Origin of the sequence: Moorena sp. SIO4A5 (assembly GCF_010672005.1) — a bacterium.
Classification (GTDB): Bacteria; Cyanobacteriota; Cyanobacteriia; order Cyanobacteriales; family Coleofasciculaceae; genus Moorena.
In genome coordinates this window covers 57,356-108,857 of sequence record NZ_JAAHHZ010000027.1, presented here as the reverse complement: position 1 = coordinate 108,857, position 51,502 = coordinate 57,356, and the positions used below count along the sequence as shown (strand labels likewise).

The 51,502-nt window shown below is 43.6% G+C and carries 41 protein-coding genes (1 of these 41 only partly in view); 24 read left to right on the top strand and 17 right to left on the bottom strand.

Annotated features, from left to right (window positions below; translation table 11 throughout):
- Nucleotides 1-117 precede the first annotated feature (117 nt).
- From F6K57_RS10310 to F6K57_RS10300, 3 genes are all read right to left on the bottom strand, one after another.
- Complete coding sequence (locus F6K57_RS10310; protein WP_293067145.1) at nucleotides 118-2,190, bottom strand: tetratricopeptide repeat protein; 2,073 nt, start codon at nucleotides 2,188-2,190, stop codon at nucleotides 118-120.
- Between the two features lie 164 nt (nucleotides 2,191-2,354).
- Nucleotides 2,355-4,319 (bottom strand): ShlB/FhaC/HecB family hemolysin secretion/activation protein, encoded by a 1,965-nt coding sequence (locus tag F6K57_RS10305; protein WP_293067142.1) that lies wholly within the window; start codon nucleotides 4,317-4,319, stop codon nucleotides 2,355-2,357.
- 383 nt (nucleotides 4,320-4,702) lie between these two features.
- The gene (locus tag F6K57_RS10300) at nucleotides 4,703-5,149 is read right to left on the bottom strand and encodes a helix-turn-helix domain-containing protein (RefSeq protein ID WP_293067140.1); all 447 of its coding nucleotides are present in this window, start codon (nucleotides 5,147-5,149) and stop codon (nucleotides 4,703-4,705) included.
- Nucleotides 5,150-5,695: 546 nt separating this feature from the next.
- Between F6K57_RS10300 and F6K57_RS10295 the strand changes: the two genes are divergently transcribed.
- On the top strand, nucleotides 5,696-5,848 hold the full coding sequence (locus tag F6K57_RS10295; protein ID WP_293067138.1) for a hypothetical protein: 153 nt from the start codon (nucleotides 5,696-5,698) through the stop codon (nucleotides 5,846-5,848).
- A gap of 15 nt (nucleotides 5,849-5,863) precedes the next feature.
- Nucleotides 5,864-6,046, top strand: coding sequence for a hypothetical protein (locus F6K57_RS10290; protein WP_293067135.1), 183 nt, complete (start codon nucleotides 5,864-5,866; stop codon nucleotides 6,044-6,046).
- Between the two features lie 1,483 nt (nucleotides 6,047-7,529).
- On the opposite strand, the gene F6K57_RS10285 is transcribed toward F6K57_RS10290, so the two are convergent.
- Nucleotides 7,530-11,348 carry a filamentous hemagglutinin N-terminal domain-containing protein gene (locus F6K57_RS10285; protein ID WP_293067132.1) on the bottom strand — a complete coding sequence of 1,273 codons (3,819 nt, stop codon included), beginning with the start codon at nucleotides 11,346-11,348 and terminating at the stop codon, nucleotides 7,530-7,532.
- 582 nt (nucleotides 11,349-11,930) lie between these two features.
- Between F6K57_RS10285 and F6K57_RS10280 the strand changes: the two genes are divergently transcribed.
- From F6K57_RS10280 to F6K57_RS10265, 4 genes are all read left to right on the top strand, one after another.
- Nucleotides 11,931-12,686 carry a sulfotransferase gene (locus F6K57_RS10280; RefSeq protein ID WP_293067129.1) on the top strand — a complete coding sequence of 252 codons (756 nt, stop codon included), beginning with the start codon at nucleotides 11,931-11,933 and terminating at the stop codon, nucleotides 12,684-12,686.
- 170 nt (nucleotides 12,687-12,856) lie between these two features.
- Nucleotides 12,857-13,759, top strand: coding sequence for a sulfotransferase (locus F6K57_RS10275; RefSeq protein ID WP_293067126.1), 903 nt, complete (start codon nucleotides 12,857-12,859; stop codon nucleotides 13,757-13,759).
- Nucleotides 13,760-14,161: 402 nt separating this feature from the next.
- On the top strand, nucleotides 14,162-15,679 hold the full coding sequence (locus F6K57_RS10270; RefSeq protein ID WP_293067123.1) for a carotenoid oxygenase family protein: 1,518 nt from the start codon (nucleotides 14,162-14,164) through the stop codon (nucleotides 15,677-15,679).
- A gap of 380 nt (nucleotides 15,680-16,059) precedes the next feature.
- Entirely contained in the window at nucleotides 16,060-17,025 is a 966-nt protein-coding gene (locus F6K57_RS10265; protein ID WP_293067120.1) for a glycosyltransferase family 2 protein, read from the top strand.
- Nucleotides 17,026-17,264: 239 nt separating this feature from the next.
- Here the strand turns inward: F6K57_RS10265 and F6K57_RS10260 are convergent, their stop codons facing one another.
- The 3 genes from F6K57_RS10260 to F6K57_RS10250 form a co-directional block, all read right to left on the bottom strand.
- Nucleotides 17,265-18,032, bottom strand: a complete 768-nt coding sequence (locus F6K57_RS10260) for a PspA/IM30 family protein (RefSeq protein WP_293027643.1) — start codon at nucleotides 18,030-18,032, stop codon at nucleotides 17,265-17,267.
- A 543-nt stretch (nucleotides 18,033-18,575) separates the two neighbouring features.
- Entirely contained in the window at nucleotides 18,576-19,274 is a 699-nt protein-coding gene (locus tag F6K57_RS10255) for a PspA/IM30 family protein (RefSeq protein ID WP_293067150.1), read from the bottom strand.
- Between the two features lie 79 nt (nucleotides 19,275-19,353).
- Nucleotides 19,354-20,775: a hypothetical protein gene (locus F6K57_RS10250; RefSeq protein WP_293067116.1), complete on the bottom strand. Its 1,422-nt coding sequence runs from the start codon at nucleotides 20,773-20,775 to the stop codon at nucleotides 19,354-19,356.
- A gap of 188 nt (nucleotides 20,776-20,963) precedes the next feature.
- Between F6K57_RS10250 and F6K57_RS10245 the strand changes: the two genes are divergently transcribed.
- The 4 genes from F6K57_RS10245 (at nucleotide 20,964) to F6K57_RS10230 (ending at nucleotide 22,916) form a co-directional block, all read left to right on the top strand.
- Nucleotides 20,964-21,584 carry a DciA family protein gene (locus F6K57_RS10245; protein ID WP_293067113.1) on the top strand — a complete coding sequence of 207 codons (621 nt, stop codon included), beginning with the start codon at nucleotides 20,964-20,966 and terminating at the stop codon, nucleotides 21,582-21,584.
- A gap of 49 nt (nucleotides 21,585-21,633) precedes the next feature.
- The gene (locus F6K57_RS10240) at nucleotides 21,634-21,756 is read left to right on the top strand and encodes a hypothetical protein (RefSeq protein WP_293067110.1); all 123 of its coding nucleotides are present in this window, start codon (nucleotides 21,634-21,636) and stop codon (nucleotides 21,754-21,756) included.
- Between the two features lie 334 nt (nucleotides 21,757-22,090).
- Nucleotides 22,091-22,408, top strand: a complete 318-nt coding sequence (locus tag F6K57_RS10235; RefSeq protein ID WP_293067107.1) for a hypothetical protein — start codon at nucleotides 22,091-22,093, stop codon at nucleotides 22,406-22,408.
- A gap of 358 nt (nucleotides 22,409-22,766) precedes the next feature.
- Complete coding sequence (locus F6K57_RS10230) at nucleotides 22,767-22,916, top strand: hypothetical protein (RefSeq protein ID WP_293027632.1); 150 nt, start codon at nucleotides 22,767-22,769, stop codon at nucleotides 22,914-22,916.
- 13 nt (nucleotides 22,917-22,929) lie between these two features.
- On the opposite strand, the gene menB is transcribed toward F6K57_RS10230, so the two are convergent.
- Complete coding sequence (gene menB / locus F6K57_RS10225; protein ID WP_293027652.1) at nucleotides 22,930-23,763, bottom strand: 1,4-dihydroxy-2-naphthoyl-CoA synthase; 834 nt, start codon at nucleotides 23,761-23,763, stop codon at nucleotides 22,930-22,932.
- Nucleotides 23,764-23,822: 59 nt separating this feature from the next.
- Between menB and F6K57_RS10220 the strand changes: the two genes are divergently transcribed.
- A complete protein-coding gene (locus F6K57_RS10220) occupies nucleotides 23,823-24,758 on the top strand; it encodes a glycosyltransferase (protein WP_293067104.1) in 936 nt (311 codons plus the stop codon).
- Here F6K57_RS10220 and F6K57_RS10215 read toward each other — a convergent pair.
- The 4 genes from F6K57_RS10215 to bchM all read right to left on the bottom strand — a co-directional run bounded on the left by F6K57_RS10215 (nucleotide 24,728) and on the right by bchM (nucleotide 26,816).
- Nucleotides 24,728-24,874, bottom strand: coding sequence for a hypothetical protein (locus tag F6K57_RS10215; protein ID WP_293067101.1), 147 nt, complete (start codon nucleotides 24,872-24,874; stop codon nucleotides 24,728-24,730). The two genes, F6K57_RS10220 and F6K57_RS10215, sit on opposite strands and share 31 nt — an antisense overlap.
- A 260-nt stretch (nucleotides 24,875-25,134) precedes the next feature.
- Nucleotides 25,135-25,353, bottom strand: a complete 219-nt coding sequence (locus F6K57_RS41955; protein ID WP_364302205.1) for a DUF423 domain-containing protein — start codon at nucleotides 25,351-25,353, stop codon at nucleotides 25,135-25,137.
- A 204-nt stretch (nucleotides 25,354-25,557) separates the two neighbouring features.
- Nucleotides 25,558-25,959, bottom strand: coding sequence for a hypothetical protein (locus tag F6K57_RS10205; RefSeq protein ID WP_293067098.1), 402 nt, complete (start codon nucleotides 25,957-25,959; stop codon nucleotides 25,558-25,560).
- 170 nt (nucleotides 25,960-26,129) lie between these two features.
- A complete protein-coding gene (gene bchM / locus F6K57_RS10200) occupies nucleotides 26,130-26,816 on the bottom strand; it encodes a magnesium protoporphyrin IX methyltransferase (RefSeq protein ID WP_293067096.1) in 687 nt (228 codons plus the stop codon).
- A gap of 68 nt (nucleotides 26,817-26,884) precedes the next feature.
- Between bchM and F6K57_RS10195 the strand changes: the two genes are divergently transcribed.
- From F6K57_RS10195 to cobD, 7 genes are all read left to right on the top strand, one after another.
- Nucleotides 26,885-28,177 carry a folylpolyglutamate synthase/dihydrofolate synthase family protein gene (locus F6K57_RS10195; protein ID WP_293067094.1) on the top strand — a complete coding sequence of 431 codons (1,293 nt, stop codon included), beginning with the start codon at nucleotides 26,885-26,887 and terminating at the stop codon, nucleotides 28,175-28,177.
- A gap of 265 nt (nucleotides 28,178-28,442) precedes the next feature.
- Nucleotides 28,443-29,546, top strand: a complete 1,104-nt coding sequence (gene pilM / locus F6K57_RS10190) for a type IV pilus assembly protein PilM (RefSeq protein WP_293027649.1) — start codon at nucleotides 28,443-28,445, stop codon at nucleotides 29,544-29,546.
- A gap of 4 nt (nucleotides 29,547-29,550) precedes the next feature.
- Nucleotides 29,551-30,351 carry a PilN domain-containing protein gene (locus F6K57_RS10185; RefSeq protein WP_293067091.1) on the top strand — a complete coding sequence of 267 codons (801 nt, stop codon included), beginning with the start codon at nucleotides 29,551-29,553 and terminating at the stop codon, nucleotides 30,349-30,351.
- Nucleotides 30,348-31,106 carry a GspMb/PilO family protein gene (locus F6K57_RS10180; protein WP_293067088.1) on the top strand — a complete coding sequence of 253 codons (759 nt, stop codon included), beginning with the start codon at nucleotides 30,348-30,350 and terminating at the stop codon, nucleotides 31,104-31,106. The genes F6K57_RS10185 and F6K57_RS10180 overlap by 4 nt, the downstream gene beginning before the upstream one ends.
- A gap of 267 nt (nucleotides 31,107-31,373) precedes the next feature.
- Nucleotides 31,374-33,806 (top strand): AMIN domain-containing protein, encoded by a 2,433-nt coding sequence (locus F6K57_RS10175; RefSeq protein WP_293067085.1) that lies wholly within the window; start codon nucleotides 31,374-31,376, stop codon nucleotides 33,804-33,806.
- A 519-nt stretch (nucleotides 33,807-34,325) separates the two neighbouring features.
- Nucleotides 34,326-34,610 (top strand): HU family DNA-binding protein, encoded by a 285-nt coding sequence (locus F6K57_RS10170; RefSeq protein ID WP_287251158.1) that lies wholly within the window; start codon nucleotides 34,326-34,328, stop codon nucleotides 34,608-34,610.
- Nucleotides 34,611-34,636: 26 nt separating this feature from the next.
- On the top strand, nucleotides 34,637-35,773 hold the full coding sequence (gene cobD / locus F6K57_RS10165) for a threonine-phosphate decarboxylase CobD (RefSeq protein ID WP_293067081.1): 1,137 nt from the start codon (nucleotides 34,637-34,639) through the stop codon (nucleotides 35,771-35,773).
- 134 nt (nucleotides 35,774-35,907) lie between these two features.
- Here cobD and F6K57_RS10160 read toward each other — a convergent pair whose 3' ends face one another.
- Nucleotides 35,908-36,153 carry a hypothetical protein gene (locus F6K57_RS10160; RefSeq protein ID WP_293067078.1) on the bottom strand — a complete coding sequence of 82 codons (246 nt, stop codon included), beginning with the start codon at nucleotides 36,151-36,153 and terminating at the stop codon, nucleotides 35,908-35,910.
- 148 nt (nucleotides 36,154-36,301) lie between these two features.
- Between F6K57_RS10160 and F6K57_RS10155 the strand changes: the two genes are divergently transcribed.
- The 4 genes from F6K57_RS10155 (at nucleotide 36,302) to rph (ending at nucleotide 41,438) form a co-directional block, all read left to right on the top strand.
- On the top strand, nucleotides 36,302-38,089 hold the full coding sequence (locus F6K57_RS10155) for an FAD-dependent oxidoreductase (RefSeq protein WP_293067075.1): 1,788 nt from the start codon (nucleotides 36,302-36,304) through the stop codon (nucleotides 38,087-38,089).
- A gap of 98 nt (nucleotides 38,090-38,187) precedes the next feature.
- The gene (locus F6K57_RS10150; protein WP_293028959.1) at nucleotides 38,188-39,696 is read left to right on the top strand and encodes a thymidylate synthase; all 1,509 of its coding nucleotides are present in this window, start codon (nucleotides 38,188-38,190) and stop codon (nucleotides 39,694-39,696) included.
- Between the two features lie 364 nt (nucleotides 39,697-40,060).
- Nucleotides 40,061-40,633 (top strand): dCMP deaminase family protein, encoded by a 573-nt coding sequence (locus F6K57_RS10145; protein WP_293028962.1) that lies wholly within the window; start codon nucleotides 40,061-40,063, stop codon nucleotides 40,631-40,633.
- A 100-nt stretch (nucleotides 40,634-40,733) separates the two neighbouring features.
- Nucleotides 40,734-41,438 carry a ribonuclease PH gene (gene rph, locus F6K57_RS10140; RefSeq protein WP_293028965.1) on the top strand — a complete coding sequence of 235 codons (705 nt, stop codon included), beginning with the start codon at nucleotides 40,734-40,736 and terminating at the stop codon, nucleotides 41,436-41,438.
- A 93-nt stretch (nucleotides 41,439-41,531) separates the two neighbouring features.
- Here rph and F6K57_RS10135 read toward each other — a convergent pair whose 3' ends face one another.
- Nucleotides 41,532-42,335 carry a TPM domain-containing protein gene (locus tag F6K57_RS10135; protein WP_293028968.1) on the bottom strand — a complete coding sequence of 268 codons (804 nt, stop codon included), beginning with the start codon at nucleotides 42,333-42,335 and terminating at the stop codon, nucleotides 41,532-41,534.
- A gap of 579 nt (nucleotides 42,336-42,914) precedes the next feature.
- On the opposite strand from F6K57_RS10135, the gene F6K57_RS10130 reads away from it, so the two are divergent.
- Nucleotides 42,915-43,541, top strand: a complete 627-nt coding sequence (locus F6K57_RS10130; protein ID WP_293067070.1) for a type I restriction endonuclease — start codon at nucleotides 42,915-42,917, stop codon at nucleotides 43,539-43,541.
- A gap of 487 nt (nucleotides 43,542-44,028) precedes the next feature.
- On the opposite strand, the gene F6K57_RS10125 is transcribed toward F6K57_RS10130, so the two are convergent.
- Complete coding sequence (locus tag F6K57_RS10125) at nucleotides 44,029-44,193, bottom strand: plasmid partition protein ParG (protein WP_198954017.1); 165 nt, start codon at nucleotides 44,191-44,193, stop codon at nucleotides 44,029-44,031.
- A 172-nt stretch (nucleotides 44,194-44,365) separates the two neighbouring features.
- On the opposite strand from F6K57_RS10125, the gene F6K57_RS10120 reads away from it, so the two are divergent.
- Nucleotides 44,366-44,530 carry a hypothetical protein gene (locus tag F6K57_RS10120; RefSeq protein WP_293028936.1) on the top strand — a complete coding sequence of 55 codons (165 nt, stop codon included), beginning with the start codon at nucleotides 44,366-44,368 and terminating at the stop codon, nucleotides 44,528-44,530.
- 1 nt (nucleotide 44,531) lies between these two features.
- Here F6K57_RS10120 and F6K57_RS10115 read toward each other — a convergent pair whose 3' ends face one another.
- Complete coding sequence (locus F6K57_RS10115; RefSeq protein WP_293067066.1) at nucleotides 44,532-48,218, bottom strand: NB-ARC domain-containing protein; 3,687 nt, start codon at nucleotides 48,216-48,218, stop codon at nucleotides 44,532-44,534.
- A gap of 696 nt (nucleotides 48,219-48,914) precedes the next feature.
- Nucleotides 48,915-51,502 carry the 3' portion of a UDP-forming cellulose synthase catalytic subunit gene (gene bcsA / locus F6K57_RS10110; RefSeq protein ID WP_293067063.1) on the bottom strand. It continues 1 nt past the right edge of the window, so 2,588 of the gene's 2,589 nt are visible here — the last part of the coding sequence; only part of the start codon is in view: it crosses the right edge, with 2 bases visible at nucleotides 51,501-51,502; it ends in the stop codon at nucleotides 48,915-48,917.

Below are 51,502 nucleotides of genomic sequence, written 5' to 3'. Positions count from 1 at the left end.
ATATTCGGCTGCCTCTTTTGGGGTGACATATTTTTTCATAACGGCTTAACCTCTACAAATCTATACTAACATCTTTGTAGAGATATGAAAAGGTTTGATGAGATTAAATGCTAATAGTTACACCTCTACTTGAGAGTTAGCTAAATCCTCTTCAATCGGTCGGATTACCCAATTGTATACCTGCTGCGACATTGGTAAAAATGCCCGTCGATGAACCTGCTGTAAAAACTTACGCAGTTCTTCCAGAGTAGATTCAGTTTGGTCTTGGGGAAGCTCTGTTCTATAGTGGCGCAGTTGTTGTTGGGGTAAGCGGATAATGATATCCACGCTTTCTGGTAATATGATAGGATAAATTAATGCTGCTTTAGTATCAACTTGGTCGATGACTTGATCAATCACTACAGGAGTAGCGTTTAAACAGGCTGAGCGAAAATAGTTATCTAGTTCGGCTAGCTGCAGTGACTCAATGATCTCACGGGCTTTTTCCAAGTTGTCGGGATTGGAATTCCTGCTGTCTGATTGCAGCAGTAATTGCACGAATTCTCGATAGACTGGCTCTACACTCTCTCGAAATGTAAACCTGACCTCTTGGTTAACAGCTACTAGGTCACTCCGTAGAGACTTGAGAGTGTTAACTGCTTCGGTGTAAGCTGCGATCGCATTTTGCTCTTCCCCCTGCTGTTTCAAAATACGTCCTAGTTGCCATTGCCAGCGATAGCTAATATCTGGAGCATTGATTTCTTGAGCTAACTTTAAGGCTTGTTGAGTCAGGTCTTGAGACTCTGGTAACTGCTGATTCTTCTGATAGAGTTGACCTAGACTACCAAGAGCATAAGCTTCCGCTCGCTTATCTCCCAATGCTTTAGCCTGTTGTACTGCAGTAGCTAGGATTTTCGCAATTTCATAAGAAGGCTCAACCCCAGTCTTAGCCGAAAGCTGAAGTCTCTTGGCTGAAGTCTGAACATTTCTTTCATCCTTGATACTTCTGACTTCATCCTTCATTAGGCTTTGAGCAAAATTAATCCTCAGATAGATACTGCGGCGGCTCAGAGGTAAGGATTCCAGTTGAGGCCAGATTTGAGGAATTAATGCTTGTGCTTGCGCAATCCTTTTATTGTCAATCAATAAGCTAAGTTGATTTAATTGGGCTTCAAGCTTAGTGATTGGATCTAATGACTCATCGAATGCTTGTTGATAGTAATCAATAGCTTCGTCTAATTCTTGCTGAGCCCGTGCTGTATTCCCTAAGCTAAATAATGTAGCGCTAATCTCTTCAGACGATGGTAAGTTTCGGGCAATCTCTAAGCTTTTTTCTAAGGTTTCCCGGGATTGACTCAGCTCTCCTACTAATTGACGCATATTTCCAAGCGATCGCAATCCTATCGCTTTGTTCAAAGAGTCAGGTTGAGCAGTTAACGATTCCTCGACCTGATTGAGTAGATTCAACGCCCGCTTATACATTCCTAATTCTTGTAGGGCTTGCGCTATATTAATCCGACTCCGAATCTGACCGGCTTCATCCCCTAATTCACCATAAGTTACCGCAGCTTGCTCCCAACTTTCCATTGCTGCTTTTGCTTCTGATGAACCAAGCTCAATACTTCCTTTGATCATTAGGGATTGAGCCAGCACTTGTAAGTATCCTGTAGACTTATCGGTGGCTTTTAGAGAGCGCAATATTTTTTCACTATTAGCGATCGCATTCTTGGCTTGAGTCCATAACCCCAGTTGCTGATAAGCCAACGAGAGATTACTTAACACCATCGCTTCTGAGAGTTTATCTCCCTGAGTTTGATTACTCTCAAGAGCTTGTTCTAAAACATCTACTGCTTCGGCGAATCTACCTGAATCGTAGAGACCTTTGCCCTGTTTAAGTAACGTGGAAATTTTAAAGTTAGCAGGTTGAAGGTTAGCCGGTTTAAAGTTATCAGGTTTAAAGTTAGCCGGTTTAAAGTTATCAGGTTTAAAGTTAACAGCTTGTTCGCCTTTGGCGTTCGAGTAGGGTAGGTTAGCCGGTTTCAGGTTTGTCCCTTTAAGAGCAATATCCCCTTCAACATTCAACCTTTCAACCTTCAACCCTTCAACCCCTTCAACCTCCAACCCTTCAACCTTAAAGGTTTGTGGGATTTTTGCTAAAACCGGAGGTACTAAATTGCACAGTAATGCTGTTAGCAGAGCAATCAGAGGCAACCTTATCCACCTCTTTATCCTCAACCCTAAGGATTTACGATTTACTCTACCTATACTACCACAATATATCTTTTTTTTTACCATGGCTGATTTTCTCCCTTACTGCACCTCATCGCTATCAAAAACGCTATATTCATTAGAATCTATAATTTTTATTTTTCTGTTCAAAATGGTCTAAAAATCAACGAAAAGTAGAATCCATCTTCCTGTAACGTTCTATCTCTAGTTTCAACATCCACCAACTGCAAGCCCCAGCCGATATTAGCCTCTAGTAAATCTCCTTGCTGCCATCGCAAACCTAGACCAAGGGATGCGATCGTGTTATCATCAATATCATTTTCATCGTCTTTATTCCAGCCAGTACCAAAATCAAGAAAAGGAGTTAACTGCACTAGAGTTCCGCTATCAGGATTCTGAATAATTGGCAGACGCAGCTCCGCAGAAATAAAGGCACCATTGTCTGATAAAATTAGATCCTGGCGATAGCCCCGTACACTCTGTAAACCCCCAATCCCTATCTGTTCTAATGGTACCAAGCCTCGGTCTGCTAGTTGCACATCCCCTCGGATTAATAAGATAGTGTTTGGTGCCAGTAGCCTTACCCATTGCCCTTGACCACGCCACGCGAAGAAATTGCTATCTGGTTCACCCCTGTTAATGGTAGTATCTCCTGAACTAATCCCGATACTTAACTGGGAACGAGCTGCTAAAACTTGTTGTTCACTGCGCTTCGTCCACTCTTGGAATAACCGGATGGCATTAATCCGCGTACGCCCTTCATCATCAGCTCCTGCTGATAAAGGAAAGGGCGTATCTAATATAGATGTTTCACTTTCCTGGCGTGAGCCGGTGATACCAATAGCTACTTCTTCCGTAGGAGTTTGGAATACAGGCTGGCGCAGGGTTATTTCATAAAACCGTGATTCTGAGTCAATATCTATCCTATCAAAAGGAGGCTCAATTACTTCACTAGCTGTTGTCCCATAAGCCAAGCGCAGAGTACCATTACGAGGATTAATCGGTAAGGTATAGCTAACATCAAAGGTATCACTACCATCAGTGTTAGTATAGTTTAATTCTAAGGCATCTCCCAATCCCAGTAAATTGCCTTCTCGAATTTGGGGACGACGCCGAAAGCTTCCGACACTGGGAGAGCGCCCATTATCTAATGTTATTTGGGTGCTGAAGGTATCGGCTTCAGTTACTTTTACTTCTAGCAAACTCTCCCCAGGCTCAATACCCGCCGACAATTCAGCTGAGATGTTGGCAATTAGAGGGTCGAGTCGCAGCATTTGTAAGCCGTTGAGTAAGCGCCTTACATTCAGAGGCTTCTTGGTAGCGATCGCAAGACGGCTTTTGATGTAATTAGGATTAAGCCGACTCAGACCCTTGACAATAATATCTTCTAATTCCCCTTCGATAATGTCAATTCTAACTACCCCATCTTCAAGTTGCTGAGGTGGGATATAGGCTCCAGAGTTAACGTATCCTTCTTTATCATATAACTCCGTGATCTCAGACCGGATTTTAAATAATGCTGGGAAAGATATGGGTTGATTGAGGAAAGGATCGGTAATTTCCGCTAATTTTTCCTGGCTGAATACCGTTGAGCCAATAATATTAAAGCGTTTAATGACAATTCGTTTTGGAATGTCCTCCAGAATTTCGTCCGGTAGATCAGGGCTAGGAGCAGATGGGTCAAGAAGTTCGTCCACAGGAGGAAGTTTCTGGGGAGGTTGAGGTTCTGGTGCTGGTTCCAGAGAGGGAGGTCGTCTAGGCTCGGGGAAAGGGATTCGCCGCCGATCCTCGGGTAGCTCTATACCCGGAGGTAGGTTTGGAGGTAGGGCTTGACTAATTTTTGCCGAGGCTGGAGGACTCGGTAGTTGGTTAATATCGATGGCGTTGAGATTTGTTACAGTGTCGCTCCCTAAAACTTGATTATCCCTTTTGTTCAAGTTCTCTGGAATTGGCACTGGCTCCTGTGGCCATGAATCCTTTACGAAGATTAGACTCTGATCATTAACAGCAGCTCCAGCTTCTAAAGGTTTCAAGATTAGGCTACTAACGACTGCTAATGCACCCAAGGTTAACAGAGATGAACTCCTGACTACCGCAACAAATCTAAACATTACTTACCAGATCGCAATTGTTTTTAGTAGGTAAGAACTATTAATTAGTTTTCCTGGTGCTAGAGTGACAAATAACACGAACAGTAGTCAAGGGTAAGGGAATAAATTGAGAACTAATGTAATATATCTGTAGATATATCAGTGTATTTAGGGATAACTTTTGCGTCCGCTGAATGTGACTAGTAAGTATATCTACTAATCATCTAGGGATAACTTTTGCGTCCGCTACTCCGAGTGAAGCATTTCTGCTGTTTGATTTGAACCCTTGACCAATAACATTAAGGTTTTAACCTTCAAGTTAACACCTTGTTTTTTTGATTCTTAAGCTACGCAAACAAGTAGCTTCCAGCTGGGATGACCCCAAGCTAATACTGATCTTGCAATTAACTAAAGACTTTAGTGAGAATTTCTACAGAAGGGTCAACTTCCAGCCACACCGTAGCCCCACAATCCTTGGGACAATTGGGTTGATAGACTAACCGAGATGGACCCTTGATTTCTACATAATGACCGTAGGTGTTGCGATTGCCTTGTTTGACAGTGAGCACAGGCTTATAGGTGTCGTACTTTTTATTTTGCTTAATCACGTTCTGGTTGACGTGGATGTAAGTCGCCACCTTCTGGAAACCTCTTCTCCAGGTTCCCTTGGGTCCACGGCGACCAGGACTGACCCTAGGCAAGCCGTTAAATAGGGGAATTTGCCAAAATCTGCCTACTTTTTGAGCGCCCTTAATTCTGCCATTTTTGAGAAGTTGGCGAACTCGTTGGACGCAAATCCCTAGAAGAAAAGCTGCTTGGGTAGTTCCGACTATCTTGGTTTGTTGGTTCATTTTTTGTGATCCTTTACTATCGCGCTAACCTTATATCTAATATAACACATGAATTTCAGGTTGTGTTAGGTTTTTTGCAAAACTTTACATTTTATCTAGCGCTAGTTTTTGGAGAGCGCTAAGGGTTGTTTGCGTTAATTAAAGGGATTGTTGAATTAGCGCTATACTTTAGCCGAATTTATCTAGCGCTAATTTTTGGGAGTTTTATGGGATGTTTAACTTGATTAAGTTATGAGCTTAAAATAGCGCTATACTTTAGCCGAATTTATCTAGCGCTAATTTTTTTTACCCGATTCCCGATTCCCGATTCCCCCAAGACTTTGTTACAAAAAATTGCAAAATATGTTATAATAAAATATTTTTTATGTTATAATAGAATCATAGACGTGAAAGCGTTAAGAGCCAGCCCCAAGTTTTCCCAAGGCCAAAGGCTGGCTCTAGACCCCCAGTTAAGGAGATACCTAAAGTATGACTTACAGCGAACGCCTATACCCGTGGGCGTTCGCGTAGCGTGGCCGTAGGCCAATCATCCGCCTATTGCCGAGGATGCAACGGGTCGTTGTTGGTCGGTACCGGAAGCGGTCTGATGCGGAGGGGCATTTGCGGGCACTTAAACGCTTGATGCCTGATGGGGAATTTGTGATTATTTTTGATTTGCCCGAGCCTATAGATGAAGAACCTGAGGTTAGTGGGGAGTAGGGTTTGGCTGAGGGCATGATGAGCAGCATGATTAACTTTGTGGTCACCCTCTCAGGTATTGAATGGGATCGACCTTTGGTCACGCTACGCGATCGCACTCTCTCCAAAATTACTGCAATTTCCAACAGTAAAGGATTTTCACGCCTTGTTGCTGTTGCTAGCGCGATTGACATGCAGTCACGCTATGGGATCACATAATTTCTTAGATTGTTGAAATTTACGATAACTATCGAAGTTGCTCAACCTAACACTATCGTAATTATCCAAAATTGCTGTAATTTCCAACAGTAAAGGATTTTCACGCTTTGTTGATTAAGCTAACGCGATTGGCATGCAGTCACGCTACGCGATCGCACTCTCTCCAAAATTGCTGTAATTTCCAACAGTAAAGGATTTTCACGCCTTGTTGCTGTTGCTAGCGCGATTGACATGCAGTCACGCTAAGCGATCATATAATTTCTTAGATTGCTGAAATTTACGATAACTGTTGAAATTTCCAACAGTGAACGATTTTCACGCTTTGTTGCTCAATAAGGCGCTATCGTGATTATCCCAAATTGCTGTAATTTACGATAACTAAGGAAGTCGATTAAGCTAGGGCTATCGTGATTATCCCAAATTGCTGTAATTTACGATAACTAACGCGCATTGCTCAAGTTAACGCGATGCTCGCTACGAGCCGCTACGCGATCGCATGATTTCCCAAATTGCTATAATATCCAATAGTCAAGGATTTTCACGCTTTGTGGATTAAGCTAGCGCTATTATGATTATCCACAATTGTGGGAATTTTCGATAACTATCGCGCATTGCTTAAGTTAGCTCTATCATGATTATCCCAAATTGCTTAAATATCCAACAGTCAAGGATTTTAAGCAAAGTGGCTTAACCTAGCGCTATTGTAATTTGCCCAAATTGCTGAAATATCCGACAGTAAAGGATTTTCACCGAATCGTGATTATCCGAAATTGCTGGAATTTTCGATAACTATCGCGCATTGCTCAAGCTAGCGCGATGCTCGCTACGAGCCGCTACGCGAACGCATGATTTCCCAAATTGTTGAAATTTCCAACAGTAACGGATTTTCACGCCTTGTTGCTCAACCAGCGCACTATCGCGATTATCCCAAATTGCTGGAATTTTCGATAACTATCGCGCGTTGCTGTTGCTAGCTCTATCATGATTTTCCCAAATTGTTGAAATATTCGATAACTAAGGAATTGACTGAAGTTGCTCCAGCTAGGATTATCGTTATCATTCAAAATTGCGGGAATTTTCGATAACTACCGAAGTTGCTGAAGCTAGCATTATCGCGATTATCCTAAATTGCGGGAATTTTCGATAACTATCGAAGTTGATTAATCTAGCGCTATCGCGATTATCCTAAATTGTTGAAATATTCGATAACTAAGGAATTGACTGAAGTTGCTCCAGCTAGGATTATCGTTATCATTCAAAATTGTGGGAATTTCCAATAGCCAACGAATTGGACTGAAGTTGATTAACCTAGCTCTATCATTTAGATAGCGCTATACTAATTGAATCAGAGCGATCGCATTATTCCCGAAATTGCTGAAATTCTCGATAGTGACAGGATTCTACTGAAGCTAGTTAAACTAGCGCTATACTTATCCATCACCACTCTAATTGCTGAAAATTGCTGCAATTTCCAACATCAAGCTCAACCTTGGCTACCACAAGACCTAGGACTATACCAATTACTCTTAGGAGTAACATTATTCGGCTCAGCTGTCAAGATAATTGTACCATCCTCGCCCACAGTCCAACCCTGAGCTTCCACTATTTTCTTCTTACGACGAGGAGGAGTCGGAGTCTCGACAGTGCGCCGTTTCCCTCTCATGGGCAAGTAACTCACCTCAGGGGTAGGAGTAGAGGTAGCTTCTTCGATAGTCTCTTCTTCAGTATCAAGGGTAACCCAATCTACCAGTACAGACTGTTGATTGATTGGGTCTAGGGGACTTGGGGGTAAGCCACCTCGTCCAGTAACAATGAATTCACCCAGTTCATCTACTGCTATTTTTCCACTCCTGGGACAGTTAGCGACAATTAATGCTGAGGGGTCAACTAGTGATGTGGGTAGGATCTCAGGATCCTGTGCTGAGTTGGTAATATCCCTGGTCACAGTCCCAGATTGACCACCGCTAAAGCTAAGGGCTGCTATTTCACTATTATTATTCTGAAAAGCTAACGATGGGTCTATATTTCGATCTGAGCCAATAAACGCATTAGTATCTTCAAGTACATTTAGATTAAATAAGCCCTGGAGGGTGATGTTGATGTTTCCACCATCCCCATCCTGAGCATTGGCAAATATATCGCTACCTTTGTCTTGATTATTTAAAGGCAGCGCTACTAATACTCCACCTTCAATAGTGATATTTCCACCATCAACATCATCCCCTGTAGCATCAGCCAATATTAAACTGTTGTTATCAAGTATGATCACTCCTGGCACATCGATATCAATAGTTGCTGCTTGTTCGTTGTTGGTGGGATTTTTTCCAGTAGCAGCTACAAGTTGGCCGTTGTCTAGGGTGAGAGAATCAGCCTCAATGGTTAGTTTGCCAGCTTCTCCTAGCTTGCTCTGATCCACGTCACCGTTCTCATCCACTTCAGTCTCTGGAAACCCTTCTTCTGTTAATGGGACACCGCTGACTGCTATGCGTGCTCCCTTCTCGACAGTTAGCTCATCTGTTTCTATAGTCACATTTCTAGCAGTACCACCTTCGGTTGCTTGAGCGAATATTCCTGCAGGAGATTTAGACTTATCTGGTAGATTTCCAGTTAACAACACTGAGTCTTTAGCGTTCACTTCCACATTTCCGGCTGTACCTTTTTCGCTCGAAGAAGTAGAAGCAGAAATCTGACTGTTGTTTACGGTCAAGGTGTTTACATCTAATTTGATATCACCACCGGCAAAGCCACTTTCACTTTGAGCATTCAAAAGTGCGCCATCTGATAGACGCAAGCTCGGTGTTTCTATCTGAATAAGCCCTCCCCCAGCCTCAGCTCCGTTTCGAGTTTGGGTAAATATACCACTTTCTCTTGTCGGTTGGTCATCATTATCAAGCCCAATCCCAGAAATATCAACAAAATCCGTGGCATTGACTGTAATATCACCTGCTGCAATGTTGCCCTGAGTAAAAGCTTCTAATCTCCCTCCATCTTTGAGGGATAGAGAACGAGCTGTAATGGTAATGTTGCCGCCTCCTGGGGTGTTTTGCGCTCTCTCTGGGTCTCCCGCGTTACGCCCTACGGCAGTTGTGATGTCACTATTGGTAAGCTCAATCTTATCCTTAACCGTTATCGAGATATTTCCAGGATTTCCCGGACTGTTGTTTCTAGCCTCAGCATCGATCGCGCTTCTACGGCTTAAGAATAGCGAGCCAGCTTTAATGGTTATCTCGCCACCGTTGCCTGTAGCTCCTCTTTGGGATACTGCTTCAATTTGGGCTTGATCTTTCAAGATGAAGTCTCCCTCCACTATGATGTCGATGTCGCCTGCGTTTCCATTTCCTCGACTTGTTCTTGTACTAGTAGTTATACCATCAGGACCACTTCGATTCGGTCCAATAATCGTCAGGGAGCCAACACGGATTACGATTGGGCCAGCATTACCATTGTCATTAGTGTTAGTTGTAATTTGAGTTTGAGTACTTCTTGGTCTTCCGTCACCACTATCTGACTGAGACTGCAGATCCCGCCGAGAATCCATCAACAGCTCACCAGCAATGATTTCAATTTTGCCGCTATCTCCGTCAGCTCTTCCTACTCTATTCTCAATTCTGCTATCCTCTGTAATCGCAACTGTTCCCCCAGCATGGATGATGGTTTCTCCGCCATTTCCTGTTGCTTGATCACCTCGTCGTCTACTCCTTGATCCTCTTGTCCAAGCCTGAATTCTGCTTCTATCTTCCAAGGTGACATTGCCATTGGGAGCGTTAATCTCTATAGTTCCTCCCTGACCTGAACTGGTGGTCTTGGTCTTAATCGTACCCTTATTGGTCAGCAGTACATCACCAGTCACATTGATCTCAATATCCCCGCCGTCACCTGCTCTCTTCTCTGTTTTGGTAAAAATTCCTTCTTCTGTTTGATCCCTGATGTTTGCTCTAGACCGATCAGAGGTAAGGAAGACCGAGCCAGCATTAATGGTGATTTTTCCTCCGTTTCCAGCTTTGTTAGTAGTTTTGGTCAAGATGCCTTGGTCTTCAGTATCTTCTTCATGATTATCTGTATTGGAAAAAACTGAAACCTTTAGCTGGTCAGCAGTAAGGATAATCTCGCCGCCATCACTGCCAACTGCGGCTGTTTTGGTAAAGATGCCCTGGTCTTCTTCTACTCTTGACCGCTCTTCTGTTTCTTTAGACGTCGATACAGAGATTAAGCCAGAGGTGATAGTAATTTTTCCGCCTTCTCCACCGCTTTCCTCAGTTATGGTAAAAATTCCCTGGTTTGGTTTATTTTCTCCGTCATTGTTAGTGGTTACCGTAACTGAGGAATCAGTAGTGATAATAATATCACCACCTTTCTTACCATTTCCTTGAGTTATGGTAGAAATTCCTTGGTCTTTATTAGAAGTTTCGACTTCTAAAGAATCAGCAATAATCCTAATCTCACCACCATCAACATTTCCATTTTCTGGCACCAAGGTTTCTATAGCGCTATTAATAACTCGAACATTACCTTTCTTGACGCCATTGGGAAAATCTAAACCGAGCTTGTTACCGTCTCTAGTTAATGCTACTTGTCCTTCTGCTGCGCTCAATCCCGCTAACAGAATATTCCCACCTTGATTGGTGGATATCTTACTATCTTCGATAACCTCAACATCACCACCGAGTAACAACAGGTTATCAACGGCTAGCTTCTCTAACTTAGCTCGACTGGTAATACTACCACGAGTCATATTATCGGGAATTTGATTAAAGAAGAACACATTAGGATTAACCGTCAGCAATGGCGAAGGAGGCTCGGGATTAGAGGCACTAAACACTCCTTGATTCCCAAACCCAATCCCATCAGCAGTGGTGCCTACAAAAGAACCGCGTACATCCAGCTTGGCATTTTTACCAAACAAAATCCCCTTGGGATTAATCAGAAACAAATTAGCTCCACCATTGACTCCCAAGGTGCCAAAAATATTAGAGGGATTCTTACCAGTTACCCGAGACAGAATATTTTGAATCCCAGCTGGATTAGCAAAATAAACGCTTTGTCCGTTTCCCACATTAAATTCTAGGAAACTGTGGAACAAATTGATATCCCGGATTGCTCCTCCCTTAATTAGATCAACAATTTTCCCATTTACCTCACCCGAGCCCAGGTCTAGCAAAGACCTTTCCCCTGCGGGCAAAGTGGTATCAGGAGTAATCTGAGCATTAGCTTGGTTAGCTAGCAATGGGTACGCTCCACTAATGGCTAAGCATAGCGCTAAACTCAACTGAGTGTTATACCGTTTCAAGACATCTAATGCCATGGGATTGGTTCTCTTGATCTTGGGGAGGGTTAGTTAGCTTCAGCTATCAGTTATCAGTTATCAGCTTGCCCATTGGCGTACGCTACGTGGGGTTTATTTTAAGCTAACAGCTGACTGCTGATTGCTGACAACTGACGTTTGATTAATAGTTGCTTGAAGCTGCTATTGCTAGTAGCAATACTAATTATTCCTGCACGGAATAATAATAACAGAATTTATTATACCTATACTTTCTAGCCATTGATGTAAAGTTTTGTTAAATAATAACGTTAGCCAGGGCTACAGAGATGGGTATTTGTTTGCTGTTCCCTACTCCCGATACCCGATTCCCGATTCCCGTTCCCCTCCTGGGAGGGGAACGGGGTGGGTTCCGATTCCCTTTGTTATACATAGTCTGTTAATGTAATAAAATGTAAATAAATTTAAAAACTATTTATAAAATATCTGGCTAAAGACTTGACAGACGATAAAAGATATGTTAAATAAAGAAGCCAATGGGGTTTCTAATCCTGGTATGTCCTATACCCAGGAAGAGTGGGCAAGAAGCCTGACTACATATCGTTACTACATATGTTTAACTGTTTGGTAATAGGTTCCGGGCGCAGTGGCACTAGCATGGTAGCCGGTACACTCAGTGGTGCTGGGTATTTCATGGGAGATAGAATGATGTCATCTACAAGCATCAATACAAAGGGCTATTTTGAGTCCAAGAATGTTGAGGCGATTAACGAAGATATATTAAGCAAAGTTGTCCCACCTCGACCAAAGGGAATTTTGGGAAATTTGTTTAAAGACCGACCGACTAGATACCAACGCTGGCTAGCTAGGGTGCCTGTAGGCAAAAGGATTGATTGTCCTGAGGACATAGCCTCTAGAATAGAAACCTTAACTGAGCGACAGCCTTTTTGCTTCAAAGACCCTAGATTTTGCTACACATTGCCAGCTTGGAAACCGTTTCTCAAGGATACCGTATTTCTGTGCGTATTTCGGCACCCGGCAGCGACGGCATCAAGCATTATGAAAGTACATAGCAAGCATAAATACTTATATAGTCTTTCTATGAATTTTGAGCGAGCGGTAGAAATCTGGACACTTATGTATCAACATATTATTCAAACTCACTCCAAGGAAGGCAAATGGTTATTTGTACACTACGACCAAGTGTTGTCAGATCAAGGACTTGACCGCATTGAAGAATTTATTGATGGCACAGTAGACCGTAGTTTTCCTGACAAAGCTTTAGCTAGTGTTGAGGCAAATCAGCCAATATCTTCCAAAGCTCGTGAAATTTATTCACAGTTGTGTAGCATAGCTGACTATCAAGAGGTAACACCATAGGTGGTGATATAGGTTTTGATTGCGATCGCTAACTAAGTATAAATATTTATCCTATGAATCTCATATCCCGTAGGCATTTCAAAATAAGATGCGTTTACCCTGTAGTCTAAGGACTTTGTTAAAAACCATCTAAGATAAGTTTATCAAGGATCAGTTAACTAGATAGACTCATGACAATGCCCAACTTTTTAATCCTAGGTGCAGCTAAGGCTGGAACTACCTCAATTTACCGATATCTAAAGCAACATCCGCAAATCTACATGAGTCCTGCCAAGGAACCTAAGTTTTTTGCTTTTGAAGGAGAAAATTTAGATTTTCGTGGGTTAGGAGATGAAAAAGAAGCTGATTTCATTGTAACTAATATTGACGACTATCGTGCCCTATTTAAGAAGGTAACTAATCAAATAGCTATTGGTGAAGCATCTACAATTTATCTCTACATTGCGAAATCTGTTGAACGCATAAAGTACTACATTCCTAAGGCTAAACTGATCGCCATTCTTCGAGATCCAGCAGAAAGAGCCTATTCCAACTATTTACATTTAATCAAGCAAGAGCGCGAACCATTGGATTTTGCTGAGGCTCTTGCCCAAGAAGAGAAGCGCATTCAAAATAACTGGTGGTCTTTCTGGCACTATAAACACCGGGGACTTTACTATGTCCAATTAAAGCGTTATTATGAGGCATTTGAAAAAAGCCAGATTAAGGTTTATCTATACGAAGATTTGACTAATAATCCTCTAGGTATGCTGAAAGATATGTTTGGTTTCTTGGAGATAGACGATACCTTTACCCCAGATATATCTGAAAAAGTTAGGCAAGCTGCTCCCATTCCCAAGAACAAAGCGTTGGAATCATTTTTGAGCCAACCGCACCCAGTTAAATCAATTCTGAGTCCATTGCTTCCTAGTAGCCTAAGGGATAAACTAGTTAACAAGATTAGATATTTAAATCGTGGTAAACCTAAGTTATCACCAGCAGTGCGGAAGCAATTGATTGAATTCTATCGCGAGGATATCCTCCAGCTTCAAGATTTGATTGGTCGGGATATTTCCCAATGGCTAAAGTGTTGAAAATTAAGTGAACAAGTAAGTAGCGTGAGCTAAAAGCTCACGGCTGATTGCTGACAACTGATGCTTGATTAATAGTGGCTTGATGCCGTTATTGTTACTATAAATACTAATTATTACTGCTGGGAATAATAATATATATTATTATTCCTATACTTGCTAGCCATGGATGTAAAGTTTTGTTAAATAACCTTAGCCAGGGCTACAGAGATGGGTAATGGATATAGGGCTCCCAAATGAATTATGAGAATTTTTGTTTGCTGTTCCCTACTCCCTATTCCCTATTCCCTATTCCCTATTCCCTACTCCCTATTCCCTTTGCTATAGACAGTCTGATAAAGTAATAAAATGTAAATAAAGTTAAAAACTATTTATAAAATAATCTGGATAAAGACTTGACAAGCAATGAAAAATGTGTTAAACAAAGAAGCCAATGGGGATTCTAATCCTGGGATGTCCTATAGCCAGGAATATTGGGCAAGGGGTTATGAGTCCCAACCGGGCGAATACGATTATTGGATTGATCAGGTAGAAGGGGAAATTCCTGGGGAGTTGCAGGGGACTTGGTTAAGGAATGGTCCTGGTTTGCTGGATATTAATGGTTACCCGGTGCATCATCCGTTTGATGGGGATGGGATGATTTGTGCGATCGCATTTGATCACGGTCGAGCCCATTTTCGCAATCGGTTTGTACGCACAGAGGGCTTCTTAGCGGAACAGAAAGCGGGGAAACCCCTTTATCGAGGAGTGTTTGGCACTCAGAAGCCTGGGGGTTGGTTAGCGAATCTATTTGATGTCCAACTCAAAAATATTGCTAATACCAATGTAATCTACTGGGGTGGCAAGCTCTTAGCCTTATGGGAAGCAGCTAAACCTTACGGTTTGGACCCCCATACCCTTGAAACCTTGGGTGAAGATAACTTGGATGGAGTATTAGCAGGGGGTGAATTCTTTGCTGCTCATCCTTGGATTGACCCTAGTAGTAAGCTTGATGGTGGTCAACCCTGTCTGGTGAATTTCGGGATTCAGCCAGGTCTGTCTACCAAAATTACTATTTACGAATTCGACCCAACCGGTAAACTATTACGACGCCAAGCTTATATTGTTCCTGGTTTTGCCTTTATCCACGATTTTGCGATTACCCCAAACTACTGTATTTTCTTCCAAAATCCTGTTAGCTATAATCCTATTCCGTTCCTGTTGGGATACCGAGGAGCTGGTGAGTGTGTGGCATATCAGCCTGAGCAACCGACCCGGATTATAGTGATTCCTCGTAAACAGAATACAGAGGGAGTCAAAATCCTAGAAACCCAATCGGGCTTTATCTTCCATCACGCTAATGCTTTTGAGGAAGATGGCAAGATTTATGTGGATTCCATTTGCTACGAGTCATTATCAGCACTAGACGTAGGTAGTGATTTTCGGGAGGTTGATTTTAATGCGATTGCACCAGGGCAACTCTGGCGCTTTAGTTTAAACTTAACGGAGAAAACCGTAGCGAGTAAGTTGTTAGAAGAGCGCTGTTGCGAGTTTCCCAGCATTAACCCTAATTATGTAGGACATCCCTATCGCTACTTATTTATCGGAGCTACTGATCATCCCACCGGTAATGCTCCATTACAAGGAATTCTCAAAATAGATACGGCAACAAAGACACAACAATTCTGGAGTGCTGCGCCTAAGGGTTTTGTAAATGAACCAATGTTTGTGCCACGACCCAATGCTGAACGAGAAGATGATGGTTGGGTGTTGACCTTAGTATATGATGCTAGTCATCACCGATCGGATCTAGTAATATTAGATGGTCGTGATTTAACTAGTGGACCGGTAGCAACACTCCACTTGAAGCATCATATTCCTTACGGCTTACATGGTAGCTGGAGTTGTGAGTTGTTGGGAGTTGGGTTGAAGGTTGAAGGTTAGTTGGTTGAAGGTTGAAGGTTAGTTGGTTGAAGGTTGAAGGTTAGTTGGTTGAAGGTTGAAGGTTAGTTGGTTGAAGGTTGAAGGTTAGTTGGTTGAAGGTTGAAGGTTAGTTGGTTGAAGGTTGAAGGTTAGTTGGTTGAAGGTTGAAGGTTAGTTGGTTGAAGGTTGAAGGTTAGTTGGTTGAAGGTTGAAGGTTAGTTGGTTGAACGCGATTGCGTGGCCAATAGGCCAAGGTTGAATCAGGTTTTTTAAAGTTTTAACCAACATGAGGAGATAATTGAGCTAAACTTATTAGTTATTAAGCTTGCAGGGGAATTATAGGGTTGGAGCTTTGATAGTTAAAGCTAAGCTAATAGCAGAATTTTCCTCAGGGGTGCCAGATGAAATTCAGCGTTGTCATCACGACTTATAATCGCCTAGATTTACTCAAGCGTGCGATAGAAAGCGCACTTGCTCAGACATTTGCCTGTGAAATTGTTATCGTTGACAACGGTTCGTCTGATGGGACCGAAGGTTATGTCAAAGAGCGCAGCGAAGCCTTAGCACGTGGTGGTGAGCAAAGCTTAGTTTATCACCGAAATGCTTACAATAAAGGTCACGCGGAAGCGGTAAATCAAGGGGTAGAGTTGGCAACTGGTGATTGGATCAAGCTGTTGGATGATGATGACTACTTAGCCAGGAACTGTATTGAAGAAATGGCTGATGCGATCGCATTACATCCGAAAGCAGTGATTTGCTCTTGCCAATCGGCTCAAGTAGATACCTTAGGAGCCGAACTAAGTATAACACGGCGAGTGGGTTCACTGCAAAGGTTATATATTGCCCAAGAAGACATTCATTATGGAATGCTTCTGGAAATGGTACCGTTTGGGACCCCAGTACAAGTCGCTTTCTCCCGTGATGGGTTTCTCAGTTCCGGTGGTTGGGATTCTAGCTTAGATACCAACTTTGATGATATTGATTCCTGGATTAAAATTGCTCAGTTTGGGGATGCTATATTTATCAATAAGTGTTTAGCTTACCGGACGGTTTGGTCTGGTGCTTATAATCAAAAGTTTTCGTTCGGGAAACGTCTGAAGACCCATATTTCCATTAAGGAAAAAATCTATGCACAAATCAGTAATAAATACCAAGGTAAAGTGCCATTACTGTGGGAGCTGGGAGCTTATCTGAGATTACATTGGGGCTTAGTAGCTCTTAAACGAGGTAAGTTGCTCAGTGCCGCTAAGTTATTGTTTCCTGAGTGTTTTTCACCGATTGCTTTCTCACCCATTGCTTGGAAGTTACTGTTACTTAGAAAGACTCTAGGCGGCGAACCCTCATTATACCACAAGTTGCCGGTTTAATGGGGCAACTAACTTAAATCATTGGTCATTGGTCGGAAATTGCCTATTGACCATTAACCATTTTCTTTAACACAAAGTGATTAATTAGTCAACTAAAACTTAAAAATTGGAAATTGGCTAGTAACCAATTAGCTAGTAACCAATTAGCTAATAACCAATTAACAATTACCAATTAACCCTTAAACATTAAAAATTAACAATTTCCCTGAAGCCAAAGTGATTAACCGGATTTGATCTGACTACAGATTATCAATTTGTTTACGAAGGTCTTCCAACTCTTTGTCAACGGGTGAATCTGAGGAAGTAGATTTTTTCTCCTCTGAAGCTGGTAAAGCTTCTTGAGATACAGAACCACCAGCCAACTGAGCTTTCATTGAGGCCAACTCATCATCAACATCATTGCCTTCCAAGAGTCTAAATTGACTTTCCAAGTCAGCACCACCCAGCTCATGGGCAGCTTGAGAACGAGCCTCCATCTCCAAGACTTTCTGTTCCATACGCTCAAACGCTGCTAAGGAGCCACTAGTATTGAGAGACCCCATGGTTTGTTGTAACTTTTCATTAGCCTTAGCCGCCTGAGCTCGTGCTTTGAGCATATTCTTTTTGGTCTTGGCTTCGGAAATTTTGCCTTCGAGAGCAACCAGATTACGCTTAAGAGTATTGACCTGCTCAGTTTGCTGATCCAACTGAGTTTTCAGGGTAGCAGCAGTATCAGCATTGCTCTTCTTACGCACCAGAGCCTCACGAGCTAGGTTTTCATCCCCTTTGGTCAGAGCCAGCTGAGCTCTCTTCTGCCAGTTGTTAGCTTCTGTTTGGTTTTTGTTGTATTGCTGCTCTGTGCGTTTTTGTTCAGCAATTGACCTGGCAACTGCTTGACGCAATTGAACCAGATCCTCTTGCATATCAACAATAGCTTGATCAAGAATCTTTTCTGGATCCTCAGCCTTGCTGACCATATCGTTCAGATTAGCTCTGACCACTCTGCTCAGGCGATCAAATAATCCCATAACACTGTTTATCCTCTAGGAGTGTACATTGTAGGTAAAAAACTGGCTTGCTGGTGCGTAAGCCTAGTTAAGTTGTCTTGAGGGACAAGCAATTGTTGCTGTCGAGTCTCAAGTCTGGTTGGGTAGCTGAAAAATTCGCGGGCTTGACCCATACCCTAGCCATTAAGACAGGGAGCCTTTGATCCAGTGTAAAAACTTCTTGGGAAAAAGTGCTAGACAACAAGCTAAGGTTTGAACTCTCTGGCGGCTGAACCATGGGGGATTTATCGGGATTGCTGTTCGAGGGGTTAAAAACTGGTTTCCACAGGCGCTTATGATATAATAGTGCCATCTTCAGCAGAAAACGTCCTTGTCTTATTCTACCTATTTGCTTTGTGAGTATTCAGAAAGAAGATAGATAAAGGGATGTTTGCCTGTATAGTAACCCCTTGGGTCAAGGCTCTAAGGTGTTTTGATACAACGTTTCCAACCTGCAATTGAGCTGACCACAGGGACACTAATTACTTTTTCCAGCTATTTATCCAATTTTCCCAAATTTTTCGGTTATTCTGCCTGAGTTGAGGGTAATTTGGGAGTTTCGGTTCCTTGAATCAGATTAGCTTTCATGGCGGCTAACTCAGCTTCCACATCATCGTTAGCTTCGAGAGCGGCAAATTTCTGATCCAGTTGATTGCTACCTAACTCAGCCATTGCCTCAGACCGGGCTTCAAGCTCCATTACCTTATCTTCCATCTGCTCAAAAGCACTCAAGGCACTACTGGTACCTACATTACCGAGCATCTCATTAATTTTCATGGATGCCTTAGCTGATTGAGCCCGAGCAATATACAAGTTCTTTTTGGTTTTCGCCTCTGAGATTTTATGTTCTAGGGTACGCAGATCTTCCTTGAGCTTGGACACAATATCAGCTTGCTGGGACAGCTGAGCTTTCATAGTTGTGACGGTCACCTGATCAGATTTCCGCCGTGTCAGGGCATCCCGTGCCAACTGGTCGTCTCCTGCTGACAAGGCTAACTGAGCGCGACGGTACCATTGCTCAGCAGCGGCTTGAGCCTGAGAGGCTTGTCGCTCCGTGCGTTTTTGGGTAGCGATCGCTTGAGCTACAGCCTGCCGCATTTGAATCAAATCCTGCTGCATATCATCGACAGCCTGTTCCAGGATTTTCTCAGGATCTTCAGCTTGGTTAATCAGACTATTAAGGCTAGCGCGAATGATTCTAAACATACGATCTAGTAATCCTATGGCAGCTTTCCATCATGATCAGGGCTTAGGGAATGAAAACTGATGTTATTCAGATTGAACCTGACACTTAACACTTAAGTCAAGGACGATAAATCGAAGCAGAAATTCCCTGTTGCTGGAGTTTTTCTAGCAAACCTTGTGCTTCATGTTCAAATTTGAAGGCTCCCATCTGAATGCGGGTACCTTGAGATAATTTGCGCACATAGGCATCAGGAACAATTGTCCTAGCTTGCTGTAGGGAACGTTTACCATCGTAGTTGATCAGCACATAGTAGAAAGGATCGCGAGCAGGTAAAGAATCCTCTGCCACTGTTCTTAGAGATGCGGCTTGATTTTGGAGTGTTTCAGATATAGCTGGTTGAAGTAATCCCGACTGTACCCGTCTTTCTGGGGGTACTAAAGAGCCTGAAGTTGTTGGTAATGATGACAGGGGAACCTTTGGCAGTGGTTGAACAGAAGGCAAAAGTACTGAAGATAAGGAAGACCCTTTAGGAGGCATCGGTCTATTTACCACCTTAGGAGCTGATTCAACCACCTTAGGTAAAGGGAGATCTTTTGTATAAAAAGGTGTTTGCTGCGGTCTTGGAGTACCTTCTACTTGAGAAAGGGTATGTAAGTTCAAGTCTACAAATTCCTCAGATGCCAAATTAGGACCACCCTGTAGGGGAGAATGGGGAACTGACTCAGTCTGTTGTGGTTGATGTGGTTTAATTTCCTGAGGGGTTTTGGAGATCTTGGGGATGATGAAGCTGATCAGCCGCGACAGATCCAGATTACTTAACACCGATGGATTGGAGAAGATATAGGGTAGGGTAGCGCTTAACAACAGCAAAAGTACCATGAAACCGACATTCAACGGAGTCAACAGTTGGTAGGAAACCTGCTTTTGGTTGTCAAATTCTTCTTCGTCTTCTGCCAGACTCTGTAGTAGTTTTTCTGATGATTCCAGATAATCTTCTGGCTGGGTTTGGTTAGCCCCTAACTTGATCAAACTACCTGAGTCTTCAGGCAATTTTTCAGGAGGGTTAAGTTGCTCGGTAGCCTCTTTCTGAATTGCTAGGCTAGCACTTTCCCCATTATTATGCTGGGATACAACTGGTGGCTGAGTAGGTTTCGGGGACTGTGATGACAGGGAATTTAGGGATTCAGTCTCAACCAATGGCTGTTGTGGTTGTTTGAGAGAAGTTTTCCCTTTGGCAGTTAGGTTTGGCAGTGCAATGGTTGATGGCTGGTTTAGTCGAGGGATGGTCTGGTTTGTCGGTGATGGTGAGGGTTTCTGTTGTACCTCACCGACAGAAATTAACTCTAGGGGTTTACGGACCCGGTTACGACCAAGACCACGGTTAGTCATTACTGGGCGTCCTACTCTTCGACGTCGGTAGCGCGCTAATTCTTCCTCTAGTTGTACATCAAGGCTACTCAGAGCAGCTTGTAAAACTGAGTTGAGGTTGTAGTTACCGGTCGAGCTAGGGGAAGAATTAACTGAGGAGTTTTGGCTCATAGCGGACTCTATCGGTAGTTTGTGCTACAGAACAAGCAACAGGACTTACGCAGCCATTCTATCTTGAGGGTCACCCTACTAACTCTAAGCTAGTTTTTTGCCCAGTGTGGCACAGGCTTCTAGCGTGGCACAGGCTTCGACGCTGTTACCTAAGTCCTGAAGAAATTAATTAATTATAGTAAGGCGATATGCTTAAATCTCTCAATCAGATCTTAGATAGGATTACAAATCAGCCCGAGTGGCAAGGTGTACAACGCTTATCATACCTAATTAAGTGTTGGTCTGAAATAGTAGGAGTGAACATAGCTAATCATACCAGACCCTATGCTATCTCCAGGGATATCTTATATGTGGCTACGTCTAGCTCTGTTTGGGCACAAGAACTAAAATTTCAGCGCCGGATGTTGTTGAAACGGCTTAATGCTCGTTGGTCTGAGCCCCTAGTTGACATCCACTTTTCTCCAGCTCAGTGGCAGAAAACACAAGTTTTGGGCAATGGCTATTCACAATCTGAGACCCCAAGCCATAGACATCCTAGCACCATTTTGCCAATGTCTTCATCACTGGTTTCTGAGCAGTTGGATCACACAGAAAACAGAGAAAGTAGTGAAGCCACTGACAAAACTACTGACAAAACTACTGACAAAACTCAGGTACCCCAAGCAGCGTTTAAACGTTGGGCAAAGATGATGCAGATGCGATCGCAAAATTTCCCACTTTGTCCTCAGTGTCAGTGTCCGACTCCACCAGGAGAACTCCAGCGTTGGGATGTCTGTGGTCTTTGTGCTATTAAGCAATGGCAAATTTAGAGCAAGGTTTTAGTTGGGAGTTGGGAGTTGGGAGGTAGGGAGTTGGGAGTTGGGAGTTGGGAGTTGGGAGTTGGGAGTTGGGAGTATAGGGCATTCCTGTTCCCTCTTGGCTCTTGGCTCTTGGCTGTTGCCTATTCCCAATTCCCTGTTCCGGGATCTGCTGTTCCCTTGATTTTTAGAACACTGAACTGATACTTTTGCATAAGTTAATCCGAATAACTTCAGTATCTAAATACACTTTTGGTGTGTTTTTTTGCTTGATCCCTATGGGGTTTTGGTATAAAACAAGTCAATTCTTTCAGAAGCTATCGGTTTTTGTTACTTTTTGTAAAATAATTTGTATCTATTTGTAACAAAATAATTAAGAAAATATTAAAGCCTCAGTGGTTAAGGATATGGCTATAACCTAGGCTGGTCAACAGCTTGCTATCTATAACAAGCTGAGGTAAGGGGTAGCAGAATTAAATGTGAAGAGGATATAAATTTTTCCGGAAAAAAGAGTTATCATGAAAACATTGAATTTACCTATATCTAGTTGTCGATTCTGTCGGTATTATCAGTCAGAAGGACGCCGAGGGGGTGTGTGTCAACAACTTGGGGTGCCTGTCAGAGCTACCTGGAAAGCTTGTGCTTTTGCTCTGCCTACCTTTTCTTCTTCTTCTTCTTCTTGGGAGAAACTAGAAGAGATTTGGCAAGATGAAGAAATGATGCTCACAGAGGAGCTATCGGTAAAGTGTTCTGAAAACTCCTCTGGGTCAGACATGACCGTTGAAGGTGAGACCATCACCTCTAAGAATTCGTCAACAGACATCATGCTGGTGTAAATTGTTGATGTAAATTCTTCGTTTGATCAGCAAGAGCAGCTTATTAGCAAGATTAGCAGTATCTTACTAGTAACTTCCACCTTAATACAATCAATAATTCAAATAAACAAATTTCACAAAAACCAGTTTAAACCAAATCTTCTAGTTCTAGTAGTTACCTGCTCAAAGGTGTCAGCTTAAAAAGCCAAATAATTTCATAAAAATCGGCACCTGATATTTGCTATTAAAATAGCTTTCGTCGCACTTTGATTCAACATAAGGTGCGTTTTTTGTTGATAATCAAATTTTGCACCAAGTTTAAAATTGTTTAAAATTAATCTGTAAAGGTAGGGAACAGGGAACGGGGAACTTCGGATCAGTGATAAAATTTGACTCTGTCTTGATGCAGCCCCTCCACACTCGTGCTTTGCATCAAGACAGCGGTAATTGTGCCCTACTCCCTAATCCCTACTCCCTACTCCCTACTCCCTACTCCCTACTCCCCAGAAATTTGTACCTCACCAATTGATAACTGCTATTATCTAAGGTAACCAAGGATATTGACGAAAATCTGGTGGACGCTTTTCTAGGAAAGCTTGTTTACCTTCGGCTCCTTCTTCTGTCATGTAATAGAGTAAGGTAGCATTACCAGCTAGCTCTTGTAGACCAGCTTGACCGTCGCAATCGGCGTTAAATGCAGCTTTCAAGCAACGAATGGCAATAGGGCTCTTTGTCAAAATTTCCTTTGCCCACTGTAGCCCTTCCGCTTCCAACTGCTCCACTGGAACTACACAGTTAACTAAACCCATTTCTAGGGCTTGAGATGCGGTGTATTGACGACAAAGAAACCAAATTTCTCGGGCTTTTTTTTGACCAACAATTCGGGCAAGATAGCTAGCGCCAAACCCACCATCAAAACTACCCACTTTCGGGCCAGTTTGACCAAAGATAGCATTATCAGCGGCAATAGTTAGGTCACAAATCAGATGTAGGACATGACCACCACCAATAGCATATCCAGCAACTAGGGCAATCACTACTTTGGGTATGGAACGAATCAGGCGTTGCAAATCCAATACGTTTAAGCGAGGAACGCCATCTTCTCCAATATATCCAGCCTTGCCTCGTACACTTTGGTCACCACCAGCACAAAAGGCGTATTTGCCATCGGTGTGGGGACCAGCACCAGTCAATAGGACAACACCAATACTGTGATCTTCGCGGGCATCACAGAAAGCATCATAAAGTTCAAAGACGGTTTTGGGACGAAAGGCATTGCGTTTGTGGGGACGATTGATGGTAATTTTGGCAATACCGTCGGTTTTATGGTATAGAATGTCTTCGTAAGTTTTGGCAGTTTGCCAGTCAATTTGCATAAAGTTTTCCACGCGATCGCTGTTTAAGTTCACAATGATATCAAATTCATAAGGTTCCCTTGTTTTTAAGCATTGTCATTCCCACTTACAATCGCTTACCGATTCTAAAAAAGTGCCTAATCGCGTTAGAACATCAGCAACTTAGACAAGATAGCCAGATCTGGGATTATGAAGTTGTTTTAGTGGATGATGGCTCAACGGATGGCACTTTAGATTGGTTGGCAGCACACGGGGATCAGTTTCCCCATGTACGCTCATTTGCTCAAAACCATGCTGGACCGGCTGCAGCCCGGAATCTAGGGGTGAAGGAGGCTAAGGGTGAAATAATTATCTTTATTGATAGTGATTTAGTAGTTACTGAGCATTTCCTCCAGTCTCATGCTGATGCTTTGGTACAGACACAGCAGCGTCTGGGATGCGATCGCTTATTCACTTACGGTTGGGTGATCAATACCTGTAATTTCGAGGACCCTACCAGCGAACCCTATAAAATTACCGATTTCTCTGCTGCCTATTTTGCGACGGGGAATCTTGCGATCGCACGAAAATGGCTATTAGAAGCTGGACTCTTTGATACTCGCTTCCAACTCTATGGCTGGGAAGACTTAGAACTAGGTGTCCGACTCAAACAACTGGGCTTAAAACTGATTAAATGTCCCCAAGCTGTAGGTTATCATTGGCATCCTCCCTTTAGCCTCGACCAAATTCCCCGGATGATTGACCGGGAAATTCAACGGGGGCGTATGGGTGTGTTATTCTACCGGAAGCACCCTACCTGGGAAGTCAGGATGATGATTCAGATGACCTGGCTACACCGATTACTCTGGGGGATTCTGTCTTTAGGTGGACGACTCAACGAACGCACCATGGCTCCCTTTTTACAATGGCTAATTGACCGAGGTAAATCCCAGCTAGCCTTAGAAATTGCCCGAATTTTCCTTAACTGGTATAACGTTCAAGGTGTTTATGCTGCTAATCGGGAGATGGAAGGTTGAAGGTTGGAGGTTGAAGGTTGGATGTTGAAGGTTGAAGGTTGGAGGTTGGAGGTTGGAGGTTGAAGGTTGGAGGTTGGAGGTTGGAGGTTGTTCGCGTAGCGTGGCCAATAGGCCAAGGTTAGAAGTTGAAGGTTGTTCGCCTAGCGTGGCCAATAGGCCAAGGTTAGAGGTTGTTCGCCTAGCGTGGCCAATAGGCCAAGGTTAGAGGTTGGAAGTTGTTCGCGTAGCGTGGCCAATAGGCCAAGGTTGACAGTCAACCCTCAAGAAAATAGTTAAGCTGATTTGCATTTAAATTGGTTATTCCCTGTTCCCTATTCCCTGTTCCCTATTCCCTGTTCCCTATTCCCTGTTCCCTGTTCCATAAAATATGTAGTGATTATTGGAAAGAGAAAGCAGCGATCGCTAAACAACCCCATCCTAGGATCAATGCTGCACCACCTAATGGTGCGATCGCTCCTAGCCACTTGATCCCGGTTAAGCTCAGGGCGTACAAACTACCAGAAAAAATTGCAATTCCAGCGATAAAAGCTGAGCCAGCTAAGGTAAGGGGAGTTTGTGCTACTTCTGCGCGGCTCAACAACAAGGCTACCAACATTAGCGCTAGGGAATGGTACATTTGATAGCGGGCACCAGTCTGAAAAATTTCCAATCCTCGTTAGCGCTACGCGCACGCTACGCGAACGGTCAGTTTTTCTTTCAAAGCGTGGCTAGCAAAGGCTCCAGCTACTACTGATAATGCTCCTAAGATTGATGCGATCGCTAAAAAAATCCGAGTCATCAATTTTATTAGTCCTAAATCCTAAAGTGTAAAATTATAAAAGATTCTCCCTTCTTCAGTAACCTCAAAGGTAGCATCATACTCTCTAGCTTTTTGATCGAGATAGTCTTGAGCTACAGCTATAGGAAGTTTGGCTGTCATTGCTAATTTCAATACTGAAATTCTACCATTTTCGTCTTCAATCAAGCTATAAAATGTATACTGAAGGTGTTCGAGGACTTCTTTTTGCTCTTGTCGATACATTCCCCATGCTAACCATACTCCCCAAAAGGTAGCTGGGATACCTACTATCAAACTTCCCAGCGCATCAACTTTATCCTGTGATGTTGCTTCCCTTCGATTTGAAACTACCACAGGTACCGTCAATAATAGAATACCCAAGGTAAGCACTAAGCCAGCAGATAGTTTTTTAAACCGTTTCATTATAATAGCAAACTTTTAACAAAGATGGTTTATTACCATGACCAGACAATTTCGATTAGGTGTAAGCTAAAGGCCTTTGGCAACGCTACTTGAGGTGCTATCAGCTAATCAGCTATCAGGTTTATTTTTAAACTGACCGCTGACGGCTGACCGCTGACTGCTTATTTTTTTTACTTACGAATAGCCTCCAATAAGCGAGAATAGTAAAAGCTAGTGCTAGTCATTTCTTGTCGCTGAATTGAAAACCCATTATTTTCTAAAATAGTAACAATATCTGCTTCTCGATGCTGATAGGCACGAGTGGTTTTACTTGGTCCTGGAAAAAACTCACCAATCTTTTTAAGTGCAGTAAGAAGCAACGTTTTCGGCGCAAAGCTAAGAATTAAACGAGACTCGGCCAAAGAGGCTAAGTGAGTTATCATTTCAGCCGCTTTATCCTGGGGATAATGAATCAAAACATCTAGACAAATTACGGTGTGGTAGCTACCACCTAACCCTTCCAAATCCTTGACCATAAACGAGAGATTGTCACTATTCCCTAAACTCTCCTTTGCCCTTACCTGGGCTTCTTCTACCATTTTGTGAGAAATATCACTCGCAAAAACTATAGCGCTAGATTTTGCGAGTGGAATACTTAGACTCCCAACACCACAGCCAGCATCACAAATCGACAAACTTGACAAATTTCCATCAGCCTCCAGCCAACTGATCACTTTATCCACAGTCTGCTGATGACCAATCCGGATATCTTGCTGTACCCGGTTAACCTCGCCATCACCATAAATCCGCCGCCAACGGTCAAAACCAGTGGCATTAAAATAATCCTTAACAATCGCCTTATCATTAACTGTATTCATATTTAATAACAAAAACTCTCCTGAGCTTGGTGTCTTTCCCGTATTTACGGTTCATCAAAAATCATCCCATGGATATTGACGACCTTCTCCAATCCTTTAAATACTTTGGCGTTGAGCTTGGCTTAGAACGCATACAGCAACTTCTATCGCGCTTAGGTAACCCCCACCAGAAGTTTCCAATCATTCACGTGGCTGGAACTAATGGTAAAGGCTCAGTTTGTGCCTACCTGTCTTCTATACTCACCAAAGCTGGCTACCGAGTCGGACGTTATACTTCTCCTCACCTGGTGGATTGGACAGAACGGATTTGCCTTAACCAAGAACCCATCTCCACCCATACCCTAGGCACAATTTTGGAGCAAGTTATCGCAGCAATTCCAAAAAACTGTTCCGATCCACCAACCCTATTTGAAGTGACTACTGCTGCTGCTTGGTTGTATTTTGCTCAGCAGCAGGTGGATGTGGCTGTAATAGAAGTGGGATTGGGAGGACGGCTGGATGCCACGAATGTATGCGATCGCGTTTTGGTTAGTATTATCACATCCCTGAGTTGGGAACATTGGCAGCGCCTTGGGCCGACCTTGGCTGATATTGCCAAGGAAAAGGCTGGAATCCTAAAGCCTGGGTGTCCTGCGGTCATTGGTCCCCTCCCGCATGAAGCTAGGGCAGTGGTTGAATCAAGGGTGAATCAGTTGGGATGTCCAGTGGTGTGGGTAGACTCGGCAGTGGAGTTGCCAGAGGGTAAGACCCCAAGCACCGGAAAGCATCTCAGATGGGTGGAGTATGGGGGGGTCAGCTATAGTTTGCCCTTGTTGGGGGAGGTGCAGTTGGTTAATTCCGCGATTGCGATCGCAACGGTACAAGTTCTGCAACAGCAGGGTTGGGAGATTCCAGAAGATGCGATCGCATTGGGGATGGCCAAAACCACTTGGCTGGGACGTTTGCAGTGGACTAGCTGGGAGAATCACCATTTACTGATTGATGGAGCCCATAATCAAGCCTCTGCTCAGGCGTTGAGACAATATGTTGATACCCTAGGTAAATCCGTCAACTGGGTAATGGGTATACTCTCAACCAAAGATCATGCTGGTATTTTTAATGCCTTGCTCAGACCAGGGGATCGATTATCTCTAGTGCCAGTACCTGACCATAGTTCAGCTGAGCTAGACTACTTGGCTACTCTCGCGCAACAAATTTGTCCAACCTTAGCCGATTGTGCTACTTATCCAGAGTTAGTGACAGGACTCCGTGCTATTTTTAACAAAGCCGAAGCTGACGAGAGGATTACTGTCCTTTGTGGCTCTCTGTACCTAGTTGGTCACTTTTTGCGAACACAAGCTTTTGTTGGAGGTAATGGGTAATGGGTAATGGCTAATGGCTACAATAATCAATTTCACGATTAATCAAAAAATTGTCATGATTGTGAGATAGATTGGGTACCATAAATAGCACCCTAATGTTGATTTCCATGACCCTGGGTTATACAAAAATTTCCCTGAATTCCCCATCTACCTAACTCAGATAGGGTACCTAAATCAATTGTGAAAATTTTTGAGCCCAAGTTTCCTACTCCCTACTCCCTACTCCCTACTCCCTACTCCCTACTCCCTACTCCCTTTGCTAGATATGGTTAACCGTTTGAAAAATTTATTTTCCCGGCGCAAGCAAGGTGTTGGTATAGAATTAGCCCCAGAACGAATTCATATTGCTCAATTGCAGCGGCAAGGTCAGAGCCTCAAAGCTACCACCCTATATGCTCATGAGGTTCCAGAAGGAATCTGGGAAGGAGGACAGATTGTTGATTCCCCTGGTTTAGCGGAACTGATTCGAGAAGCCCTACAGGAGAGTCAAGTCAAAGTGGAGCGGGTTGCTACTGCTTTACCAATGCGGGAAGCAGTAATCCGGATTATTCCCATTCCTGCTGAGCTAGATGATAACGAGCTCCGGGATATGGTACTCAACCATGAAGCTGGCTTATATTTGCCCTATCCCCGGGAAGAAGTGGATTTGGATTATCAGAAACTGGGCTTCTTCGTGGATGAAGATGGAATCGAAAAGGTACAAGTCCTGCTGGTGGCTACTCGTAAGGAAATCACCGATAGCTATCTCGATACCTTTGAGCAGGTAGGGTTACAAGTAGATGTACTCGAAATTAATAGCTTTGCCCTGATTCGGACTATCCGAGAACAACTGCGTCAATTTCCTTCCCAAGAGGCAGCCGTTCTGGTAGATCTTGAATTTGATAGTACTGAAATTGCGATAATTGTAGATGGTGTACCGCAGTTTTCCCGTACTGTTCCCATTGGTACCTACCAACTTCAGAGCGCTTTATCACGGGCGATGAATTTACCAGCCTCTAGAAATACCGAACTCCTCCAGGGGATGACTATTCCCAGTACCCCAGTTGATGGCATTCGCACCGGCTCGACCGGGGTAAATCCAGGGATGGTGGCTCTGATCCAAGTCTTGGGAGAAATTGCCGATGAACTAAGGCGCTCTATCGATTTTTACCTCAATCAGATGGACAATCTAGAAGTAGCCCAACTCCTACTAGCTGGTCCTGGGGGTGGTATCGGACAACTTGATGAATTTTTTACCCAACGGTTAAGCTTGCCTACGATTCAGGTGGATCCCGTGGCGGCTCTTTCCCTAGAAGTGGAGAAAGATATTCCGATGGTGCAACGACCGAGCTTAGGAACTGTGCTTGGATTAGGATTACGAGAGGTATAACACTATGTATAGTCTTGATATTAATTTTTTAAAAGACCGAAATCCTGAGGAGATCAAGTCTGTTCAGGAGGTCGGCGGTAGACAAGGGATGGCTCTAGGGGAAATGACCCCTCTACTGATTGGAGCTGCAGTGGGTCTAATCCTACCTGGATTGGTGGGAGGCTTTTGGGTAGTTCTCCAACATCAAAACGCCCGCTTGAAAGAAGAAATTGCTGATGTTGACAAGAAACTGGCAGCCTTGGGGGCGCAAAAGCAACGAATTAGTAAGCTAAACAAGGAACTCAAGCTGGTAAACGACGAAACTAATGCTCTTGCCAGTGTCTTTAATCAAATTAAGCCTTGGTCAGCAATGTTACAGGACATTCGTGAGCGCACTCCCCCCGGAGTCCAAATTAAAGACATCGAGCAACAGCAAGTCACTGACAAAAATACTTCTAAGGATGAGTCTAGCGCTAACTCACGACCTAAAATCGAGCTGGATATTTCCGGTACAGCTCGAACCTTTGATGATGTGAATTACTTTTTGCTGACCCTACAGAATTCTTCCTTTTTCGAGAAAAATGACACTCAACTGCTCAAAGCTCAGTTAGTCAATAATCCCACCAAATTAGAAATTCCTGAGAGTCAAAAAGAATTAGTAACTCAGGTCAAATATACCCTGCCTAAAGTCGTAGAATATACTATTAAAACTCAACTGAGTGATATCCCCGCTTCTGAACTCTTAAAAGAGTTAGACCGTAAAGGAGCAGTAGGATTAGTGACTCGGATTAGAAACCTTCAATCCCAAGGAGTGATTCAACAATGACCTATGCTACTGATGACGACTTTATGAGTGTTGAAGGTCAGGAGGAAGATCCTGAGTATCCTACTGCCTTCGGCATTACCTTTACTCCCCAAGTTTCTGGGATTACCTTTGCTATTCTTGGTCTGGCAGCTGCTTTCTATCTAGCGATGAACCTGATGTTACCGGCTTGGCAGGAGTATCAGACTTTAAAAAATGATTTATCAACCAAGCAAAATGACCTCCAAAATCCCGAAGTACTCCAGAAAAAAATTAAAGAGAAAGAGGAGGAACTCAAGCAAGCTAAACAGCAAAACCGCCGGGTATTGAGTCAGTTTTCCACAGAAAAAAGTATGGATACCTTATTGCTTGATCTCAATACCTTTGTTAAGAATACTAGAGGCACTTTGCTTAAATATGAACCAGATTCCGAGGGAATCAATATAGTTAATGATGGCTCTTTAGGAACCCTAGTTGATGGCAAATTAAAACGGAGAACCGTCAATGTGGAAATTGAGGGTAGCTTCCAACAAGTCCAGTCAATTATGCGCAGCTTTGAGCGGCTACAAGCGATGTTGCTGATCAAAGACCTAGAAGCTCAAATCAGTGAACCGCAAACACTAGTGCTACAGCAAGGTAGAGTAGTTCCTGGTCCTCAACCTAAGCTTAAAACTAGCTTAACCCTGGAAGCTCTTATGCCTGCTAGAGATTTGGATAAGGAGGAAGAAGAAAAAGCTGAGGAAAAGGATGGTAAGAACAAGTCAGGTAAGAAGAAATAATCCTAAGTTCCTTTAGTCTTGCTATATTATTGCTATCAATTTAATGATGGGGAGATGGCAAGATGGGGAAATTAAGCGGTAGCCAAGTTGCTGGAAATTGGGATAACCTACTGTTTTATGGAGCTGAGATAGTTATTGTTGTTCTTGTTTGTTGAGTGTTTAGTGTTTTCTCTTTGACGTCTCAACGGTCAATCGTCAATAGTAAACTGTCAATAGCCCTTAATATGACATAATTTCTGTGATTTGAGTCAGGAGATTTAATCAACCGTGAGACAGATTCAAGTATGTGGTGGAGTGGTCGCGGCTACAGCAGTGGCTTTATGGGCAACACAGCCTGTAGTAGCAGCAAGCCAAGTTAGTGCCATACGGTTCAACCAGCAAGGGAGTGAACTGGAACTTAAACTTGAGACAAAAGGGGGTAATGAGCCTCCACAGATTTTTGCTGTCAACCAAGGCAATGTCTTGGTAGCTGATCTGGTTAATACCCAGCTGAGTTTGCCCCAAGGGACTAACTTCCGTAAGACAAACCCCCTACCCAATATTAGTGCCGTTGCGGTAAGGGAACTGGATGACAACCGGGTCAGGGTGACGATTCGAGGCACTGACAAACTCCCCATTAGTTCACTGATCCAAAGGGATGCCCAGGGAATTACCTTAGGCATTGACACCACTACTGAGAATCAGGGGATAGTATCTATCCAAGACTCATCGGTGATGAAGCTGGCTCAAGTTCCTAATAGAGGAACTAATGCTGAAACGGAACAGATGGAGAAACCAGCGGAACTTTCGGAACCAGAACCAGAGCCAGAGGCTAACCCCTCAGAAACTCCTGAACCTCCAGAAATAGTCGCTCCTGAGCCAGATGTGCTGGTACCTGAGCCAGAAATTATTATTGATGGGATACCGGCAGCTCCAGCTAATGCGGTGCAACCAATTGCGCCAGCGCCCCCCTTCTTACCTAGAGCAGTAGCACCACCAGTGGGGGATATTGCTGTTTCCAATATTAATGCTGCTGCTAGCACTATAGATCTCGGCACAGCAACTCTAGTGCCTCGTTTAGTATTACGAGAAGCACCGATTCGAGAAGTGTTGTCTCTGTTAGCTCGTTCTGCTGGACTCAATCTGGCCTTTGCTGAGTCAGATGAAGACTCCGGTGCAGCACAGTTCACCATTTCTATTGATTTAGAAAACGAACCGGTTCAAGATGCTTTCAACTATATTCTCCAGCTGTCTGGTCTTCAGGCTAACCGTCGGGGAAGCACAATTTTTGTTGGGGCAAAACTCCCTCAAGCGGCTCGTAATCTAATTAGTCGTACTCTACGGCTCAATCAAGCCAGTGTCCAAGGGGCTGCTACTTTCCTAGCCACTCAGGGAGCAGAAGTGCAACAGGTAGTAATCGAGACGGAAGAAATCATCGATCCTGAAACCCAACGAGTGGTGCGACAAATCGAACGACCCCCAGAAATTCGAGCAATTACCAGTGAGCAGGAAGACGGTAGCCAAGGGGCACTGTTGCTGAGGGGATTAGCAGTATCTACGGATGACCGACTTAATTCCATATCTCTGGTGGGTGAGCCCAGGCAAATTGAAATTGCAACCTCTTTACTCAAACAGTTGGATGCTCGTCGCCGTCAAGTGGCGGTAAATGTCAAGATTATCGATGTTAACCTGGCTGGAACGGATGCCTATAATGCCAGTTTCTCCTTTGGGATTAATGATACCTTTGTAGTCAGTGATGGCGGAGCCGCAGCAGTTAATTTCGGTAGGGTTAATCCCCCCAGTAGAAACACTGTGGTTGATAGTCAGATTCCTACTGTTACCGAATTTCAATTCTCCGACCCAGAGGGAGATGGTGATATATTCCTAGAGAGACAAAATGCTCCCTTTGATAACCTAATTGAGGGTTTCAATGAAAGCGCTGGTACTCCAGCCGTCTTTGCACGTCCTGGCTTTGGTCGAAATAATAATCCATTCCAGCCAGGTTTGGCGGAGGTGGATGTTCAAGATGATGGAGTTGATTTCGGGTTTGCGCTTCCTTCTCTATTTGAGTTCCCTGATAAGTTTTTATTAACATTGCAGGCTCAGATTACCAGCAACAACGCCAAGATTCTGACCGACCCAACTCTAGTCATCCAAGAAGGGCAGGAAGCTAGTGTCCGGTTGGTTCAGGAAGTACTGACCAGTGTGAGGACAGATATAGACACAGACGGTGGTGCTACCACTAGAACCATCACCCCGGTTATTGAAGAGGCTGGTTTAGTGCTAACGGTCAATGTTGAGAGAATTGACGACAATGGTTTTATCACCTTATCTACAGCTCCGTCGATCACAGCCCCCTCCGGAACTCAAGATTTTAACAGTGATAATGCACAAAACACCATCACATTCCTCAGTCGCCGAGAACTCAGCTCTGGACTAGTTCGTCTGCGGGATGGTCAGACGTTAATTCTATCTGGCATTATTCAGGACACTGACCGCACAACGGTATCGAAGGTGCCAATTTTGGGTGATATTCCCTTACTTGGTGCTCTGTTCAGAAGCACCGATAAGCAGAATCAGCGTACTGAAGTGATTATCCTGGTGACCCCTCAAATTATGGATGACACAGACCGCAATGGTGGGTATGGTTACAGCTACACTCCTGGACGGGATGCCCGTCAAATGTTAAACCGGGGAGGGTTTCAGTCTCCAGGTAACTAAGGGGAAATCAAGGTAAAGTTCAGCTAAAAGTGCCTTAACACTTCCGGTTTGACAGCTCCCGCCTACTTTAGTGGTGGGAGTAGTTACGTTTTGAGACTTTTACGTGTTGAATTAATTTTATTGAGTTGGTTTGGTTGATTTTTGATAAACAGAAATTATAACTTAATATAATGGTCATTGTCAATACCTAAAAAGGGCTCTCAACAATGCTTATCCATGCTTATCCATAGCAGACCTACCAAGCACGCCTAGAGCGGGGGGCTTACCGTAAAATAATTAGTTATATATAATTAACAATCAAAGATCATAAAAAATTATGATTGTCTATTCCCTAAGGAATAAATTTAGGGGAGCATTTTGGGACAAAATTCTGAAATCTATATAAATTAAAGCATTCAACGATCCATATCGGCATTGCAAACATTAGAATAATGCAGTGAAACCTTGAAGCTGCGAGTGTTGCAGCGATTTTTTTGTTGAAAACCCTGGTTGGATGATCTGAAAAACAAGGAGATTTGAATGAATAAGGGTGAATTAGTTGATAAAGTGGCGGAAAGAGCTACTGTAACCAAAAAACAAGCGGATGCAGTACTAACGGCTACGATAGAAACGATTATGGAAGCAGTGTCTGAGGGTGATAAAGTCACCTTAGTGGGCTTTGGTTCCTTTGAATCCCGGGAGCGTAAGGCTCGTGAGGGCCGCAATCCCAAAACCGGTGAAAAGATGGAAATTCCGGCAACTAAGGTTCCAGCCTTTTCTGCTGGTAAGGTCTTTAAAGAGAGAGTTGCACCACCGAAGGAGTAATCGCTGATTCACTCAGAAACTTGTCCTTGAAACGACCAAGTCACGGGGGAAATTTAGCCTGGGCAGCAGCACGGGCTAACTGTCCTCCTTCCTTAATTCTTGATTTTTCTGCCAGCATCAATCCTCTTGGTCCCCCTAAAAGTGCGATCGCAGCGATTGAGTCTGGGCTAGATAACCTGGTAGCTTATCCTGACCCCAATTACGCTGAACTGCGGCAGTGTTTGACGCAACTGCATCCAACCCTGACCCCAGACTGGATTCTTCCAGGTAATGGCTCAGCGGAATTATTAACTTGGGCTTGTCGCGAGCTATCAGAACTAGATCAGACCTTGATCATTACTCCAGCATTTAGGGACTACCAACGGGGACTGAAGGCATTTGGAGCAAGAATTAGGGAGTGCCCCCTGATGAGGGAACTCTCGACACCTAGTCAGAGATGGGGAGATAGGGAGATGGGCCGGGAGATTGATTCTTTCATCCCTTTACTCCCTGACTCCCTTACTTCCTTACTCCCACAAGAGGGGACTCGAAAGGGTTTGCTGCTGAATACCCCCCACAATCCCACAGGTCAATTGTTTACCTCAGAAGCAATTGAGCCTTATCTGAAGCAATTTGCTTTGGTGGTTGTGGATGAAGCTTTTATGGATTTCCTGCCTCCTGACCAGGAGCAAAGCCTGATTCCTTTAATTGGGGATTATCCAAACTTGGTAATTTTGCGATCGCTTACCAAGTTTTACAGTCTTCCTGGACTCAGACTCGGTTATTGCATCGCCCACCCTGAGCGACTTCAACGTTGGCAGCAGTGGCGGGACCCTTGGCCAATCAATACCTTAGCAGCGGCAGCGGCAGCGGCAGTGGTTCAGGATAGAGCATTTCAACAGCAAACCTGGGATTGGCTAGCACCAGCGCGTAAGCAACTGTTTCAGGGACTGGCTAAGTTACCTGGTCTTCAACCTTACCCCAGTGCAGCTAACTTCTTGCTAGTACACTCTCAAAAATCCACTTCACAGATCCAAGCACAACTACTCCAACACCATCGGATTTTGATCAGAGATTGCCTAAGCTTCCCGGAATTAAGCGATCGCTTTTTCCGGGTCGCTGTACGTACACAGGCAGATAACCAACGCTTACTAACAGCTTTAGACGCTATCTTGATAAGTTGAAGGTTAGAAGGTTAGAAGGTTAGAAGGTTGAAGGTTGTTCGCGTAGCGTGGCCTTTTGGCCAAGGTTGTTCGCGTAGCGTGGCCTTTTGGCCAAGGTTGTTCGCGTAGCGTGGCCTTTTGGCCAAGGTTGAAGGTTAGAAGGTTGAAGGTTGAAGGTTAGAAGGTTGAAGGTTGAAGGTTAGAAGGTTGAAGGTTGTTCGCGTAGCGTGGCCTTTTGGCCAAGGTTGAAGGTTGTTCGCGTAGCGTGGCCTTTTGGCCAAGGTTGAAGGTTGTTCGCGTAGCGTGGCCTTTTGGCCAAGGTTGAAGGTTGCTGGCCGTAGGCGTCTGTTGTGGGATAGGTTAGTTAGATGGTTGTTCCCGTAGCGTGGCCAAAAGCCCAAGGTTAGAGCCTGAAACCTGTAACTTTCAACCGGAAACCTGTAACTTTCAATCTGAAACCTATAACCTGCTAACCTGTAACTTTCAACCTGAAACCTTCTAACCTGCTAACCTGTAACTTTCAACCTGAAACCTGTAACTGTTGCACGAATGACCGTTGACTATGACCTAATTATCATTGGTGGCACTCCTGCTGCTGTGTATGCTGCTGTTGCGGCTGCTGGTTTAAAGGCTCGTGTGGCTCTGGTAGACCCTCAGCCAGGACACACTAGCTGGCTAGGACAGGGGGCGATCTACACCAGAGTATTAAGTGAAATGGGGCGTAAGCTTGAGCAGATGCGTGACGCTGCTCAATTGGGTATTTATCCTCAAATAGATGATTTAACCGAACCCGACATGTCACAGACCGGGTTTCCATCCCTACCACTAACTGAGGTGATGGAATGGGCTAATCTAGTGGTTGCCAACTGCTCAGAACAGAATTCTTCAGCTATTTTAGCTACTTTAGGGATTGATCTAATCACTGGTGAGGGGGAATTTTGCCGACTGCCTCACCTCGGTTTTGTAGTCAACAACCGACGTTTGCGGTCTCGTGCCTATCTGATCGCTACTGGCTCTCGCCCAGCTATTCCCGATATCAAAGGGTTACAGACCATAGACTATTTCACACCAAAGGATATCTGGCACAAAGTGTTGAAGGTTGGAAGGTTGAAGGTTGAAGGGGAGTTGAAAGTTGGAAGGTTCAAGGTTGAAGGGGAGTTGAAGGTTGGAAGGTTCAAGGTTGAAGGGGAGTTGAAGGTTGGAAATGAAAACCAGCAACCTAAAAACCAGCAACCCGATAATCAGCAACCTGAAAACCAGCAACCTGAAAACCAGCAACCCGATCACCTTGGCCAAAAGGCCACGCTACGCGAACAACCTTGGCCAAAAGGCCACGCTACGCGAACAACCTCCCAACCTTCAACCTCCCAACCTTCAACCTCCCAACCTTCAACCTCCCAACCTTCACTACCCAAAAGCTGGGTAGTGATTGGGGATGAGCCTATTGCTCCAGAACTAGCTCAGACCTTAGCTAGACTCGGTTGTGAGGTAACGTTGGTGGTCAGTACTACTCGTATTTTGTTCCAGGAAGACCTAGAAGCATCTAGGCTCATACAAGCTCAGTTAGAAGCTGAGGGAATTCGAGTTCTGACGGATAGTCCAGTTGATCAGGTCAGAGAGATTGACGGGAAAACCTGGGTTCAGGCTGGTAATAAGGCCATTGAAGCTGATGCCATTTTACTGGCTACGGGTGAGCAACCCAATGTGGAATCCTTAAATCTAGAAGGGGTTGGGATAAAGTACACTCAGCAGGGTCTTCAGGTCAATCAGAAGCTACAAACGACTAATCCCCGCATCTATAGCTGTGGCAAGATGGCTGGTGGTTATCCCTGTGCCCATATTGCCCAGTATCAAGCCAGCATTGCCGTGAAGAATGCATTGTTTTTCCCCTGCTTTAAGGTGGATTATCACGGGATTCCCTGGACAATCTTAACTGAACCCCAATTAGCACGGGTAGGTCTTACAGAAGTAGAAGCTAGAAAGCGCTATGGCAAGAATGTGTGGGTGATTCGAGAATATTTCAAAGAGTTAGATCAGGCTCAGCTCCTGGGGCAAACCACTGGGTATATGAAACTGGTAGTGCAGCGCAATGGGACAATTTTAGGAGCAACCATAGTTGGATCACACGCAACAGAATTAATCGGGGAAATTACCCTAGCGATTCAGCAGAAAATTAAATTGGGTATGTTGGCAAATGTCTATTATCCCTATCCCACCTTGTCAGAGATTTTTAAGAAAACAGCAATACAGTGGCAGCACCAACGAATTAGTCGTAATCAGACCTTAAAAAACTTTCTGGAAGGTTTCTTTAACCTACGCCGTAGTTGGTCAAAATGAATGTTGATTACCATTACTTCACGCTTAAACCTTAAACATTTAACAGTTAACATTTAAAATTTAACAGTCAACATTCAAGCTTCAACTTCTGCATTAAAATGACAGCAATCACCAAACCAAGTCAATTCCAGTACAAACCCCTGCACAAGCCTAACCAACTAATTTACGGTACAGGTCAAACGGCGGTAATTACTGGTTGGACGATCAAAGAAGCGATCGCAAAAAAGTTAAACCCTTCTGAGTTTGCTGTGGTCGGACAGTTATACAGTCCCACCCGGGGAATTAGCCTGCTCATTCGTAATCTCCTCGCTAATCCCCATGTCCGCTACTTAGTGATTCTCAACGCTACGAAGGAAGACCGCAATGCTGGCAGTGGAACTTGCTTGCTGGACTTTTTCCGCCATGGGGTTGAAGAAGGAACTAGTGATACTGGTCGTCACTGCTGGGTGATTCGCTCCTCTATCAAAGGTTATATTGACATGGAGATTCCCTTAGTCATCCTAGAACAACTCAGAAGGGAACTTTCTGTGGCAGAGGCTGATTCGATTACCCAAGCCGTTAGTCTGGTTAAGTCTTATGGCTCCAAAACTCAAGAGCCCTGGGGAAAATCGTTGGAATTTCCTATGGCCAATGATGTCGGGGCATCTGGCTGTGCCCCCCTAAAACCAGGACCGCGCTACGGACATCGCATTGAAGGACGAACGATAGCTGAAACTTGGGTTAAAATAATTCATCGCATTAAAACTACCGGCACAATTCGGCCCACGGGTTATGACGGATATTGGCAAGAGCTAATTGATTTAATGGCAGTAGTAACGGCAGAACCTCCTGAATTTTACTTTCCTCAGCCCAATTATTTACCATGCGATCGCGACTTTATCCAAGAATACATTCATCAAATCCTGGACGACGCACCCGTAGTAGAAGGAGTGAAATATACTTATGGTCAACGTCTACGTTCTTGGTTCAAACGTGACCAAATCGAGCAAGTCATCACCAAACTCATTGGTGAAATCGATGCAGCCAGTGCAGTGATGTCCCTATGGGATGTCAAAGACCATGAGAAAGGGGGCAGTCCTTGTCTGAATCACATCTGGCTGAGAGTTGTGGATAATGAATTGTCCCTAACCGCCACATTGAGAAGTAATGATATGTTTAGCGCTTGGCCAGCTAATGCCTTTGGACTCAGAGCCCTACAGCAGTATATTAAAGACCAAATTGCTAAGCGCGGGGGTATTCAATTAAAAATGGGACCGCTGATTACCGTTAGTCAAAGTGCTCATATTTATGATGATTGTTATGACTATGCTAATCGGATTATTCAAAATCACTATCAACAAATTATCAATTCAGAACAGAAACAGTATGCTGATCCCATTGGTAATTTCTTGATTGAAACGGAAAATACTGATATTATAGTGAAGCATACAACCCCTGGTAGCGGGGAAGTAATTGCTACGTATTCTGGTAAAAATGCCATGAGTTTATCTAGAAAAATTTGTAGTGATAATCCTTCAATACAACCTAGTCATGCGGTCTATTTAGGAATAGAATTAGAAAAAGCTATGATAGCTATAAAAGAAGATAAAAATTATCACCAATTATAGCATTTTTAATACTTATGATATACAAAATCCTGGGTATTAAGAATTAGGGAGTAAGGAGTGACCCATGGGAAAATTGACTGTACTTCATGACTAGGATAAGTTATTGATAAGCAGTTATTGATCAGCATCAACTATAGATAACCTAAAAAACGAGTTTGGTGTAAAAAATAACCAAAGATAGTTTGGTGAATAGTTCTTGGTAAAATGACAAGTTATAGCAACCACAGTAAAGGTTAAGACATGTTTCTATTTACTGTTCTCTTTTACCTGCTCCCTGTTCACTTAAAAAAGACGATGATAGTTTATGTCATCAACTAAACTGACATTGATATAAAATTGATCATTAACAACTTTAAAATTACCAATGACTAATGAAAGACCAAACTGGGATGAATACTTTTTAATGATGGCTAAGCTAGCAGCTACTCGCTCAACCTGTTTAGCCTTTCCTGTAGGAGCAGTGATTGTTAAAAACAATCAGATTTTAGCAACAGGTTACAATGGTCCCCCATCTGGCTCAAGTCATTGCACAGCTCAGGGATACTGCTATGCTGGACTAAGTAGCTGCGATGCGTCTCGTACCATGCCATCCCGAGCTGTTCATGCTGAAGCGAATGCGATCGCGTTTGCAGCTAAACATGGTATTGCCACTGCTGGAGCGACTATTTATGTCACCCTAGAACCTTGTGTATCGTGCTTGAAGTTAATCATTTCAGCTGGCATAAAGAAAGTTTTTTATGAGACTATCTTCAATAGTGGAGAGAAAGCTCTAGTTAGAGATCATTTTCTGAACGACGGCTTAGTTAGCCTAACCCAAATCCAGTTAAGTGAAGAAACAGCTAAACGAGCAGCTTCATTTCTCCTCAATCCAACATCTGTTACTAAATTGTCGGACAAAATTATTGAAAACAATTACACAATTATTAACGGTGACTAGCTCGATAATATAGCTCAATAATATTGTGATAATTTTTGTTCCCTACTCCCTACTCCCTACTCCCTACTCCCTACTCCCTACTCCCTTTGCTACATAACTTATGTCTTGGCAGCGTCCTGATCACCGACAAGCGGATCAACTACGTCCCATTTTGTTTGAGCGAGAGTTTACCCGCTATGCTCTTGGTTCCGTTTTAGCTCACTGTGGTGAGACCAAAGTACTTTGTACCGTGACGGTTCAGGAGGAAGTCCCCCGATTTCTCAAGGATACTGGCAGCGGCTGGCTAACCGCTGAGTATAGGATGTTACCAGGAGCAACACCGGAACGCCAAAGACGGGAACTTCTCAAGCTTTCCGGTCGAACTCAGGAAATTCAGCGGTTAATCGGACGTAGTTTACGGGCTGCTGTTGATCTCAAAGCCTTGGGCGAGAGGACCATTACGGTAGATGCGGATGTTTTACAGGCGGATGCAGGTACCCGCACTACCTCCATTACTGGGGGATATGTTGCTCTTGCGGATGCTGTGGATAAACTGGTTAAAACGGGAGTACTAGAGCGATCGCCTTTAATTCACCAAGTTGCTGCTGTCTCCGTCGGTTTATTGGAAGGTGAGCCCTTTTTAGACCTCAACTATCTCGAAGATGTGGCGGCTGATGTGGATTTTAATGTAGTGATGAACGACCAAATGGGTATTATTGAGGTTCAGGGAACAGCGGAGTCAGGGGCTTATACTCGCCATCAACTCAATCAGTTGATGGACCTAGCAGAAAAAGGTATTAAGGAGTTATTAGAAGCACAGCGCTAGCAGAAACATAGTGCTGAGTAATGAGTAGGAACTCCTGCAACCTAGCTATTAATTTCCGGAAAATTCCGGAAATTACGGGGATTTGACCAGGTGTTAAGTTTCTGAAGCTGATGATTCACTAATCACTGGTGACAAGTAAGCCACAATCGCACCGAGAAGAAAACCAATAATATTGCGCAATAGTGGCAAGTAATCAGATGTCCGTGTCACCACAGGTCCAATACCGAAGGCAATAAACAGGATACCCCAAAGTGGCGACAAAATCAAAGCCCATTGCCAAGCGAAAACCTGTTCCCGTTTGCGGGGGATAGCCGCAAATCCAAAAATCACTCCTCCGAGAGTAGAAGTAATTAGGGTCAGAATCCACTGTTCCCGTGGTAGTCCAGGTACCACCCGACATCCACCTTGGCGCAGGCATTGCTTGACCGTATCTAGGGATTCGATAATGGATTGGTTTTCGCCATTATCCCGTACAAAGTAGAGATTACCAAATCGGGTTTGCAACTCTACCCAAAATGTCCGAGGAAGGAATTCATAGAGGGCATCACCCACGTTAAACCCTAGAATATTACCCCCTCGGGCGTCAGCAATCAGTAACACACTTTTGTCGTTAAGTCCCCAAAACTCTTTGACTGCCCGACCAGGGGTGCGGTCATATTGGGTCAAAACTCGGAGTTTCCAGCCAGTTTCCTCCTCAAAGCTTTCTAAATCTTCGACTAGTTTCTGCTCTTGAAGCTCTGGAATAAAGTTCGCTAAATCAATGACTGGTGTTTGAACCTCGGGCAGTAACTCAGGATTGTCGTAAGCCTTTGCCTCAGGAGCAATCGCCCACATAGAACAAGCTAGGAACAGTGCTGCTAAGGATACTAAAATTCGTTTTGGAAACAGATACTGCATAGTTATTTTCAACCGGCAATGGACAGTATGCTTATCTTTTAGATAAATAATCAAGTAAAACTAAGCATTTCTTTACACTTGTTTACTTTATTCTAATCTTGGTTGCGATCGCAAAATGTTCGATCGCTTTTAGCGGAAGCTTCGCTTCATCGCGTAGCGTGACCTACGGTCAATCTTGTACAGTACAGGGATGATTGACAGGGGTAAGTTTCTGACATCAGGGTCAAACAGGGAGTGTGGGAGGTGTGGGAGGTGTGGGAGGAGAAGGGAGTGTAGGTTGGTTACATGTTGAATTGCCAGAACTATCTCCAGTTAGCGGCTGGATTCCATCAGGTGGTGATCAAAAATAAACCTGTAGAATTAGAATCAGAATTAGGGGTTAAATTAAACAGTATTGTAAAGGATAAAATAGCCACGTAATGCAGTAATTACTTAAAATTGAGAGCGATATTATTTTTACGATTGACCATAGGCCAATCTACGCGAAGGTTTATAATAAGGTAAAAGCATTAGCAATTAAAAATAAAATTTAAATTCCTAATTAACCTAATTAACCTAATTAACAATTCCCAAAGGATAATGGTAGAAACAATCGTAGCCCAAGATATTTCTCTGCCTCAATTGAAGGAAAAATTTGGACTAGAGCCCAATACAGAAGAGCAATTATTTCCAGAATGGCAAGAGGATTTACCGGAACTAAATGAGCTAGAAAAACAATGGCTAGATCGAGTCAAGGATGACTATCTTCACTTATCTGAGTATCCCATGGTAGAACCGATTGTCAAAATGGTGGTGCTATCCCCATTGTTGAGAATTGCTGATTTTTATCGCCCACCCTTCTATATTATTGCTGAAAAGGATGTACAAATTTCATCGGAAGATCAGGAAACGATTGTCAGGGGACGAATTGATATTTTGATTTGCCAACCTCAGTTTTGGATAGTGGTGATTGAAGCGAAACGAGCAGAATACTCTTTAAAGGTAGGGATACCACAAGCTCTAGCTTATATGTTGGCTAATCCTGAGCTACAAAAGCCTGCTTTCGGATTTGTCACGAATGGCGGTGAATTTATTTTTATAAAACTGATTCGACAAGATAAACTGCAATATGCTTTTTCTAATCAGTTCTCTCTGCTGAATCGTGGCAATGATCTATATACTGTCGCGAGAATATTAAAACACTTAGGTCAGTTAGTACGTCAATGACTGACAGCTGATAACTGTCAGCTCTGAGATAAACAAGGAAGTATAGCGCTTTAACATCAGATGTGAAAACGCTATAGTAACCATTGAAGAATTTTTAATTTTTAATTGCGCCCAGCGGTACTAGGTGGTGGAGATTTTTAATTTCTCTTGCCCAGCTTCCACATTTGTACAAGATGCGCGGATTTTTGCTACCAGGGTTCCGGATTAGAAGCCGTCCGCTAGACCTACTTCGCTTTTTATGTGTGCCCTTTACCGCTAACATCAATAATAGCTTAAAGCCGTCCTAAAAGGACGGGGCTTTAAACCCAAATTTTTTTGGTCATAGTATGCTGGCTAAGCATGGTTTTAATGCCAGACTTAAAAGGATTATAGTAAGGCATCAAAATGAGATACAACAAGAGATACTGAAATGCGATTCGGGCAAAGCCCGACGCTGCGCGAACGCATAAGTCTGTAAAGCTATTACCGATAGCACTTCAGTATTTATTCATGTCTCCTTTTCTCCATGTATATATACGCCATTTTGATCAAGCCACTTGTCAATTAATTCATTGACAACATCGCTCATGTCCCTGTCTTGCATAACACAAGCTGCTTTAAAGTTCTTTTTTTTATCTTTGGATAGATAAACCCGTATTGATTCTTCAGCCACTGTCCTACTACCAGTAAACAACTTTACTCCATTCTGGCATCAATGATTTTTTTTACAAAATTTATAAATTTATTTTCCCAGGGATGAGGTAGGATGGGGAAAGCCCGCGCGCCGACGCTTCAGAGTTCATCGGCTGGCTACTACTCGATTGTTCAACGGAGATAGCTACATTATGGCTTATCCACAAAACCTCCAGCCTTGGGCAGCGACTCCTCTAGTTCCCCCAACCCAATGGGTAATCATCGGTCGCTACCGCACTTGCTCTTATACAGAAGGATCCCGTCAGCGAATCCCTGACACCCAATTTGAACTCGTGTTTCGTTCCCATCTTCTCTAGATCAACTCAGCGCCCCCAACGCTTCCAGTGCTGACTTCTGTGCTAGGGTCAAACCCGTAACCCCTGTGATATTCATACCTTGGTAAGGTCGATCAGGAATCAGGGTTTTAATACACTGACCTGTGTGAGTAGCCCAAACTTTAATAGTCCCATCATTACTGCCACTGGTAAGCCAATAACTGCTCACCTGTTCTTGATCAGACCTACCCTGGTGATCTTGATGTTTTACAGGACTAAACCCAATCGATGACCGTACTGAATTCCTATGACCATGTAAGGTTCTCAGATAGTTACCCGTACTTGCTTGCCAAAGCCTAATGGTTTGATCTAAGCTACCACTGGCAATCAACTCACCATCAGGACTAAAGGCGACAGACCAGACGCCTTTACTATGGCCTCGTAAAATCTTGACACATTCCCCAGTCCTAACATCCCAAACCCGAACAGTTTGGTCTCCACTGCTACTAACTAGGGTTTTGCCATCAGGACTAAACGCTACCGACTGTACTCGACTAGTGTGACCCTGTAAAACCTTGAGACATTCACTACTGCTGACATTCCATAAGCGTATGGTTTCGTCTTCACTACCACTGGCTAGGGTTTGACCGTCTCGACTGAAGGTAACAGACCAAATCCAACTGGTGTGACCCCGTAATATCTTAAAACATTCACCAGTATTGACATCCCATAACCGGATGGTTTTGTCATCACCACTACTGGCAAGAATCTCACCAAGAGGACTAAAGCTAACGGATTGCACCCAATAGGAGTGACCGCGCAATACTTTCAGGCATTGACCTGTTCTCACTGACCACAAGTGTATGGTTTGGTCAGCGCTGCTGCTAGCGAGAATTTCACCATTGGGATGAAATGCCACAGAAGTCACCCAACCGGTGTGTCCCTCCAGTCTCTTTAAACAGCTATCACTACTGACATCCCACAACCTGACCATTTTGTCAGTACTGGCACTGGCTAATTGTTGACCATTGGGACTGAATACTGCTGAAAATACAGAATTAGTATATCCTTGTAGAATTTTAAGACATCGACCTGTGTTGCTATTCCATAGACGTACGGTTTGGTCACTGCTGCCACTAGCTACGGTGCGACCATCCCGATTAAATGCCACTGAAAATATAGAATTGGTGTGTCCTTGTAGGTAGTTCAGGCATTCACCACTGCTGACATTCCACAGTCTCACCGTCTGGTCATCACTGCCACTGACTAGGGTTTGCCCATCTGCACTAAACATCACCGACCTTACTCTATCGCTATGGTTAGTTAAGGTGTTGAGACATTCACCTGTGCATCGGTCCCACAATTTAATGGTAAAGTCAGCACTTGCACTGGCTAAGATAGCACCATCGGGACTAAAATTAACAGACCAAATCCGATTAGTATGACCATGACAGATCTGGCGACATTCACCAGTACTAAGATCCCACAGTCTCATTGTCTGGTCATCACTACCACTGGCTAAGGTTTTACCATCTGCACTAAAGGCCACCGCAAGGACTTGACCGGTGTGTCCCTGACATACCTGACGGCATTCACCAGTGTTTACATCCCAAAGCCTTACTGTTGATTCATCACTACCACTGGCTAGGGTTTTACCATCCCTACTGAATGCTACTGACCAAATAGAACTGGTATGGCCTTCTAAAGTTTTAATACACTGACCTGTGCTGACATTCCATAGTTTAATAGTTTTGTCACTACTGCAACTGGCTAGGGTATTACCATCAGGACTAAAGACAACAGACCAAACCCAACCAGTATGACCTTTGCAAATTAAAATTGGCTTACCATTCTCGACTTGCCATAAACGCAACTGACCTTCCACATCTCCAGTAGCTAAAAGCTTACCATCAGGACTAAACGCTACCCCAAATACTACTCCTAAGGTTTTAGTAAACACTGACTTAGATAAATCGGAGTGAGCGAAATTGACATCTTGTAAATCCACCCCTTGTAGATAAGCTTGCCAAATGGTAACTCTTGAAAAATCATAGCCTTTTAAACAGATTTGCTGTTGACAAAGGAGATTAATAATATTTCCACCAGCGTAGCCAATGGCTAAGGCAGGTTTGCCTCTAAGAGTGTCGAGAATCTGATTTAGATGGGTTTCTAGGTTAGCTTTACCAGTTAAAGCAATCTGTAGACGCTCTACAATGGGTTTGATAATTAGACGAATTTGAGTATTTCTAAGATAATCTTTGGTCTGAGCTTTGAGGATAGCATGAGTTCTAAATAGGTAATTTTCCCAGTTATTAGTGTTATTAATGGCGCTTACCCCAGCAATAATGTCTTCACAAATTTGCTCAACCAAGCGTTCAGTTACGTATTCCATCACCACCGGTTGTAGGGAAAACAGAGACGCTTTTCTTTCCACAAGCGATCGCTGTTCTAAGGATTCCAAGGTGTCGATCAGTTGTTGGGGTGGGACAGGAGGGAATATATCATCTCGTAAGTCAGCAAATGAGGCTTCTTCTCGATTGATGGCGAGCCAAAAAATTACTGTTCGTTCTGGATCGCTTAATCGGGCAAAATGCTGATCTAAAAGATTTTTAAAATTACCGAATATTATCGCATCTTGATTTAAAAATTCTGCAATATTACCCGCGAATAATTTATGAATTGTTGTGGCCACAATTTTTAGAGCTAAGGGATTACCAGAATACCCTGTAATTAACTGATTCCATTCCCTTTCTTCACCTTTAAAAGACCCGATTATATTAAAAATTTCTTGTCCTTCAGCGGTTGTTAAGCCACTTATTTGTAGGGAGCGAACAGGTAGAACTTCTGCTTCTAGCAGTCCAATTTCTTGAGGCTTCTCCCGAGAGGTTAGTACTAAGCAGCTTTGATGGGAGGTTTCTCCCCACCGTCTCAATAGTTGACCGTATTCTTCATATCCAGCTTGATAATGTCCAGCAGCATTGCTTTGAGCTCCCCCTTGTAAAATTGTCTCCATATTGTCGAGAACTAGCAAACAGCGGTGGGAGCGTAAATAATTCAGCAGTCGGGAAATTTTATCGTCTGTGGTATCTGGTAAATCAATGTCTTGCTGATTGGATAGAAATCTCAGCAACTGAGTCAAAATCTCTGATAGGTCAGGAGCATTACGTAGGGAGCGCCAAATAACAAACTCAAACTGGTTTTGGAGTTGTTGGGCAAGCTTGATGGAGAGGGAGGTTTTGCCCATGCCGCCCATACCTAACAAGGCCACTAGCCGACAGTGTTCGCTCAGAATCCATTGCTGCAACTGGGCTAGTTCTGATTGTCTTCCATAAAAGAAACGAACATCAACGGCTTCTGACCAATCTTGACGTGGTTTTGCGTTCCTGTAGCGTGGCCTTAGGCCAATCCCATCTGTTTCCTGTCGAGTTACTGGTTGGTTCGAGGGGATCGTTTCCTGTTCACTGCGCCACCTTCGTTCGATTGCTGAGCGAAAGTTCTTTTTACTGACTCTTTCCCCCAAAGCCTCTGAGAGAAGTTTCCACAGCTTGGGACCGACATCATGTTTGAGGTAAGTCGGGGCATAGCCATAGGTATCTGCAATAGTATCATAACTCTGACGCTTCCAAGACCAAGATGCCTCAATTAAGGCTTGCTGTAAATCAGTGAGATGATTCCCCGATTTGGCAAACACTAAGGCATTGGCGAATTCCAGAGCGTCTTCAAGGTTCATATACAGTTTTGATTATAGTTTATTCTGCTATAATAGAATATTGTGATTTACTAACAGTTAAGGTCGTAGGTGTTAGGTTTTATGGATCAGGGGGTGACACAATAGCCGAAAAAGCTTATTTGGTAGAGAGTGCAGCAATTTAGGGTAAAAAAAAATCGGTCTAGTTACCTCAATCAGACCAATCCACATTACAATGTTACCTGAATTTTAGCTGACTCCGCGAGAAGCCCCACATCTCAATGCTACGCCATGAGTGTTTAAAGTTACCGTAAGGATAGGGTCGCCTTTATGGTTAGTCGGTTATGGGTAAAACAGGTGTGACCCGTGGCGAATTAAATTCGCCGTAGGCGAACGGAAAACTTTGCCGATTTTGGCGACCCTATCTATCGGTTTCGTCTCCAGGGATGAATCGCGGACAGGGTCTTTGGGATTCGGCTTTCGCCGACGCGGGGCGCGTTCGGGGAAACGAGCTATCAAGCTTCTGAGCAACTCGGAGGAAGTCATCCCTCTACGATTGACCGTAGGTCACGCGGGGCGCGTTCGGCCTCCTGTTTAAGTTGTCGCTTTTCAAAGTCAGTCAACCTAATCATCACTGTTTTATCTTTCATTTTGCCTTGACACCTGTTATTACACCTGTTACTATGATAGGTCAAGAAACAGGAGGTTCATTTTCCCTATTCCTTGTTCCATTTACTATCAATCCAAGCTATACAGAAGCTGTCGAATTTTGAGCTGTTGCTGCTCTTCCATTGATTGTGGGAAACTTAACTCGATCGCAATCGAATTAACAGATCCGCTATCAACTGGCTCTATAGTTTGCACCTTAGCCAAAAAACTAATATCTTTTAAGTTATTAGATTCTTGAGTTACCAGTAAACTGACGATGGGTTTAGTGTCCTGCATGATATCGAGATTGCTAATCTGCCTGCCATCTAATTCCAACCGTAAATCATGAGTTCCAATTTCCGTGATTGTCGCGCTAACGGAATAGTTTTTCCAGTAATCCCAATATAATTGCACCGCCGTTTGAATCTTTTGACGTACCTTCGTCTCTTTAGCTGGTCGGAATTCACGGAAGACTCGTCTGATACTCGTAGCAATAAACTTAAGGGATTCCAGAGGATGGTCTGTCTCAGATCGTCTCTGGGAATACCACTCATTGACATCAGAATAAATAACTAACACCAGATCATCTTGCTGAGTACGGGTGAGATTAATAAAATCAACATATAGCCTCACCTGCTCCCCCATGGCAACTTCTCGCATCACCCGCCCTCGGACCAAGCACTTGTGTCCGTAGTCTCCTTCGAGTTCCACTCTGATTTCATCAGGGATGTTGGGTCTGGTATTCAGCAGAATTTGGACGCCACTTTCACTAATATTAACGGTTTCACCTTTCCAACTTTGGTGTGGAGTATGAATCACAGCCGTTAACTTCCTTGGCATCCGGTGGGATCGACGGAGTTGGGGTTGCTCGAAAGCAACTAGACAAGCAGCAATCAGCAGGATTAAGTTAAAGATAGACCAAAACACATTAACAATCACCGCTTGGCTATCCTCTGGTCTTAACCATAGCCACAGGGGTACAGTAAACAAGGCAGCAGTAGCCAGTGCAGCCACTAACACCAGGTACTTTACCGAATCAAAATCAAAGCTGCGCTTGGTAACATTCATCCCTTTATCGGTAACATTGAAAGACCCTAACTTAGGATTAATCAGAGCTAAGAGGGTAACAATTCCCGCCTGGAATGACAGGGCAAATTCAAAAATCTCGTTCCAGAAGGAGAAACGGACGTGCTTGTAGGGAATGTGGTTGGTCTGCATCGATAAAATAACGTGAGGCAGAGCATAGCACAAGGTTTCAAAACCCAGACCCTTAACCGAATTGATGCCAAATAATAAGAATAGAGTGGGTGCGATCGCATACATCAATCGCGGGAAGCCGAAGAAAAAGTGGGCTGTGGCACTCGTGTAGCACAACCGTTGGGGTAGGCTCAACCTCACCTTCCGGTTGAACAAGGGATTTTCCAGGCGCAGAATCTGAGCCATTCCCCTAGCCCAACGTACCTGTTGACCGATATAGGCCGAAAATTTCTCTGGCGCTAAACCTGCCACCATAATCTTGTCGTAATAGACCGACTCGTAACCCAATGAGTGGAGACGGAACGCAGTATGGCAGTCTTCGGTAACTGTTTCGGTAGCAATACCTCCGATTTCCAGCACGTGCTTTTTCCGAATCACAGCCGCAGACCCACAAAAGAAAGCTGCATTCCAGAAATCATTGCCCTTTTGCAGCACTTTATAAAACAGTTCATTACCCACAGGTATTCTGCCTTCTGTGAGCAGATTACGCTCAAAGGGGTCTGGGTTATAAAACCAGTGGGGTGTTTGGACAAAGGAAACCTTAGGGTTAAAAAAGAAGCCAACAGTTTCCTTCAATAACCTTTTAGCGGGAATGTGGTCACAATCGAGAATAAGGACTAAATCTCCTTTGGTATTGTGAAAAGCCGTATTGATATTGCCAGCTTTAGCATGATCATTGTTATTCCTAGTCAGTAGTTCGCAGCCTAGCTCCTCGCACATTTGGCGCAACTTTTCCCTACGCTCTGGATACTTTCTGCCATCATCAAGGACATAAACCGATTTTTTATCAGCCGGATAGTCAATGGCTACAGCCCCTAAGGTTGTTTTGCGGACAATTTCGATATCTTCGTTATAGGTAGGAATGTAAATATCAACCCTAAACCACTCCTCTTGGGGAATATTTTCTAAACTAACCGCTTGACGTTCTTTGATTTTTAAGGTTTGAAAGTACGCCAAAAATAAGGTGGCGATCGCATAGAATTCTGCTCCATACAACAGCAAGCAAAAAACGATATTCAGCCACCCTTCAAAATTAAGGGTATATCGAGTGCGGTAATAAAAATAGCGTAGGCTAGTAAAAACGCTAAGTAAAACCAACAATAAGTGGAGATATTCACTGGTTTTACGATTGGGTTTATCTTCCTCCATCTGAATAATCACCCGTCCCAGCAGTAACACAATTAAAGCAAGCAACCCTTGTTGCCAAATTGGTGGGCGAGCAGTAATTAGAGGAATGAATAGCAATAGTAAAGATCCAATTAGCAACAGCAATTGACGACGACTTAGCCACTGTAAAATCTGGTCAAATATATAGGGGAAGTCTTCCACTACCCAGACTGTTAGTTTCTCTCGCTGTTGGGGTGTGGTCACCAAGCCTTTTTGACCCGGTTTTGACCTAATCTTTAAAAATGGAATAGTCA

Coding starts and splice junctions, on each gene's coding strand:
- F6K57_RS10115 (WP_293067066.1), bottom strand. CDS start 48,218: ATGAACCTTGAAGACGCTCTGGAATTCGCCAATGCCTTAGTGTTTGCC.
- F6K57_RS10145 (WP_293028962.1), top strand. CDS start 40,061: ATGACTAATGAAAGACCAAACTGGGATGAATACTTTTTAATGATGGCT.
- F6K57_RS10150 (WP_293028959.1), top strand. CDS start 38,188: ATGACAGCAATCACCAAACCAAGTCAATTCCAGTACAAACCCCTGCAC.
- F6K57_RS10155 (WP_293067075.1), top strand. CDS start 36,302: ATGACCGTTGACTATGACCTAATTATCATTGGTGGCACTCCTGCTGCT.
- F6K57_RS10260 (WP_293027643.1), bottom strand. CDS start 18,032: ATGGGATTATTTGATCGCCTGAGCAGAGTGGTCAGAGCTAATCTGAAC.
- F6K57_RS10295 (WP_293067138.1), top strand. CDS start 5,696: ATGCAACGGGTCGTTGTTGGTCGGTACCGGAAGCGGTCTGATGCGGAG.
- F6K57_RS10180 (WP_293067088.1), top strand. CDS start 30,348: ATGACCTATGCTACTGATGACGACTTTATGAGTGTTGAAGGTCAGGAG.
- F6K57_RS10270 (WP_293067123.1), top strand. CDS start 14,162: ATGAAAAATGTGTTAAACAAAGAAGCCAATGGGGATTCTAATCCTGGG.
- F6K57_RS10120 (WP_293028936.1), top strand. CDS start 44,366: ATGGCTTATCCACAAAACCTCCAGCCTTGGGCAGCGACTCCTCTAGTT.
- bchM (WP_293067096.1), bottom strand. CDS start 26,816: ATGAATACAGTTAATGATAAGGCGATTGTTAAGGATTATTTTAATGCC.
- pilM (WP_293027649.1), top strand. CDS start 28,443: ATGGTTAACCGTTTGAAAAATTTATTTTCCCGGCGCAAGCAAGGTGTT.
- F6K57_RS10185 (WP_293067091.1), top strand. CDS start 29,551: ATGTATAGTCTTGATATTAATTTTTTAAAAGACCGAAATCCTGAGGAG.
- F6K57_RS10305 (WP_293067142.1), bottom strand. CDS start 4,319: ATGTTTAGATTTGTTGCGGTAGTCAGGAGTTCATCTCTGTTAACCTTG.
- F6K57_RS41955 (WP_364302205.1), bottom strand. CDS start 25,353: ATGTTGGTAGCCTTGTTGTTGAGCCGCGCAGAAGTAGCACAAACTCCC.
- F6K57_RS10195 (WP_293067094.1), top strand. CDS start 26,885: ATGGATATTGACGACCTTCTCCAATCCTTTAAATACTTTGGCGTTGAG.
- F6K57_RS10265 (WP_293067120.1), top strand. CDS start 16,060: ATGAAATTCAGCGTTGTCATCACGACTTATAATCGCCTAGATTTACTC.
- F6K57_RS10250 (WP_293067116.1), bottom strand. CDS start 20,775: ATGAGCCAAAACTCCTCAGTTAATTCTTCCCCTAGCTCGACCGGTAAC.
- rph (WP_293028965.1), top strand. CDS start 40,734: ATGTCTTGGCAGCGTCCTGATCACCGACAAGCGGATCAACTACGTCCC.
- F6K57_RS10245 (WP_293067113.1), top strand. CDS start 20,964: ATGCTTAAATCTCTCAATCAGATCTTAGATAGGATTACAAATCAGCCC.
- F6K57_RS10235 (WP_293067107.1), top strand. CDS start 22,091: ATGAAAACATTGAATTTACCTATATCTAGTTGTCGATTCTGTCGGTAT.
- menB (WP_293027652.1), bottom strand. CDS start 23,763: ATGCAAATTGACTGGCAAACTGCCAAAACTTACGAAGACATTCTATAC.
- F6K57_RS10275 (WP_293067126.1), top strand. CDS start 12,857: ATGACAATGCCCAACTTTTTAATCCTAGGTGCAGCTAAGGCTGGAACT.
- F6K57_RS10285 (WP_293067132.1), bottom strand. CDS start 11,348: ATGGCATTAGATGTCTTGAAACGGTATAACACTCAGTTGAGTTTAGCG.
- F6K57_RS10135 (WP_293028968.1), bottom strand. CDS start 42,335: ATGCAGTATCTGTTTCCAAAACGAATTTTAGTATCCTTAGCAGCACTG.
- F6K57_RS10130 (WP_293067070.1), top strand. CDS start 42,915: ATGGTAGAAACAATCGTAGCCCAAGATATTTCTCTGCCTCAATTGAAG.
- F6K57_RS10205 (WP_293067098.1), bottom strand. CDS start 25,959: ATGAAACGGTTTAAAAAACTATCTGCTGGCTTAGTGCTTACCTTGGGT.
- F6K57_RS10300 (WP_293067140.1), bottom strand. CDS start 5,149: ATGAACCAACAAACCAAGATAGTCGGAACTACCCAAGCAGCTTTTCTT.
- F6K57_RS10170 (WP_287251158.1), top strand. CDS start 34,326: ATGAATAAGGGTGAATTAGTTGATAAAGTGGCGGAAAGAGCTACTGTA.
- F6K57_RS10290 (WP_293067135.1), top strand. CDS start 5,864: ATGATGAGCAGCATGATTAACTTTGTGGTCACCCTCTCAGGTATTGAA.